Source organism: Streptomyces sp. NPDC051822, assembly GCF_044452745.1.
Taxonomy (GTDB): Bacteria; Actinomycetota; Actinomycetes; order Streptomycetales; family Streptomycetaceae; genus Streptomyces.
In genome coordinates this window covers 221,348-279,018 of the sequence record NZ_JBITBZ010000012.1, presented here as the reverse complement: position 1 = coordinate 279,018, position 57,671 = coordinate 221,348, and the positions used below count along the sequence as shown (strand labels likewise).

Here is a 57,671-nt window from a genome sequence, read left to right as displayed (position 1 = left end):
CCGACCAGGCACCCGTGCGGGCCTGGCGCAGGGCCTTGAGCGCCGTGGCGCCGCCGGGGAAGACGTAGCCCGCGAAACCGGCGAGGTGGGCCCATCGGGCGCCCGTGAGGGTGGCGCTCCAGCCGAGCGTCGTGGGCTGGGCCGCGCCGTCGACGGTGAAGGCATGGACTCCCGTCCCGCCGAGGTTGCGGTTCTCCACGACCGACTCGACACCGGCGCCGTCGCGGCCGTGGATCCCCGCACCGAGGCAGACGACCGCGTCGTCGAGGAAGAACCAGGACTTCTTGGCCAGGAGCGTGGACGACAGCCCCTTGAGGTACTGCCCCACGGCCGCGTACGTGCCGTCCGTCGTCCCGCCGACCCAGCGCACATCGGGCCGGGCCGCGCCCCAGGTCCCGCCCTCGCCGTCGGCGAGCGGCTTGCGGGAGGCCGTGGTGCCGGGCAGCCGGTAGGGGTCGACGGTGGGCCAGAAGTGATCGCTGTACTGCCCGTTGGCGAAGTCGTCGCCCCACCAGTAGAGCATTCCGGAGCCGCTGTGCCAGGCGCGCAGGTTCTCGCCGTTGCCGTTCTCGTAGTACGTGATCCGGTTCGACGCCATGGAGAGCGACGCCGCCCACCCGGCGCGGCGGTGCACGGCGCGGTCCATGCCGGGGAAGAGACGGTGACCGGACGGTTCGGGGCTCGCCGGGGCCGTGCCGTCCTGGACGGCCTTGAGGCGGGCGAGCGCGGCGACACCGAGGGCAGGGTCGGCGAGCAGCGGGCTGAAGTGGTCGCGTGCGATCCAGCCCTTGACCATGCCGTCCCAGCGGGCCTTCTCGGCGGCCGAGGCGCTCCGGGCGAGCAGCGCGACGCACGCGATGATCCCGTGGCCCCGCAGGTGGTCGTCCTGGCGGACGCCCCTGGTGTCCGTCCGCTGCACGCCGCGGCTGATCGCGCGCCCCGCGACGGCGTCCATGGCCAGGCCGTTGAAGAGGAAGGGCGCGTAGGCCTTCTCGACGGAGTCGAACACCACCTGCCGGCCGCTGTCGGTGACCTCCCACGCCGATCCCTTGAGCAGGGCGAAGAGCATCGAGAGCCCGCCGAGCATGACGGCGCCGTAGGAAGCGGCGTAGGGGACGTACGTGTGCTGGATGAAGCTGCCGTCGGCGTGGAGACCGTCGCCGGACGTGACGTACGGGAAGACCGGGGAAAGCGCGTCGCGGGCCCGGGACAGCTTCGCGGAGGACTTTCCGACGACTCCGCGGAGCGCGAGGACCCGGCAGAGGTCGACCCGGTTGGCCCCGGTGGAGGTGCCGGTGTAGCTCGCGACCGCGCTGTCGGGGACGAAGTGGTCGACGGCGGCGCAGTGTGCCGCGACGCGGGTCGCGCCGAGGACGTCGTACAGGAGGACGTCGATGTCGAGCAGCGCCTGCGGGATGCCTATCTGCCAGTTGTACCAGTTGCCGTAGCGCACCTGGTTCGCGTGGTACGCCTGGTCGTGGAGGTGGTCGAGGCCGGCGAGGATCTCGGCGCGCAGGGTCGGGTCGCCGGTGAGTCCGGTGCCGGGCTGGGAGTACGCCTCGGCGAGGGTGCGGAGCCGGTTGTAGCTGGTGTTGAGGTTGCCCGAGTACGTGTACGACTCGGCGTCCGTGTCCGGTTCGGGGTCGGCATACGGCAGGTCTGGCCAGAGGGAGCCGTTCGCCGGGGCCATGGCGGAGCGGAGGTCGCCGGCGGTGGCGCCGAGCGCGGCGAGCTTCGAGGCGAAGGGTTCGGCGGTCGGCACGACGTTCGTGCCGAGGAGCAGGTCCCGCCAGGTCAGGCGCAGGGTGTCGTACGCGTCGGCGGCGTGTGCGGCGGTCGCGGCGGCCGGTATCGCGAGCGGGGCGACGACGGCGGCGCCGAGGGCCGCGCGCAGGAGGCCTCGGCGGGACGCGAAGGCAGGGGGCGTGGGGGCGGAGGAGGGCATGAGGGGAGGAACCTCCGGGGGACGGGCGCGCGGGCGGCCCGGCGCGGTGGCGGACAGCATGCCGGGGACAGAAAGCGATTTCTACCCCTGCGGCGGAATCCGCCGCTCCCATCGCGCGCTCCGCTCCCGCCGCTCCCACCCCCCGCGCGCCGCACCGGCCGGCGAGTGCCCCAGGGCCTGTCCCCCACCGGAGGACGGGCCCTACGCCGGCCGCTTCGACGTCAGGACGCCTATCTTGTCGATCCGGTGCTCGGGGTTGCCCTGGGCGTCCCGCCAGAAGTTGCCCGCCGCGTCGTCCTCCGGCGTCGCGCACGTCGAGAGGGTGATCATGGCTCGGGTGGGCTTCTTCCCCGGTTCGCCCGGCACGGCGGCCCGCTGCTCGGCGAGCGAGCGCTCCGAGCGGAAGGACGTCTCCCGCGTCTCGACGATCTCGTACGTGTAGACCGTGCCCCCGGCGGTGACACGCACCAGGTCCCCCACGTCGACCGCGGGCAGATCACGCAGCGGCCCGCCGGCGGAGAGCCTGTGGGCGGTCACCAGATAGTTGCCGACGTCCCCCGGCCCGACGCCCCCGTGCTCGCCGTAGGGGCTGGCAGCGACACCCCGGTCCTGGATCCGGGTTCCCGCCCGGTCGTCGGTCGTGCCCTCGTACGGCACGACGTCCAGTGCTTCGACCCCGATCGACGGTACGGACACCTCCGCCGCGACGGGAGAGGCGGTGGGGTGGGGCGTGGGCGCCGACGGCGAGGGCGGCGGCGGGGCCGCCGACGGGGCGTGGACACCGGCGGACGTCGCGTCCGCGCCGTGGACGCCGGCAGGCGTCACCTGCGCGCCGCGGACCGCGGCGGTCGTACCGTCCGCGCCGCGGACACCGGCAGGCGTGCCGCCCGCGTCGGCGCCGCGCAGAGCGACGCCCGCGGCCACCGCGACGACGGTGATCACGGCGGCGACAGCGGCGGCGACCACGGCGCGCACACCGCGGACCCCGGACCGGCCCCTGCGCAGGAGCCCACGACGGTTGGCACCCATGCTCCAAGGATCACCCATTCGCTACGCCGCGGCACCTGCGGCCGGTCAGCCGACCCGGTCCCCTGACGACACGCGGTGGACCTCCAGGCCGGGCGTCGCGAGCAGTTCGGTGATCAGGTCCTCCGAGCCGCACACGTACGTGCTCACCAGATCGACGTCCCCGCCCACGCACCAGGCCCTGTCCTGCGGCCACCACAGGTCCGGCAGTTCGTCGAACGGCTCGGCCTCGGGAGGGGACATGGCGTCGGCCGGCGCTCCCGACAGGAGGATCTCGTCCCGCTCCGGCGTCGGGAAGGTCGGGATCCCGGGCCATTCCCGGCGGCCGTAGCCGTGCCACAACCCGAACCAGCACCGCTCCGGCGTGTCCGTGTGCCGGGCCGGTACGGGGATCAGTTCCCGCGCCACCTCGCCCGGCGTGGGGCCTTCTGCCGGATGCTCGTCCCACACCCCGGTCAGGCCGTACTCCTCGTCGTTCTGGTAGAACCGGTCCACGCCGATCACCTCGTGCCAGTCGGTCAGCGCCCCGACGCTCCGCCCGTAGGCGGCGGCGACGGTCCCCCAGCGCACGGGGCGCTCGGCGCGGGCCGCGGGGTGCAACACGCGCGCGTATGCGGCGAATCCTGGTGCGGCGACCCCGCCGACGGTTCCGAACTCGCCGTACCCGGGCCGGCGTCCGGTCAGCCAGCGGGCCGGCCCGAGGTCGCCCCGCTCGACGCGCAGCCGCCCCGTACAGGCCGGCATCCGTCCACTCCTCGCTCACGCGCACCATCCGTGCCGACGTCCGCCGAGACGGTCGTCCACCAGGGCGACTGCCGGCGTAGCCCGGCGGCCAGGGCCGTACACCAAGGCCGGCGGCGAGGGCCCGGCGGTCGTACAGAGCACGTACATATTCCGTCCAGTGGGCCCCTTGCAGAATGGCAGCGCCCGCCACCGCTGCGGCCCCGCAAGAACGTTTCGCCGCAGTACGAGCAATGGCAGGCCAACCGTCGCCCTTTCTGGCGACGGTGCACAGACCGCGCGTCGGAAATCTGATTCGTCCAGTGAGTCCAAGGGGAAACACATGCCAGAAGTCGGCGGCTCCAAGGGTCTGACCGTACCCAATGACCCGTTCCTGTCCACCGTGGACACGGTGTGCGCATGGCTCGGTTCCGCACCCGAGAAGGTCGACGCCCTGTCGGGCGGCGAGCGGAGCCGCGTCCTGGGTGAGGTGGCCGACATCAACGCCGCTGCGGCCTCGGGCGACAACAGCGCCCTGTACGCCCAGCAGTACCTCCTCGACCGGATCTACCAGCTGTACACCAAGATCCCGCAGGGGCAGACCGCCGAGGGCTCGGTCGTCGTGTACGAGATAGGCAGGCTCCTCGAGACCGCCACCGCCGCCGCCCAGGACGCCCTGATCGAGCCGGGGCTGATCGAAGAGGCGCCTACGGAGCCGCGGGAGTACCTGACCTGGCTCAAGAACACGGCCCGGAACCACCGGGTGTACAAGCACCCGTACTACCACGAGTTCATCCGCAACGCGGCCTCGCACGACGACCTGCGGAACTACGTGATGCAGGAGTCGGTCGTCGACGGCCGCTTCGACGACCTGCTCGCCATGATGCAGGTGGGCACGGCCGGCGCGGCCAAGATGGAGATCGCCGCCAACTTCTGGGACGAGATGGGCAACGGCGACCACGCCCAGGTCCACACCCACCTCTTCAACAAGATCTACGAGGTCTTCGAGATCTCCGAGGACGAGCTGAGCCGGTCGCTCACCGCGACCTCCCTGCTCAACGGCAACCTCGCCGTCATGCTGTGCCGCCAGCGCGCCCTGTACGCCGAGGCCGTGGGCTTCCTGGGCATGACCGAGTGGATGGCACCCGACCGGTTCGTCCAGGTCGTGCACGCCTGGGAGCGCCTCGGTCTGCCCGAGGTCGGCATCACCTATCACAAGCTGCACATCACGATCGACTCGCAGCACGCGCAGGGCTGGTTCCACAACGTGGTGCTGCCCGCCGCCGAGTCCGCGGACATGCGGCGCGCGATCGCCCGCGGCATCCTCTGGCGGCTCAACTCCTCTGCCGCGTACCTGGACGAGCGCATCCCGTCCGTCGCCGCCTGACGTCCGACGACTTCATCTTCTCTGGAGGAGAGACCATGGCCCTTGGCAGCGAACGCTTCGTCATCATCGACCTGCCCGACATCTCCGCCGACATCCTGCCCAGCTACGACGACTGCCCGGTCGACGAGTACATGGGCAACGGCACCCGCTTCAAGCGGTTCTCGCAGTACCGCCTCAGCCCCCAGGGCAGTGACGGGTGGTCGTTCGAGCGTCTCGCGCACCGGGACTACACGACCTACAAGAAGTTCAACTCGGTCGGCGGCGGCATCCGTCGCGTCTACGAGCCGATCAAGGTGGACTTCACGCCGCTGATCGAGCACGGCGTCCGCGAGCTGGGTCTCGACCGGTCCGAGGACTGGCAGATCAACGTCCACCAGAACCGGACCCGCGCCGAGGGCGGCAAGCCGGGCCCGCTCACCCCGGAGGGCGTCCACCACGACGGCCACGAGTTCGTGATGATCGCGGTCCTCAACAAGGTGAACGTGGCCGGCGGCCAGACCCGTCTGTGGAACCCCGGGGCCGACGAGCCCTTCTGGGCCGGCACGCTGGAGCCGGGCCAGGCGGTCCTCCTGGACGACCGGGCGCTCGCGCACGACGTCACCGACGTGCTGTCCGCCGACGGCGGCCCCGGCCACCGGGACATCGTCATCATCGCGTTCTCCCGGTGGGCGGAGAAGTGGTACGGCGAGGAGCACGACAGCGCCGCGCTCTCCGAGCAGTGAAACCGGGCGCCGCCCCGGGGCGAGGCACCACGCCTCGGGGCGGCGCCGCGCCCCGCAGCCAAGGGAGTTCATCCGTGAACGACTTCTTCAAATACCAGGCAGCAGGCAACGACTACTTGGTGATCGACCCCCGCCACACCGACTTCCCCGTGAGCCGTGAGGCGATCCGGCTGGTCTGCGACCGGCGGCTGGGCATCGGTGCCGACGGACTTCTCTACGGGCCGCTGGAGCAGCCCCGCCCCGGCGCCCCGGTCTCGCTCGACCTGTACAACTCCGACGGATCCGACTGCGGCAGAAGCGGCAACGGTCTGCGGATGTTCGCGCTCCACCTCGCCGGGCAGGAGCCCGGCGTTTGGGCCGACGGAGGCGAGTTCACCCTTCGTACGGCCGCCGGCGACTCCCCCGTACGGGTCCTCGACGCGTCCGAGGGACGGGTGGAGGTGGGCATGGGGCGGCCCGGCTTCGACGCCGCCGACGTGTCCCTGCTCCGCGAGGACGGGACTCCGCTCGCCGGGCGCGCGGTGAACGTGCCGCTCGCCGTGGACGGCGACGAACTGACCGTCACCTGCGTGTACAACGGCAATCCGCACACGGTCGTACGGGTGGACGACACCCCGACGGCGGAGCTCGCCCGGCGGCTCGGCCCCGGGATCGCCGGTCACGAGCGCTTCCCTGACCGCACCAACGTGCAGTTCATGCGCATGGTGAACCGGTCCGTGATGGAGCTCGAGGTCTTCGAGCGCGGCGCCGGGTACGTGACGGCGTCCGGCGCCGGCGCCTGCGCGGCGGTGTCCGCCGCCCGCGAACTGGGGCTCTGCGAAGCCCGGGTGGAGGTCAGGATGCCCGGCGGCACGGTGGAGATCAGCGTGGCCGAGGACGGCCACGTCACCATGACGGGAGACGCCGAGCAGGTGGCGGCCGGCTCCTTCGCGCCCGCCCTGCGCGCCCGGCTCGACCGGACGACGCCGGCGAAGACCGTACGGTGAGCCCCTCCCCGCACGCGCGGACGACGCGTGACTACCCGATCCAGCGGTGGGTGTTCGAGGACGCCGCAGGGCGCTTCGACATCGACCTCGGCGACAGCAACATGCTCCCCGGGCGCCTCGACTCCCTCAAGGTGCCGGCCGGCCTCGAACTGGACTACGGACACGACCGGGGCCTCGGCGCCCTGCGCGAGGCGGTCGCCGGCCTGTACGGCGGCTCGGCCGAATCGGTGCTCATCACCCAGGGCGCCCAACAGGCGCTCTACCTCGTGTACGCGGCGCTGCTGACCCCCGGGTCGCGAGTGATCGCCTTCCGGCCGGGCTGGCAGCAGTCCTGGGACGTGCCGCCCGAGCTGGGCGCCCGGGTCGACCTCGTCGGATTCCGCCCGGACCTGAGCTTCGACGTCGAGGCCGCCGAGGCGGTGGCCGGGCCGGACGTGCGGCTGATCGTCGCCAACAGCCCGTGCAATCCGACCGGCCGGCGCATCGGGGAGGACGACCTGCGCGGTCTGGCCGCCCTCGCGGCGCGCACCGGAGCCCATCTGCTGCTCGACGAGGAGTACGCGCTCGACCTCTCGCGCTCAGCGGCCGTCGGCAGCGACCGGGTGATCTCCGTGTCCAGCCTGTCCAAGGTGTACGGCTTTCCCGGGCTGCGGGTCGGCTGGCTCTACGGTCCGCCGGCCGTCGTGGAGAGCTGCGCACGGCGCAAGTTCCTGTCCACCATCTCCAACTCGGTGCTGTGCGAGACCCTGGCCTGCGACGTCCTGGCCCACCGCGAGGACCATCTGCGCACGTACCACGAGGTCACCGAAGCCGGGCTCACCCTCGTACGGGACTTCGCCCGGCGCAACGCGGACGCGGTGACCCTCGTGGAGCCCGAGGGCACCCCCTTCGCCTGGCTCTGGCTCACCACGGGGGAGGAACCCCTCGCGATGTGCCGCAGAGCACTGGACCTGGGCGTCCTGCTGATGCCCGGCGAGACCCTCGGAGCCAGTGACGGCTTCCGGATCTGCTTCGCGCGGTCCCCCGAGGCGGTGGCCGAAGGACTGAGCCGCGTGGAGCGGGTCCTCAGACCCTCCACCGCCCCGGCCGGCCCCGCCCCGGTCCGCTGACCCGCCGGGGCTCCGGCCCCCTGGCCCCGGCCCCCGCCGCGGGGGCCGCCGCCCCGGCCCGTCAGGACCCTTGAGTTCCTCACTTCCGCGCCCCAGGCCGATGCGCCGCGCTGCCGCGCCCCGCCCTGCCGCGTCCTCGACCTCCCTCCACGCTGCCCTGACCTGCTTCGCCCTGCCCTGCCCTGCCATGCCCCAAAACGGAGTTCTGTGACGATGAGCATGCACACTGACGAGTCGAACATCCAACTGTCCTTCGGCCAGGAACAGTTGTGGTTCCTGGACCAGATGAGCCCCGGTGAGACCACCTACAACGTCCCGGTGGCCTACCGGCTGCGCGGCCCGCTCGACACGGCCGCCCTGGAAGGCGCCATCAACCTGCTCGTGAAGCGCCACGAGCAGCTCCGGGTCACCTTCCACGCGGCGGACGGCGTCCCCTACCAGGTCGTGTCGCCCGCCGAGGACCGGCCGCTGCCGCTCCGGGACCTCTCCGAGCTGGGCCCCGATGAGGCCGAGAGCGCGCTGCGCGAGGCGCTGCAGACCGAGGCGGACACGCCGTTCGACCTGGCCGCGGGGCCGATCTCCCGGTTCCAGCTGTTCCGGCTGGCCGCCGACCACCACGTGCTCAGCCTCAGCTTCCACCACATCATCACCGACGGCTGGTCCGGCGGTGTGATCAGCCGGGAGATCTCCGCGGCCTACGACGACCTGGCCGCGGGCCGGGCGCCCTCGCTGCCCGAACTGTCCATCGGCTACGTCGACCACATCCAGCGGCAGCGCAAGCAGCGGGCCGACGGCGTCTGGGAGGAGGAGCTGAAGTTCTGGGAGGAGCGGCTGGCCGGCCTCGAAGCGCTCGAACTGCCCGCCGACCGGCTCCGGCCGCCGGAGCCCACGCAGAACGGCGAGACCTTCGTGGTCGACTTCCCCGTCGAACTGCTCACCAAGGCCCGGGCCTTGGCGCACGAGCAGGGCGCCTCCCTGTACATGGTGGTGGCCGCGGCCCTGAACGTCGTACTGAGCCGGTACAGCGGCCAGGACGACATCGCCCTCGGGGTGCCCATGCTCGGCCGCACCGACCCCGAACTCGAGGACGTCGTAGGCCTGTTCATCAACATGACGGTGCTGCGGTGCGACCTGTCGGGCGGTGTCACGTTCACCGAGCTCCTCGAGCGGATCGCCGACGCGAACCTGGACATGTACGACAACCAGGACGTGCCGTTCGACCACGTCGTCGACCGCGTGCAGACGACCCGGGACGCGGGACGCAACCCGCTCTTCCAGATCGCCTGCCAGCTCCTCGGCGAGGCCAGCACCGGCGACTCCCTCGAACTGAGCGGTCTGTCGTCCGAGTCGATCACGCTGGCCACCTCGCGCTCGCGGTTCGACCTGTCCTTCAGCTTCATCGAGGGCGCCGAACGCCTGCGCCTCATCGTCGAGTTCGCCACCGACCTCTACGACCGCTGGCGCGTCGAGGCGATGATCGACCACTTCCGCACGGTGCTCGACGCCGCCGCGGACGCCCCGGAGACCCCGGTCTCCGCGCTGCCGATGCTCTCCGAGGCCGAGCGCGCCGAGCTCCTGGAGGTGGGACGCGGCGCCGACTTCGACTACACCACGGAGCCGGTGCACGCGACGATCGCCCGGATCGCCGAGGAGAACCCCGACCTGGTCGCCGCGGTCTGCCGCGGCGTGGAGATGACGTACGGCGAACTGATGCGCCGGGCCGGCAAGCTCGCCCGGTACATCCGTTCCCGCGGGGTGCGCCAGGAGGAGGTCGTGGCCATCGCCATGGACCGCGACCTGGACGCGCTGGTCGCGATCCTGGGTGTCATGGTCTCCGGCGCCGCCTACACCATCATCGACCCCTCGCACCCCAACGCCCGCCTCGACCACATGTTGCGGGACACCAAGAGCCCGCTGGTCATCACCCGGGCCGCCTCGCTCGGCGACCTGCCGGAGTCGTGCGGCTGGGAGACCGTCCGGATCGACGCGGACTGGGACGTCATCGAGGCGCAGCCGGACGACGAGCCGCTCGAGGAGTGGGCGCAGCCCGCCTCCATGGTCTACGTCCTCTACACCTCCGGCTCCACCGGGCGGCCCAAGGGCGTGATGATCGAGCAGCGCGGCCTGCGCATGTTCATCGAGGCGTACCGGCGCAGCTTCGGCGAGTGGAACACCGAGGACCGGCTCCTGCAGCTGCCCGCGCTGACCTTCGACATGTCCCAGGGCGAGATCTTCGCGGGTCTGATCAGCGGCTCGGCGCTCGTGCTCGTGGCTCCGGAGGACGCCTCGTCGCCGGAGGCCCTGGGGGCCCTGATGCGTGACCAGCGGGTGACCTACGCGGGTCTTTCCCCGGCGATCCTCTCCGTGGTCGAGGCGGGGCCGTACCCGCATCTGAAGTACATCATGGGCGGGGCGGAGGCGCTGCCGGCCGATCTGGTCAACAAGTGGAACCTGCCGGGCCGGAAGTTCGTGAACCTCTACGGCCCCACCGAGGCGTCGGTGGCGACCACCGAGTACCTGTGCGAGCACAAGGAGTGGCAGTCCTCGCCGCCCATCGGCCGGCCCGAGTTCAGCCGGCTGCACTACGTGGTGGACAAGGAGTTCAACCTGGTGCCGGTCGGCGTGCCGGGCGAGCTGCTGATCGGCGGCGACGACGGCCTCGCGCGCGGCTACCTCAACCTGCCGGAGCTGACGGAGGAGAAGTTCGTCCCCGACCCGTTCCTGGGCAAGGGCCGGGTCTACCGCACCGGCGACCTGGTGCGCTGGACCCGTGATCTCCAGATCGACTTCATCGGGCGGCTCGACAACCAGGTGAAGCTGCGCGGGCTGCGGATCGAGCTCGGTGAGATCGAGTCCGGCCTGCTGACGCACCCGAAGGTCCGGATGGCCCTGGTGCTGCTGCGCGAGGACTACGGGGAGAAGCAGCTCGTCGCGTACTACACGGTGCTCGGTGACATCTCGCCGACGGTGGCGGAGCTCCGTGAGCACCTGGGCGCGACGATGCCCGAGTACATGGTGCCGACCGGGTGGGTGGAGCTGGCGGAGTTCCCGCTGACCCCGGCCCGCAAGATCGACCGCACCAAGCTGCCGGCTCCGGTGTCCGGTTCGGGCGACGGGACGGCGAGCTTCGTCGCCCCGGTGACGGCGACCGAGGAGAAGGTGGCCGAGGTGTTCGGCACCGTTCTGTCCGTGACGCAGGTCAGCGCGGACAGCAACTTCTTCGAGCTGGGCGGCAATTCGCTGCAGGCGATGCGGGTGGTGAGCCGGCTCAACAAGCACTTCGGGGTCAAGGTCAACGTCCGGCTCCTGTACGGCGGTGCCTCGGTCGCCACGGTCGCCACGGCCATCGACACGCTGGTGGAGTCGAAGGCGGGTACGCGTGCTTGACGTCCCGCGGGTCTCGATCCCGTCCCCGTCGCAGCCCGTGCCGCCGACGCCCGCAGCACCCGCGCCGGCGCCCCTGCCCGCGCCGCAGAACGGCTCCGGCTCCGCGCAGGCGGTGCTGCTTCGCCGGGGGATGGAGCTGCTGACCGGGACCGACCCCGAGCTGGCCCTGTTCCTCGACCGGGAGGTGGAGCGGCAGGCCATGACCCTCGCCATGGTGGCGTCCGCCAGCGCCGCGGGCCCCGCGGTGCTGGCCGCGGGCGGCGCCGCCCTGTCGAACGTGACGGCCGAGGGCTATCCGGGGGCTCGCTACCACCCCGGTGCGGAGCGGTTCGACGGTGTGGAGCGACTCGCCGTCGACCGGGCCAAGCGTGCCTTCGGCGCCCGTTACGCCAATGTGCAGCCGCATTCCTGCTCCTCCGCCAACCAGGCGGTGCTGGCCGCGCTGCTGCCCCCGGGCGGTGTTCTGCTCGCCCTCGACCTGGACTCCGGCGGGCATCTCACGCACGGGTCCGCCGCGTCGGTGACCGGTCACCACTACCGGGCGGTGCACTACGGCCTGGACGACCAGGGGTTCATCGACTACGACCAGGTGGCCGAGCTGGCCCTCGCTCACCGTCCCAAGGTGCTCATCGCCGGAGCCAGCGCCTATCCGCGGATCCTGGACTTCGCCCGGTTCCGCGCCATCGCGGACTCGGTCGGGGCGTATCTGGTGGCCGACATCTCGCACATCGCCGGTCTGGTGGCCTCCGGGGAGCACCCCAGCCCCATCGATCTGGCGCACGTCACGACCACCAGTACGTACAAGCAGCTGGGCGGGCCGCGCGGGGGGCTGATCCTGATCGGGGAGGAGCACCTGACTCCCGGCCCGGACGCCCGCCGCACCCCGCTCTCCCGGCTGATGCAGCGCGCGGTGTTCCCGCAGTCCCAGGGCACGCCGAGCCCCGCGTCGGTCGCCGCGAAGGCCCACGCGCTCAAGCTGGTGGCGGAGCCGGCGTTCGGGGACACGATGCGGCTGGTCCGTGCGGACGCCGCGGCGCTCTCCGACGCCCTGGGCGAGGCCGGATACCGGGTCCTGACCGGCGGTACCGAGAACCACATGGTGCTCCTGGACATGCTCGACCGCGGCATGACCGGTGTGGTCGCCGAGCGCGCCCTGGAGGAGTGCGGGATCCTCACGAACCGCAACCGCATCCCGAAGGACACCAAGGCGCCGCTCGTCGCCAGCGGTCTGCGTCTGGGCACGAACGTGCTGGCGCAGCGGGGCATGGGGCCGGATCAGATGCGGGTCTGCGCCGCTCTGCTCCACGACGTGCTCAGCGCGACGACCGTGCTCGGTGACACCGAGTTCCGCACCGACCCCGTGGTGCGCGACCGGGTGACGGCCGAGGTGGCCGCCCTGTGCCGCACCCACCCGCTGCCCTTCGGGGCCGGCGTCGGCGCCGCCGATGTCTCCGACCGTGAGCCAGGAGAGAGGTCTTGAGCCGGAACCCGGATTCCATGACGACTCCCGCACCGGATCCCGTACCCGCGCCCCTGACGGGGGGTGCCTCGGCTGCCGTGGCGTCGCCGCCCGTGCTGCTGCCGGTCGATCGTCCACGCCTGCCCGGGGCCGCTCCGGAGCGGACGGGCTCCGCCCGGCTGCCGCTCGGCCCCTCGGCCAGGTCGGCCCCGGAGGGAATCCTCCTGGCGGGCTTCACCGCCCTGCTCCACCGCTGGAGCGGTCAGGCCGACTTCGGCTTCCTCGTGACGGCACCCGGTGTCGGTACGGCGGTCCGCCTGAGCCGTACCGTCACCGGCACGGAGACGGTGGCCGGGCTCGCCGACGGCTCGGCCCCCGTCGGGACGGCGGAGGCCGGGCCGGCGGGTCGGGACGAGTTCGAGCTGGTCCTGCACCCGCCGGGCGAGGAGGACGACGGCCTGCCGGGCGCGGAGCTGCGGTACGCCCCCGAACTCTTCGACCGGGCCACCGTGGTCCGGCTGCTCGACTCCTACCGCACGCTCCTGGAGGACGCGCTCGCGGACCCGGAGCGGCCGGTGTCGCGGCTGCGGCTGCTCCCCGAGGACGAGCTGCGCCGGATGCTCGTCGAGTGGAACGACACCGCGGCGGACCTTCCGCACGACGTCTGTCTGCACACCGCGTTCGAGGCCCGCGCCGCCGGGGCCCCCGACGCCCTCGCCCTGGTGGGCGGTGACCGGAGCTGGACGTACCGCGAGGTGAACGAGGCGGCGAACCGTCTCGCCCACCATCTGCGGGGCCTCGGGGTCGGCCCCGACCGGCGGGTCGGCATCTGCCTGGACCGCTGCGCCGAGCTGCTCGTCGCCGTCCTCGGGGTGCTCAAGGCGGGCGGCGCCTACGTGCCGCTCGACCCCGACTACCCCCGGCAGCGCCTCGCCACGATGGTGGCCGGCACGTCCTGCGCGGTGGTCGTCAGCCGGAGCGGTCCCGCCGACAGCCTGCCTCCCGCGGGCACCGGGCCCGACACCCCCGTGGTGCTCCTCGACCGGGCCGAGGAGCTCCTCGCCGGGCTCCCCGCCCACGATCCGGAGGGCGGCGCCACCCCCGACGACCTCGCGTACATCATCCACACGTCCGGGTCGACCGGCGCCCCGAAGCCGATCGCCCTGCGGCACCGCGGGGTGATGAACAACATCGCCGACCTCAACTCCCGCTTCGGCGTGGGCCCGGGGGACCGGGTCCTGGCCCTGTCGTCGCCCAGCTTCGACATGTCGGTGTACGAGTTCCTCGGGCTCACCGCCGCGGGCGGAACGGTGATCCTGCCGGAGCCGGAGCGGGCGAGGGACCCGGAGCACTGGGCGGACCTGCTCGCCGCCCACCGGGTCACCGTCTGGAACTCGGCTCCCGCTCTCCTGGACATGGTCGTCGACCACCTGGACAGCATCGGTGCCCAGCCGCTCGGCGACCTGCGTCTGGCGCTGCTCGGCGGCGACTGGATTCCCGTGTCGCTGCCCGACCGGGCACGGGCGTTCGCCCCCGCCCTGCGCTTCGTCGCCCTGGGCGGAGCGACGGAGTCCTCGATCCACTCGACGATCTTCGAGGTGGTGAAGACCGACTCCCGCTGGACGAGCATCCCGTACGGACGCCCGATGGCCAACCAGCGCACGTACATCCTCGACGAGGGTCTCCAGCCCGTGCCGCCGGGGGTTCCCGGCGAACTGCACCTGGCGGGGATCGGACTCGCCCGGGACTATCTCGGCCGGCCCGAACAGACGGCGGAGCGGTTCTTCGAGTGGTCCTGCGGCGAGGTGTCGGGCGAGCGTCTCTACCGGACGGGCGATGTGGCCCGGTACGGTCCCGACGGGCTGATCGAACTCCTCGGCAGGGCGGACTTCCAGGTCAAACTGCGCGGTCTGCGGATCGAGCTGGGCGAGATCGAGTCCGTGCTCCGCGCCCATGACACGGTCAGGGAGGCGGTCGTCACCGCGCATCCCGACGGAGCGGGCGACCGGCGGCTCGTCGCCCATCTCGTCGCCGACAGCGGCCGGACCGTGGAGCCCGCGGAGGTCGCCGAGCACGCCGCCCGGTCCCTCCCCGCCTTCATGGTGCCCGGCACCGTGCTCGTCCTGGACGAGCTGCCCCTGACGCCCAACGGAAAGGTCGATCGCAAGGCCCTCCCGGCGCCGCCCGACGACCTCGGCGAGCCGCCGGGGAGCGGCACCGCGCCGTCCACGCCGACCGAGAAGGCGGTGGCCGAGGTCTTCGCGGCCGTGCTCGGCACGTCCCGGATCGGGGCGGACAGCGGGTTCTTCACGCTCGGCGGCAACTCCCTCCAGGCGATGCGCGCGGTCACCCGGCTCAACAAGCACTTCGGGATCCGGGTGAACGTCCGTCTGCTGTACGGCGGTACGACGGTCAGCGGCATCGCACGTGTCATCGACGAGCGGCTCGCACCGCCCGCACCCACCCCGAACGGAGCGCCGACCCCGTGATCGAACCGACCGTCGGCAGTCTCGTCACCCTCCGCGCGGAGGGTGACCTGCTTCCGCTGCACTGCGTCCATCCGGTCTCCGGATCGCCCTTCTGCTACTCGTCGATGGCGCACCGGATCGCCCCGGCACGCCCGGTGTTCGGATTCGAGGCGCCAGGATTCGACGGCGCCTCGGAGCCCCTGACGTCGATCCGCGAGCTGGCCGAGCTGCACACGGCCTCGCTCCGGGCGGACCGGCCGCACGGCCCCTACCAGTTGCTCGGATGGTCCCTCGGCGGGGTCGTCGCGTACGAGATGGCACGGCTCCTCGTCGCCGCGGGTGAGGAGGTGCCGCTGCTCGTCATCGTGGACGCGGCGCTGCCCGGGACGCAGTCGGTGCCGCCCGACGACGAGCTGGCCCGCTACTTCCTGTACGACTTCCTCGGCGTGACCCGTGACCGGGCCCCCGGTGTCGACAAGGCGCTGGCCGGTGTGCGCCCGGGGGCGGAGCCGGCCGAGGTCTTCGCCGCGGCGGAGCTCCACGGCGCCGTACCGGAGGAGTTCGACGCGGAGTTCCTGCTGGAGCGCTACGCCCTCTTCCGTACGCATGTCGTGGCCATGCGCGAGCACCGGCTCGACGCGGTGTACGACGGGCCCACGATCCTGATCAGAGCCGCGGAGTCGGTGGAGCGGCTCCTCGACTGGAGTCCGTACGCGAGCCGGCTCACCGAGCACATCGCACCGGGTGACCACCATTCCGTGTGGCAGGACCCGGGCCTGGCGGCCATCACCGCCGTCGTCAACGAGGCGCTACGAGAGGCGGGTCCGGCATGACGGAGCACGGCACGCCCACCACGTCGGCCCCCGCGGCCGAGGCGGAGGGCCCTCCTCGGTCGCTCTGGCGCGACAGGGACTTCATGGTGTTCTGGGCGGGCGAGGGGCTCTCCCTCTACGGCACCCAGATCACCCAGCTCGCGCTGCCGCTGACCGCGGTCCTGGTCTTCGGCGTGGGCGCCGGGGAGCTGGGCATGCTGCGGTTCGCGCAGCTGGTCCCCTTCCTCGGGCTCGCCCTGCTCTTCGGCGTCTGGGTGGACCGGGTGCGGAAGCGGCCGGTGATGCTGGGCGCCAACCTGGTCCGGATGGTGCTGATCGGGCTCGTGCCGGTCCTGTACGAGTTCGGGCTGCTCACGCTGCCGACGCTGTACGCGCTCGCGCTCGGCATCGGGGTGGCGACGGTGCTCTTCGACGTCAGCTGGATGTCGTACGTTCCGGTGCTCGTGAAGGACCGGCGGAGCCTCCTCGAGGCGAACACCAAGCTGAACGCCACGCTGTCGTCGGCGGACATCGCCGGGCCCGGTCTCGCCGGCACACTCGTGAGCGTGTTCTCGGCGCCGTTCGCCATGACCGCCAACGCCTTCTCGTACGCCCTGTCGGTGGTGTCGCTGCTCCTCATCAGGAAGCCCGAGCCCGCGCCGGCGGTGCCGGAGGAGAAGCGGCGGCTGCGCGTCGAGCTCTTGGAGGGGCTGCGCTGGGTGTTCGGGAACCGCTGGCTGCGTGCGATGGGGCTCGTCGGCTGTTCCTGCAACTTCCTGCTGACCATGGTGCAGACGCTGTTCCTGCTCTACGCGGTGCGCGACAAGGAGCTGTCCGCCGCGGCGGTCGGTTTCGTGATGGGCGCGGCGGCCGTGGGAGGCCTGCTCGGCGCGCTGATGTCCGGGATGGTGGTGCGCCGTCTTTCGGTGGGCACCGCGTACCGGGTGTCGGTGTCGGTCATCTTCCTCGGCCCGCTGCTCATTCCCGCGGCGGGCGGTCCCCGCTGGCTGCTCGTGGGCCTGTTCGTGGCCTCATTCTTCATGGAGTACGTGGGCGCGAGCGTCTCGAACGTGCTCATCGTGAGCCTGCGTCAGACCATCACCCCGCAGCATCTGATGGGCCGGATGACGGCCGCGATGCGCATGCTGCTGTACGGCGGCGGGGCGCTCGGCGGGCCCGTCGGCGGCCTGCTCGCGGCGCTCGCCGGTCTGCACGGTGCCCTGTGGATCGCGGGCCTGCTGTCCGCGGCGATGCTGGTCCCGATCTTCCTGTCCCCGGTCGGCAGGCTGCGCGCCATGCCCACCGGGCCGGAGGACGAGGCGTTCATCTCACGGTGAGGTCCGTCGCCCGCGTGACGTCCTCACGCTGACGGAAGGCGGCCCTCCGGAGGACCGCGGCGCGCCGCAGGACGACGGCGTAGGGTTCGCCCACGTCCGGGTCCGCCGCGTCGAGCCGTGCCAGGGCCGCCCTCCGGTTCAGCATCGGCTCCTGCTGGGCGCACTCGGCCGCGTAGATCCCCAGGAGGTCGTGGAGGCGGTAGCGCTGCCCGTGGTCCTCCAGGAGGTGGTGGGCGACGAGCTGGCCGAGCAGCCGCCGGGCGGTGTCGCGGTCCGTGTCCGCGAGCGACGCGGCGGCGGAGACCGTGATCGGACCGTCCTTGCGCAGGCCGAGGAAGCGGAACATCCGTGCCGCTTCGGCGGGCAGGGCCCGGTACGACGTCTCGAACGCGTCGCGCACGCTCGCGAGGGCGTCGTCGGCGACGGTGAGGCGGTCGAGCCGGCCGCTCTCCCTCGTGTACTGCTCCACGAGGGTCGCCAGCGGGACGCCGGGGTTCGCGGTGAGTGCTTCGGCGGTGATGCGGAGCGCGAGCGGCAGCCCGCCGCAGAGGGCGGCGAGGCGCCGGGCCGCTTCCCCGTGGTCCGTGAGCCGCCCGCCGGACAGGGTGGTGAGGAGCTCGGCGGCCTCGTCGGCCGCCAGTGGCCGGACGGTGACCGTGCGCGCGCCGTCCCTGGCGGCCAGGCCGCCGAACCGCTGCCGGCTCGTGGCCACGACGCAGGACGTGCCGCGCGGGATCAGGGGCCTCAGCTGGTCCGCGCTGAGGGCGTCGTCCAGGACGATCAGCGTGCGTTTGCCGTACATCAGGCTGCGGTAGAGGGTGGCGCGGCCCGCGAGGTCCCGTGGGATGCGCGTGCTGTCGGCTCCGAGGCTGGTGAGCAGATGCAGCAGCGCGTCCGACGCGGTCAGCGGCCTGCCGCGCAGCCCGTTGCCGCAGAGGTCGACATAGAGCTGGCCGTCCGGGAAGCGGTCCGCGAGCCGGTGCGCGAGTTCCAGCACGAGTGCGGACTTGCCGACGCCCGCGGGGCCGTCGACGACGATCACCGGGGTGCTGCGCCGGCCGAACTCGTCGTCGACGAGTGCCTCCAGCTCCTTCAGCTCCGTCTCGCGTCCGGTGAAGCCGCGTGCCACCGGTGGGAGTTGTGCGGGTACGGGCAGTCCGGCGCCCCGTCCGTCACGGGGCCTGGGGGCCACGTTCCCCGCGGGGAGCCGTAACTCGCGCTGTCCGGCGAGGATCCGCCGGTGGAGGTCCTGGAGCTCGGTCCCCGGCTCGATGCCCAGCTCGCGGCGCAACAGCCGGCGGGTCTCCGTGTACACGGTGAGGGCGTGCGCCTGGCGGCCGGCGTGGTAGAGCGCCAGCATGAGCAGCCAGCGGAGCTTCTCGCGCAGGGGTTCGTCGGCCACGGCGCGTGAGAGCTGGTCGACCGCCTCGGCGTATTCGCCGGCCTCCAGCATGACCGCGGCCCACTCCTCGACCGCGGTCAGGCGCAGGTTCCGCAGCCGGACGCCCTCCATGGCGGCGAAGGGTCCCGGGACCCCTGCGTAGGCCTCGCCCCGCCAGAGCGCCAGGGCGTCCTCGTACAGCCGTAAGGTCGTTTCGGCGCTGCCGCCCTCGCGTGACCTGCGGGCGTGGCCGTGCCGCTGGACGAAGAGCGTGGCGTCGACGTCCACCGGGTCGAGCCGCAGGCAGTAGCCCCCCGACGCCGAGGAGAGCACGGCGCTGGCGGCCCTGCTGCCGCGTCCGGGCTCCAGCGCGCGGCGCAGCCGGGCCACGTACGTGTGGACGCCGTTGGCCGCCGTCTCCGGTGTGTCGCTGCCCCAGAGGGCGCTGGTGATGGTCTGTCCGCTCACCACCTCGCCGGCCCGGCTGGCGAGCAGGCTCAGGACCGCGCGCTGTTTGGGTGAGCCCAGCGGGACTTCCTCACCGTCCCGCCAGGCACGTATCGGTCCCAGAAGCTGGATGCGAAGAGACGCCCCCGTGCAGATCATCGTGCCGTTCACCCCTCAGAGATCACCGAGCATTGCAGTGGTCGTGGTCATGACATGTGCGACTGCGCAGCGTGCCGGAAGGGTCGTCACTCGAGGCACGGCCGCGAATGTGATCCGGACACCAGGGCGGCACCAGGCCCTTCAGGGAGCATCGGGCATGCTCCGAAAGGCGTACTGCCGCTCGCCCGTCCCCGCAGGGTCGATGAGCCGCGCCTCCAGCGCCTTGTTGACGGCCCCGATGCGCGAGGCCGCGCCCGGCTTCTCGAAGATGTTCCGCAGGTGCCGCTTCACCGTCGCCTCGGTGATGCCGAGGAGGACGGCGATCCGACGGTCGCTCAGCGCGTCGGCGACATGCGTGAGGATCTCTCGTTCGCGGGGCGAGAGGGGCTGCCCGGAGGCACCGCGGAACGCGGTTCCCGACGTCGCGCTGCACGACGGGGCGATCATGACTTGCGGGTCGCGCGCCATGGCGCCGCGGATGGCGGACAGCAGCGACGCGCGGGGAGCGCTCTTTCGGTCGCGGATCTCCCGCGCCATCGCCTCGCGGCTGCGCCGGGTGGAGTCCCGTACGACGTCGAGCAGCTGGAGGTCGTGCTCGCCCGCGCGGTCCGCGCCGCCCTCGCGGTCAGGGACGTCGGCACGGTCATCGGCGTCGGCGCGGTCAGGGGCGTCGGCGCCTTCCGCGCCGTCCGTCAGTGAGCGCGTGACCGCCGCCTGAACCCGTGCCAGCGGCCGTACAGCGCTCGGTGCGCCGGACGGCCGCGGGGTCGGGGAGCGCTCCAGGTACTCCGCGACGACCTCGACCAGCAAGGATCCCGCACGCACGGCGTGAACCGACACGGCTCCTCCCCGGGCGCTCCGGCCGGCACCCCGCGGGCCCGTGAGCCGCACGGATCGCGGCCCGCCCGATGCCCCGGCACCGGTGCCCGACGGGGCCCAGCAGTCGTTCAAAATTCCATGAACCCGGTCACATACGGAATCCCAGGCTTCCATGTCCAGCCCGAGCGGATTGCGTTCTTCGACGAGCCTGCTCCGATAGGCGTCGAGCAACCCGGCCTCGCCGGAGAGTAAATGCGCGGCCGACCCCTCGTCTTCGACACAAGGACCTCGCCGTGACTTTCCCCGCGCCGATGTGTCGGACACGCCTCCCCCTTCCCCGATGCCCATCCCTCCGCCGGTTCCCTCGACACACGGACGGTGCAAAACGAAGAGAAATGCCGGAGATCGCCGTGATCATGCCGTACCACCAAAAGGACGTCAAGTGGTCGCGCCCATGGAATCAACATGTTCATACGCCATTGACGAGCGACACAAATCCCCCGAAAGAACTCGGACGGCGACGAACGTCCGGCTCGTCGGCTTCCGGTCCGCCCGAGGGCCGCCCAGGACCGCCCGAGGACCACCGAGGGACCGCCGAACACCACTGGCCCCACGGGCGAACACCAGCGGAACACCGTGGCAGGGACGGCCTGACACCACCAGCCGATCCCCCGCCACCCGTCAATGCGGCGCTGACGCGAACGTCTGTTTCCAGCCGACTGGCACCACCCTCCGGGCGCACGACGGACTCATCCCGCATCGCCGCATTCGTGGCGTATCAGGTCACCATGGACTCGAATTCCCTGCCACGTCGCGAAGCACGCCACCATGACTGTCCGAGTGAAATCCAATGGAATACGAAACGGCCGTCCGCCCACAACCCCGAGACCGATACCACAGGCCGAATACTGCGGTCACCCGGAGGACCCGCAATTCTTTCCGACCATTCCGATCCCTCCGGAAAACAATGCATCACGCGGGCGCACGGGTTGCACCGGTAAAGACCCTCCCGCATATCGGGGGGTCCCGCACGCCCGAGGGCGGGGGCTCGTATGCCGAACCGAAGAAGAATGGCCACCGGCGGCCGGGCTTCGGCCGGTCCACGCCGATCCGGGGCCTCGGCTGGCCGCTGAGCGCCGACAACCCCGCCCGGCAGACGCCCCGCCGGGTCACCATCGCCCGTACATCACTCGAACGCCACGACATTCTGCGGCCGTTCCTGTCGTATACCGAACAACCGAAGCGGATTGCCCGGACAGGGCTGCAAATCCTCAAGGAACGGCATGCTCCAGGGAGTGCCGCGACACGTCCGGTCGCCTTCACCCCGCCCGGCCGACTCGCCATGTCCGCGCCATGTCGACTCCGCCACGGGCATTTCCCGTCGGCGGGAGAGAGCGGCGCGGAACTCCCACACTCCCCGAGGGTCGACGGGATGTCGTCAGCCGGCACCGAGGCCGGACGGTGCGGTGCCGGTCCGCCACGCGCCCCTGCCTCCCGCCCCCTCACGAGACCTTCACATGGACGCCATAACTATGGCTGGAATGCAGCGAGTTGTGGCGCGTGTGTTCACAGAACCCCCCAGAGATCGCTAGCTTCCCCTCAACCTCGTTCGCCCCGGGAAGGACCTCGTGAACGCATCCTCTCGCAGAGCCACGGCCACCCTCGCCGCAGCCGCTCTGGCGACCCCGCTCCTCCTGGCCTCCGCCGCACCCGCCTCCTCCCAGCAGGACAGGGCAGGCCGGGACGCCGCCGCGCTCTCGAAGGCGCTCGTTCGCGAGGCGTCCGCCGAGGACGCCTTCAAGCACCTCCAGAGGTTCCAGGCGATAGCCGACTCGGCGGGCGGTCACCGCGTCGCCGGCTCGCTGGGGCACGACGCCTCGGCCGCGCACGTCTACCAGCAGCTGAAGAGGGCCGGGTACGACGTCTCGTACCAGAGGTTCGACTTCATCTACACGCAGACGCTGGCCGAGAAGCTCTCCACCATCACCCCGGCCCCGCACGACATCGAGATCAGGGCGCTGACGTACACCCCGTCGACGCCGGTGGGCGGGGTGACGGCCGAGGTGGCGGCCGTCCCGGTCGACGCCGACGGCACCACCGGCTGCGAGCCCGGCGACTACACCACGGGTACCTACACCGGCAGGATCGCGCTGATCAGGCGCGGCGGCTGCTCCTTCGCCGCCAAGCAGCAGCAGGCCGCCGCCGCGGGCGCCACCGGCGCCCTCATCTACAACAACATCGACGCCGGATACGGTCCGCTCTCGGGCACCCTCGGCGACCCGGCCGCCGCGAAGATACCCACCGGCGGGATAAGCAAGGCCGAGGGCGAGAAGCTCGCCGCCGACCTCGCCCAGGGCCCGGTGACCCTCTCCTTCGAGATCCGCCAGCTCCAGGAGAAGCGTTCCACCAACAACGTGATCGCCGAGACGAAGAACGGCGACGCCGCCGACACCGTGATGCTCGGGGCCTCGCTCGACTCGGTCCTCGCGGGTCCGGGCATCAACGACAACGGCTCCGGCGCCGCCGGACTGCTCGACGTCGCGCTCAAGCTGGCCAAGAAGGAGAAGCACCCGCGGAACAAGGTGCGCTTCGCCTGGTGGTCGGCCGCGGAGAGCGGCCTGCTCGGCTCACACCACTACGTCGCGAACCTCACGCCGCCCGCCAGGCAGGAGATCAGGCTCTACCTGAACTTCGAGCTGATCGCCTCCGCGAACCACGGCCTGTTCGTGTACGACGGCGACAACTCGGACGGCGCCAACACGCAGACCGCCCCGGCGGGCTCCGACCGTCTCGAGCGTGACATCACCGCGTTCCTCGGCACGAAGGGACTGCCGCACGCCGGCACGCCGTTCGTCGCCCGCTTCGACTACGGCCCCTTCGTCACCGCCGGCATCCCCTCCGGCGGTACGTTCGCCGGCGCGGAGGGCCTCAAGTCGCCTGCCGAGGCGGAGAAGTTCGGCGGGACGGCGGGGGTCGCGTTCGACCCGAACTACCACGCCGCCGGGGACACCCTCGACAACATCAGCATGACGGCGTTCGAGCGCAACATCGACGTCATCGCGAACGCCGTCGGCACCTACGCGCACGACCTCGGCAGCCTGCGGCAGCCGTCCGCCGCCGGGCGGTCCGACATCCGGCCGACCGCCGGCGCACCCGAGGGCGTCGGCCCCGGCGTGACCGAGTAGTACGGCCCCCACCCCGCACTCCCGGTGCCGGCGCGCCGTCCGACGGCCCGGCACCGGCGGTCGTGCACCGTCCCACGGCATCCCGCGACCCATACGCACCGCCCCAGACGAGCCGTCCGACAGAAAGCCGAGGCCATGCCCATCGACGTCACCGCACTCCGGGCCCACTTCCCCTCCCTCGACCACGGGCTCGCCTTCTTCGACGGGCCGGGCGGCACCCAGACCCCGCGCCCCGTCGCCGAGGCCATCGCCGCGACGCTCACCGGCCCCCTCTCCAACCGGGGCACGGTCAGCCCGTCCGAGCGCAACGCCGAGCAGTCCGTCACCGACTTCCGCGCCGCCTACGCCGACCTGCTCCACATGCCCGCGAGCGGCATCGTCCACGGGCGCAGCGCCACCCAGCTCACGTACGACTTCTCCCGCACCCTGGCCAAGGGCTGGCGGCCGGGTGACGAGATCATCGTGAGCCGCCTCGACCACGACACCAACGTCCGTCCCTGGGTCCAGGCGGCCGAGCACACGGGAGCGACGGTCCGCTGGATCGACGTCGACCCGGAGACGGCGGAGCTCGACCTCGGGTCGTACGAGCGGGCCCTCTCGTCCCGGACCCGGGTGGTGGCGGTCACCGCGGCCTCGAACGTCCTGGGCACCAAGCCGCCCGTCCGCCGGATCGCCGACCTGGCCCACGAGGCGGGCGCCCTCGTGTACGTGGACGGGGTGCACTACGCGGCACACCACCTCGTGGACGTGCCCGCGCTGGGCGCGGACCTGTTCGTGTGCTCGCCGTACAAGTTCCTCGGCCCGCACTGCGGCGTGCTCGCCGGAGCGCCGGAACTCCTGGAAACCCTCCGCCCGGACAAGCTCCTGCCGTCCTCGGACGCCGTCCCCGAACGCTTCGAGTTCGGCACCCTGCCGTACGAGATCCTCGCGGGCGCCCGCGCCGCCGTGGACTTCCTCGCCGCGATGGACCCCGGCGACGGCGTCACGCGCCGGGAGCGGCTGACGCGGTCCCTGGCCTCCCTGCACGCACACGAAACGACGCTGCGTACGAGGCTGGAGGAGGGCCTCGGGGACCTCGGCGACGCCGTCACGCTGCACTCGAAGGCCCAGGACCGCACCCCGACGTTCCTGATGACCCTCGAAGGCCGCGACCCGCGCGAGGCCCAGCTCCACCTGGCCGCCCGCGACGTCCTCGCCACCGCCGGCCAGTTCTACGCGCACGAGCCCTTCGCCGCGCTGAAGCTGGAGGGCCCCGCCCTGCGGGTCGGCCTGGCGCCCTACAACACGACCGGCGACATCGACCGGCTCCTCGCGGGCCTCGCCGAGTTCCTCTGACGTTCAGGAGGGGATGTCGGCGAGGGTGCGGTTGAGGGCGCTGTCGGGGCGGGCGGTGAGCTCCTCCCAGGTGCCCTCCTCCGTGACACGGCCCGCTTCGAGGACGGCGATGCGGTCCGCGCGGCGGATGGTGGCGCGGCGGTGGGCGATGACGAGGGTCGTCCGTCCCTCCTGGCGGAGCGCGGTGGCGAGTTCGGCGTCGCTCGCGTTGTCCAGGTGGGCGGTGGACTCGTCCAGTACCAGGACTCTCGGCCGGGCCAGGAGCGCGCGGGCCAGGGCTATCCGGGCCCGCTGGCCTCCCGAGAGGGTGGCCCCGCGCTCGCCGACCGGGGTGCTCAGGGGGGCGATCCGGTCGACGCCGCACCGGCGGGCCGTCTCGGCGAGGAGGTCGTCGTCGGCCTCGGGGGCGGCGAGCCGCAGGTTGTCGGCGAGGGTGCCGTGGAAGAGGGGCGTCTCCTGGCCCACCAGCGCGACGGCCCGCCGCAGGTCGGCGTCGCTGACCTCCCGTACGTCGACGGGCGGCCCGTCGGCGGGGAGCAGCTGGACCGCGCCGGCCGACGGGTCCCAGAAGCGGGCCAGGAGGTGGGCGCAGGTGGACTTGCCCGCGCCCGAGGCGCCGACGAGGGCGAGGGTCTGGCCCGCCGGCACGGTCAGCTCGACGCCGTCGAGCACGGGTCCGCCGCCGTAGTCGAACCGCACCCGGTGCAGTCGGACGCCCAGTGGGCCTGGGGGAAGCGCGCGGGGCGCGGCGGGTGCCGGGGCGGGTGCGGGGGCCCTCACGGCCGCGCCGACGCGGGCGGCGGCGGCACGCAGGGCCACGGCCTGGCTGAGGGACCTCGCCGACTCCGCGACGGGCCCGAGTACGGCGAGGGCGAGCGCCATCGCCGCCGGTGCCCAGGCGCCGTGCAGTCGTCCCGAGGTCATGGCGTGTGCCGCGGCGGCCACGACGCCGAGGAGCGCCACGACGATGAGGAGATCGCGGACCGCGGCGGCGACGGCCTCCCAGGTGGCCTCGGCGCGCTGGGCGTCGCCGACCTGCCGTCCGCGGTCGGCCAGTCGGCGGCGGCGTCCGGTGAGGGCGCCGAAGGCGAGCAGCTCGCGCAGGCCGTCGACGATCTCCACCGTGTCGGCCGAGAGACCGGCGACGGCCGTCCGGGTGCGGGCGCCGCGGGCCGCGCGCCCGCGGGCCTCGGCGAAGGGGGCCGCGGTGAGCAGCGCCGCGACCGGCAGCACGGCGGCGAGCAGCCACGGCTCCACCGTGGCGAGGACCGCCGCCCCGCCGGTGAAGACCGCCCCCGCGGCCAGGAGCTGGGCGGTGGTGTGGGCGTAGAGGAACTCCAGTGCCTCCACGTCGGCCATGGCGGTGGCGGCGAGGTCGCCGCTGCGCCGGCCGGCGACGCGGGCGGGAGCGCTGCGGGCGAGCCCGTCAAAAACGCGGACGCGCAGCGCGGCGAGGACCCGGTAGGCCAGGTCGTGCGAGAGGTCCATCTCGCGCCAGGTCGTGAGGGCCCGTACGAGGACGAGGGCGGCGAGCGCGGCGACGGTGCCCGACGAGGGGGCCCGGCCTTCGATGACGGCCGTTCCCACGGTGTGGGCCGCCAGGGTGAGGAGGGTGACGAGGGAGGCCTGTTCGATGAGGGCGGCGGCACAGGTGCGGGCCGTCATGAACCGGTGCTCGGCGAGGGCGGGGAGCAGGGCGCGCAGGGAGCCGCGCTCGGGCAGGACCGTGTCGGAGGTGGTGGCGGGGGCGGTTCCGGTGGCGCTTTCGGCCTGGGTGGCGGTTCCGGTGGCGGTTCCGGGGGTGGTTCCGGGGGTGGTTCCGGGGGTGGCGTCATTCGCGGGTTCGGTGGCGGCTGCGGTGGTGTCGTTCATGCGGCGAGTTCTCCCGGGTGGATGCGGCCGGCCTCGGCGAGGCGCGCGTAGACGCCGCCCGCCTCGACCAGGCCCGTGTGGTCGCCGACGGCGTCCACCCGTCCCCCGTCGAGGACGACGATGTGGTCGGCGTGGCGGACGGCGGCGAGCCGGTGGGCGATCACCAGGACGGTGCGGTCGCCCGCGGCGTGCAGCAGTTCGCGGACGATGTCCGCCTCGCGGCGCTCGTCGACCGAGCTGGTCGCCTCGTCGAGGACGAGCACGGGGGCGTCCGCGAGGAGGGCCCGCGCGAGCGCGATCCGCTGTCGCTGCCCGCCGGACAGGGTGGCGCCGCGTTCGCCGAGGACGGTGGCGTAGCCGTCGGGGAGGGCGGCGATCTCGTCGTGGACGCCCGCCACGCGCGCCGCCGCCGTCAGGTCCTCGTCCGTGGCCTCCGGCCGGGCCATGCGCAGGTTGTCGGCGATCGTGGCGTGGAAGAGGTACGTGTCCTGCGACACCACGGCGACGCCCTGCCGCAGCGCGTCCAGGGAGTGCTCGTCGGTGCGGCGTCCGTCGAGGGTGATCCGGCCTCCGTGCGGGTCGTGGTGGCGCAGGAGCAGGGCGAGCAGGGTGGACTTCCCCGCGCCGGACGGGCCGACGATCGCGGTGGTGCGTCCCGCCGGTGCGGTGAAGGAGACGCCGTGGAGGGCGGGTTCCGGTGCGCCTTCGTAGGTGAACCGGACGTTCTCGAAGCGGAGTTCCGGGGGCGCCTGCCACGGTCCGGCGGCGGTTCCGGTGTCGTGGACGGCGGGTTCGACGGTGCGCAGCGCCGCGATCCCGTCGGCGGCCGACGCGCCCAGGTATCCGGCGTGCCATTCGCGCGCGAGGTCGCGCACCGGCCGGAAGCATTCGGAGGCGAGGAGCAGCACCAGGTAGGTGCCGGTCGCCGTGGTCGATCCGCTGACGGCCGACCAGCAGGCGAGGAGCGCGGCGGCCGCGGTGCCGCCCTGGATGGCGAGGTCGGTGATGCCGGTGTCGACCAGGGAGACGCGCAGTTTGGCGACGGTCGCCCGGTGCAGTGCCGCCGAGCGCTTCTCCAGGCGTTCGCGGGTGCGGCCGACGGCGCCCGCGGCCCGCAGGGCGGGCATGCCCTGCAGGGCTTCCAGGTAGTCGGCGCCCAGCCCTTCGTACGTGTCCCAGTGCTCCTTGCCGCGGGCGGCGAGGAGGCGGTCCCAGGCGCGCGGGCCGGCCAGGGCGAGCAGCAGGGCGGGGACGAGACCGAGCAGCGCCGCCGGTTCCACGGCGGCCAGGACGACGAGCACCAGGGGCGGCACGGTCAGGGTGATGAGGAGCTGGGGCAGGTAGCGGGAGACGTAGGCGTCGACGCCCTCCACGCCGTCGACGAGGGTGGTGCGGACGGCTCCGGCCCGCGCGGTGGTCAGGTGGGCGGGGCCCAGGCGCCCCAGGTGGGCGAGGAGTTCGTCCCGCAGGGCCACCCGGACCTGCGCCCCGGCGCGGGTGGCGGTGCGCCGCTGCCAGGTGCCGAGGCCCGCGCGGGCGGTGACGACGGCGAGCACCCCGGCCAGCAGCCAGGGGAGTTGTGCCGTGTGGCCGCGGGCGAGGTGGGCGAGTGCGACGGCCAGCAGGGCCGACTGTCCCAGGTGGGTGAGAGTCACGACACCTTGCAGGAGGGTGGCGGTGAGCAGCGGGCGCCGTGCGCGGAGGGCGGCGCGGCGCAGCTCGGGGTGGACGATCATGCGGTGTTCTCCTCGTCGGCGTGGAGGGTGCCCAGGGGGTGTCCTGGCCTGCCTGGTCCGGTCGGCGGCCCACTCCCCAGGGCCAGGCCGTGGACGATCCAGTCCTGGCCGGGTGGGGCGCCGAGCGCCGCGCCGAGGTCGGCCTGCTGCCAGGAGCCCACAGGCCGGGCGGCGAGGCCGTGGCGCCTGGCGGTGACCTGGGCGATGTGGACGGCGAATCCGGCCCGCAGGTGGGTGCGGCGGATGTGCGCGTCGTCGGAGTCGGCGGGGCAGCCGCGGGCGAGCAGGACGGCTCCCGCGTCCGCGATCCAGGCCTGGCCCGCCGCCCAGGCCGCGAGCGTGGGGCGGGCCTCGCCGGCGGCGCACCGCCGCGGTGTCGCCCCGTCGGGGGCAGGCTCCATGAGGCCGGGCTCGGGGCCGCCGACGGCGGCGCACCAGCGCAGGTCGCCGCCGCCCGCCCCGACGGCGGTGGTGAGGACCGCCCGCAGCGCCTCGGGACTCGGAATGCCTCGGAGCGGCGGCGGGTCGCTCCGGCGGGCGAGCAGCTCCTCGGGCGTGGGTGCCCCGTACGGACGGTCGGGCCGGTGGGCCGGGCCCGGCGGGGGGACGCGTACGGCGGCGAGGGGGCTCGTCGTGTGTCCGTCGAGCCGGAGTTCGGGCTCCGCCGTCCCCAGCGCCCGGGCCGCGAGGAGCAGCGCCGCCGCGGTGTGTCCGGTGTCGAGGAGGAGCAGCGGCAGGGCGCGGTGGCCGTAGTGGGAGACCGTACGCCGTGCGGTGACGGAGAGTTCGGCGGTCAGGCCCGGCGGCGTACCGGAGGGCTGGTCGCCGAGTCGGTGGACGCGGTGACGCAGCGGGTCGTAGCCGTAGCGGCCGGGTGGCAGCGAGCAGCCGGCGCCCACGACGAGTTCGGTGTCCACCGGGTGCAGGGCGCCGGCGGAGGCGGCGGGCCGCAGCCTTCCCGGGTCGTCGGATGCCGCCAGGGAGAGCCGCAGCAGGGTCCGCAGATCGAGCTCCGCCGGACCGCCCTCCGGGATCGGCAGCGGCGGCCCCGGCCAGGCGGGGACGGCCGGTCCCGCGGGTGTGTCGGGGCCGGGGCGGCGCGGGGAGCGGGCGAGGGCGAGAGCGGCGGCGAGGTTCTCGGGGTGCGGGTCGGGGCGGTGGGCGGCCACCGGGCCGCGGTCGGGATGGCGGGGGGCCACCGGGCTGTGCCCGTCGGGGCGGTGCGGGTCGACCAGGCGGTCCGTGTCGCGGTGTTCCACGGTGGTCCTCACATGTGCGGCGGAGGCGCGAGGGTGAAGTCCTCGGGCGCGTGCGGCGCCGTCGGCCGCCAGCCCCGCCGGACGGCTTCCTCCCCGAGCCGGGGGCAGCCGAAGTAGCCGAAGGCGGCCGGCGCGTTGGGGAGGAGTCCGGAGACGAGGACCCGGGCCACCCGCAGGGACGTCTCGGCCACGTCCTCGGTCGTCAGGTCGAAGGTCATGAGGCGGTGGCCCCCGGTGTGCAGCGCGCGCTCGAGGCGTTCGCGGCTGCCGGGTTCGACCGCGTCGACGGACACGGTTCCGTGGGCGGGTGCCGTGAACCGCCGCGCCTCGGCGGCCATCCGCCCGTCCAGCCACACCTGCACGTGCGCGCCCAGGTCCCGTACGTGCTCGAACCGCTCGCCGCAGGCGTCGAGGTAGCGGTTGTCCGCGCGGTGCTCCAGGTAGAGCCCGCGGGCCAACAGGCCGGCCTCGACGGCCTGGAAGACCCACCCGTCGGGGTCGGTAAGGCCCTGGGTGAAGACCCAGGTGTGGACCGCTTCGAGCACCGCCTTGCGGGCGGCCTCCGCGGGGTCGTACTTGCAGGCGAACCCGGCCGCGTACAGGCCGAGCCGCGGGTCGTGGACGAGCGCGGCCATGCACGGGGCGAACTCGGAGGGCATCTCCACGAGGTGGACGTCGAGCGCGGATCCGGCCAGGTCGTCGAGGAGGCCGGGGACACTGGCCGGGTCGATGCCGCGGGTCGGCCCGTCGAGGTGCCACCACAGTTCCAGGGCGTCGCGTTCGACGACCTCCAGGAGGCCGCGCTCGACGGCGTCGTCGAGTCCCTGCCCGGTGGCGATGCCCGCGTAGTTGAGGTGGTGGGTACGGGGCAGCTCCCGCAGTTCGCCCTGGCGCCAGTTGAGATGGGTGAGGGCGACGGGTGCCCAGACCTCCGCCGTCCGCCCGCCGGGCAGCAGCTCGGTGCCGCGCGTCCACAGGGACGGGGTGTCGGCGGTCAGGCGGCGGTAGGGGAACTTGTCGCGGGTGTACTGCCATGGCGCGTACGTGGGCAGGTCGTCCGGGCCGTAGAGCCGCAGGCCCTTCTCGGCCAGCTCGGCGGCGGTGGCGCGCAGGGGGGCGTCGGGGTGACCGGCCGGCGGCACGCGGTTGCCGCAGTACCGCTCGATCCCCTCGGCTATCGCGGCCACTCGGGCCTGATCGGGGTCGCCGAAGGTGGTGCCGAGGGAGACCCGGTCGGCGGGCCACAGGCCCAGTCTGCGGGCGTCGGATATCTCGGCGGTGAGCGCGGTGTAGCGGGGTGGGGCGCCCGCGGGGTGCTCGACGGGCTTGACCTTTCGGACGATGCCGCAGACGGGGTCGACGAGTGCTTCCAACGGCAGCGCCGTCATCGCAGGATCTCCTTGGCGGGGTCGGTGGGGGCGGGGCGGGACGGGAGGACGGGCAGGCTCAGCGCCACGCTCCCGGGGTCGACTTGCCGCCCGGAGGCGAGCAGCCGGTCGGCCGTCACCGGGTCGTCCCCGCTGTGGGGGTTGCGGGCGTGGGCAGGGAAGTGGTGTCCGGCGATCTCGAGGCGGAGGCGGGTGCCGGCCCGCAGCCGACGCGCGATCCGGCCGAGCTCGACGGTGAACTCGGCTTCGCGGGCGGCCGGTTCCTCGCGCCGCAGGACACCGAGGGCGAGACGCTCGGCCGTCCCCTCCGGTGTGAGGGCGACGAGGCGGGCGGCCCAGTCGGCGGAGGGGGTGTCCGCGGTGGCCCGCAGCCGTACCCGCACCGGCCCGACGGCGTCGAGCGGACGCGGCAGCGGCGCGGTGGCGAGCAGGCAGCGGTCGGGGGGTCCCCCGGTGGGTACGGCGAGGTCGTCGGAGCGGACAGGGCGGTCGGGATCGGCGGTGAAGACGGCGCCTCGCAGCAGCCGCAGCCGCTGGGTGCGCGCCTCGCCTTCGACGGCGGCGGGCAGCCACAGGTCCGCGCCGCCGAGCGCCACCGCGCCGTGGCGGCCGGGGGCGAGGTCGCCGGTCAGGGCGCGGCGGGCCCACCGCACGTACAGCTCGCCGAGGCCCACCCGGTGGGCGGGGCCCGCGCCGGGGCCGGGCGCGGCGACGAGGCCGTGCCCCCAGGGGCCGAGGAGCAGCCGCGCCGAGGGGCCGCCCCAGGTCTGCCACAGGGCGAGGGTGTCCTCGGTGAAGTGGTCGTGGTGGCCGCCGACCGCGAGCAGCGGCATGCCGGCGTGCGAGGCCCGCGCCGTGAGACGGCCGCGGTCGTCGTGCCGCCACAGCGCCGCCCAGGAGGGCAGGCTTCGGCCCAGCCGCTCGGGAAGGCCGGTGAGCGGCAGGTGGGCGAGCAGGCCTGGGTCCGCCGCCAGGGCCTTGTCGAGCGCGCCGTCGTCGGAGTCCCGGCGGTCGCCGTGGGCGGCCCACCACCCTGCGCGGCTCAACAGCCTTTCCGCACCGCAGGGTTCGCGGGCGGTCTCCGTTGCGCCGAGTGCGGGCACGGCGGCGATGACGGCGTCGGGCCGCGCCTCCCGGTCCGCGTCGAGGGCGAGGGTGAGGGCGCAGTGCGCGGCGTAGGAGGCGCCGACGGCGACGATCCGTCCGTCGCTCCACGGCTGCCGGCGGATCCATCGGGCGGTCACGGCACCGTCGGCGGCCTCGTTCTCGTACGGCCGCCACTCCCCCGGCGAGGCGAACCGGCCGCGTACGTCCTGGACGACGGCGGCGAAGCCCCTGCGCGCCCAGCCGCGTGCCTCCGCCAGGTGCCGGGCGCGGTGGTAGGGAGTGCGGATGAGGACGGCGGGGAAGGGGCCCGGGCCTTCGGGGAGCCGCAGGTCCGTGGCGAGGTCTTCGGCGATCGGGGCCGTACGGAAGGAGGTCATCCGTCCGTCTTCGGTATCGGCGCACCGTCGGACGGCGGCGCTGACTTCGGTGTCGGTGCGACGGCGGACGGCGCCGGCTTCGGGATCGGTGAACCGCCGTACAGTCGGGCCGACTTCGGTGTCGGTGCGACGGCGGGGACCGGAAGGACCGGGTGTTCGGTGACGGTCAGCGTACGGAGGTCCACCTGCCGGAGCCGGCGCCGGGCGGGGAGTCCGGCCGAGTCCGGGGTTCCCGTGGCCCACCGGCCGAGGTCGTCGGCGAGCAGGGCCGCGAGCAGCGCGGCCCCGGGTACGCCGAGCGGGACGGGCGCGCCGGTCGTACGGGGACCTTCCCAGTACGCCGCGAGTTCGCGGTGGGCGGGAGTGGCGGCGAGCCGACGGGCCCGGACGTGGGCGGAGGTGACGTCCCCGGGGGCGGCGGCCAGGGGTTCGACGTACGCCTGCCAGCCTTCGCGGTGGCAGCGCAGCCAGGCCACTCCGTGCGCGGGCAGCCGGTCGGCGGCCTCCCACAGCCCGTCGGGTACGGGGCCGTCGAGGCACCACACGACCGCGGCCGGCTCTCCGTCGAGCAGGTCGGCCATCCGTGCCGGTGCCCCCTCGAAAGCGGTCAAGGCGGGGGCGGTGCGGGGCTCGGCGCCCAAGGCGGTGAGGTACGCGGCCAGCGGCCGGGTCAGTGCGGGGTCACCGAGGAGCCTGATGTCCCGGCGGTCGGCGGGCCACGGCGGGCGCGGCGGCTCCTCCGCGAGGTATCCGGCCTCCTCGAAGGCCCTTACGACGCGGTGCAGTTCCGCGTCCATGCGGTGCGGTTGCGCGTCCGTCCGGTGCGGCTCGGCGTCCGTCCGGTGCGGTCCCGCGTCCGTGCGGTGCGTACCGGTGCCGGCGAGCAGGGCGAGCAGGGCGCTCTCGTCCGCCGCCCCGGTCCTGACGGTGAGGAACTCCCCCTCGGCGGTGCGGACGGCGAGGCCGCGCCCGGGAACGGTGACGACTTCGACTCCGGGGACGAGCCGGTTGCGGGACACGACGATCCTCCTGACGGCGGGGCTTGGGATGGGCGTGGGCCCGCCCGAAAGGCGACGGGCGGGCCCACGGTCGAGGGTGGTGAGGCCCTCGCTTACTCCTCGGTGTCCTCGAAGGGGTTCTCGACGAGCGCGTTGGAGTGGGAGGCCGAGTCGTGGGCCAGCTGACCCGGGTCGGCGATCGGGGCGAAGATCTGCTCGTTGTCCATGAACTCTCCTGGTTTGTGAGGGAGATGCGGCGCTCGGTCGAGCGCCGTGATCGACACTAATGGAAGTGATTTTCATTTTCTAGAGTGGCAGAGGTGACCAGAGGGTGATCTGGGTAACACACGGGCCAGCCGCCCTCGGGGTCCTCGCCGACCCGGCCGGCCACCTTCAGGACGTCCGCAAGGAGAGCCGGCGTGACGACCTCCTTCGGCGTTCCGTCGGCCACCACGCGGCCCTCGCGCAGGGCGACGACGCGTTCGGCGAACCGCGCGGCGTGGGCCAGGTCGTGCAGCACCATCACCACGGTGAGGCCGCGCTCCTCGCGCAGCCGGACCACCGTCTGCAGCACGTCGAGCTGGTGGTGCAGGTCCAGATAGGTCGTCGGCTCGTCGAGCAGCAGGACCCGGGTGTCCTGGGCGAGCGCCATCGCGAGCCGCACCCGCTGCCGCTCTCCCCCGGACAGCGCGTCGACGTCCCGGTCGGCCCACTGCTCCACGCCGACGTCACGCAACGCCCGGTGCACCACGGGGTCGTCGCCCTCGCGGAGCATGCCCAGCGGGCCCCGCGCCGCGTACCGCCCCTGCCGTACCAGATGACGTACCGTCAACCCCGGTACGGCCGGGGCGGACTGGTGCAGAAGCGCCACTCTGGCCGCCGTGGCACGCCGGGAGAGTCCGGCGAGGTCGTCCCCGCCGAGCAGCACCCGCCCCCGGTCCGGTTCTAGCAGCCCTGCGGCCAGCCGCAGCAGGGTCGACTTCCCGCAACCGTTGAGGCCGATCAGGGCGGTCAGTTCGCCCGGTCTCACGGTCAGGTCGACGCCCCGCAGGACGGGCCGCGCGGGGTAGCCGAAGTGGACCCCCTCGACCTGTATGCCCACGGACTGCACCTGCACTTGCGCCTGGCGCGGCGGCTGCGAGGACCGGGGTCGGGGCTGGGAGTGGGACTGGGTCATGCTCTGTCCTCCGTCGACTTCAGAACGTTCGGCCCGGCGCTCGGCGCACGACGACCAGCAGCAGGGCCGCGCCGAGGCAGGCGGTGAGTGCTCCCACCGGCAGCGTGAGCCGGCCGGCGCCGAGTGCCGCCGCCAGCAGCCGCGAGGACAGCTGCGCCACGGCGTCCGCCCCGCACACCACGACGGCGCCCGTCAGGGCCGCGCCCGGAAGGCTCACCCGCAGGTCCGCGCCGAAGAGGGCCACGGCCAGATGCGGCACGAGCAGACCTACGAAGCCGAGCGCTCCGACGGCCGCCACCGCACCCGCCGTCAGCGCCACCGCACACAGCAGGGCGAGGGAGCGGGCCCTCCCGGCGGAGAGGCCGGCGGCCAGGGCGATGTCGTCACCGCAGCGCAACAGGGTCAGCGGCCCGGCGAGCAGCCACGCGGCGATACCCCACACCAGGGCCCAGGGCCACAGCAGGTGCCAGTGCTCCCACACGCGACCCTCCGTCGTACCCACCAACCACTGGACGACGCTGCCGAGTTCGCCCGGCTTCACGAGCAGCACCATGGCGGTGAACCCGCCGAGCACCGCCGACACCAGCACGCCGTGCACGGCGGTCCGCGCCGGGTCGCCGCCCCCACGGCCCACGAGCAGCCACAGCAGCAGCGCCCCGGCGCAGCCGCCGGCACAGGCGGCGAGCACGACGGCCAGGGGCGAGTCCCATCCGGCGAGCCCGAGGGCCGTCGCGGTCACGGCACCGAGGACCGCCCCCGGTGTCACGCCCGTCACCTCCGGTCCCGCGAGGGGGTTGCGCAGCGCGGACTGCAGGACGAGCCCGGCCACGGCGAGGGACGCGCCCGCCCCCAGGGCCACCAGCATCCTGGGCAGCCGCAGCCGGAGCAGGATGTGACGTTCCGTCGCGTCACCGCCCCCGCCGAGGACGTCCCAGACCGCACCCGGTGACATGCCGCGTCCGGCGACGAGTTCCACCGCAACGCACAGAGCGGCCAGGACCGCGAGCGCCATGAAACGCCGCTTCACCGGGCATCCTCCGTCCCGGTCGTCCGGCCCCGGCGGCCCGACCGCATCAGGGCGACCCCTGCCGGTACTCCCAGCAGGGCCGTCCAGGCGCCGGCGGGCGTCTCCACGGGTGCGAGTGCCAGCCGGGCGGGGACGTCGGCGACCGTCACGACGACGGCGCCCCATGCGGCGGACCACGGCAGCCAGCGCACCGCCCCCGACGTGGGGGCGAACCGTCGCGCCAGGTGCGGGGCGAGGAATCCCACCCACGCGACCGGGCCGCACACGGCCGTGACGGGCGCGATCAGCACGACGGCGACGGCCAGCGCGGCCAGCCGGGCCCGCTGGGCCCGCACGCCGAGCGCCTCGGCGTCCTCGTCGCCCAGCCGCATCACCGACAGCACCGGAGCGCAGAGCACGAGGGCGGGGGCCGCGATCAGCAGCCAGGGCCAGAGCCCCACGACGTCCTCCCAGGTCCTGGCGGAGAGCGAGCCCAGCAGGTAGCGGTAGATGAGCTGGAGGTCGAGCTGGTCCGCCATGACCATCAGGACGAGCAGCGCGGCCTGCAGGGCGGCCGCGACGGCGGCGCCGGTCAGCAGGACGGCGGACGGGCCGCGCCCGAGTCCGGCGGCGAGCAGGGTGAGCCCGCCGCCGAGCGCGGCCCCGCCGAGCGCGAGCAGGGGCTGGACCACGGCGGGCAGGGACAGGGCCAGGACCAGGGGCGCGGCCACCCCCAGCGCGGCGCCGGACGAGACGCCGAGCATCTCCGGCACCGCGAGGGAATTGCGGAGCGCCTCCTGGAGCACGAGTCCGGCCGCACCCAGACAGGCTCCGGCGACCAGCCCCAGCACCAGGCGCGGGACGCGGAGTTCGGTGACGACGATGCCGGCGAGCGTGGTGTCCCCTTCGAGCACCGCACCGACGAGCCGGTGGGGTGGGACGTACGGGGTGCCGAGGCACAGGGCGCAGAGCGACGCGGCGGTCAGCGTCAGGATCACCAGGAGCGGTTGCCAGGCCCGGACGCGGGGCGGGGGCGACGGAGCCGCGCCCGCCGTACGGCCCTGACGGCCCTGACGGCCCTCCGTACGGCCCTCCGCTTGGAGGGCCGCGGCATCCGCCGGCGTGGGCGCCGAGGAGGGCGTCCTCACCGCAGCGCGGCCGTGGCCTCGTCGAGGACGATGCCCAGCGAGCGGGTCCCGCGCCCCTTGGCCCACACCTCTGAGTTCACCTCGTGGACGTCACCGTTCTTCACGGCCGGGATCTTGCTCCACAGGGGGTTCTTCGCCAGCTTCTCCGAGAGCTTGCCGTTCGCGTCGCCGAAGCTCATCGTCTCGACGAACAGCACGTCGACGTCCTGGGCGAGGATCTCTTCGAGGCTGTAACTTCCGTCCACGCCACGGGACTTCCACGGGTAGTCGGCGATCTTGGGGAAGAGGCTGGCGGTCACGTCGCCCTCCGGGGTCGCGACGCCGAAGTTCTCGTCGCTGCCGTAGATGATGAGGGCGGTCCTGTCGCTCGGGGCCTTCTCGGCCTTGGCGAGCTTGGTCCGGAAGGTCCGCTCGGCCTTCTCCCCCTCCGCGGTGCGGCCCGTGAGGGCGGCGGCGTCGCGCAGGTAACCCACGCTGTCCTCCCACGTCTCGGGCTGCATGGCCCAGAACGTCGTGGCGCCCTTCAGCGCGGGGGCGAGCTTGCCGTGGGTGTCACCGAGGCCGATCACGAGGTCCGGCTTGTGGGAGAGGATCGCCTCCACCTCCGGGGCGATGAAGCCGCCGGGGATGACGTCGACCTCCTTCGCCCTGGCCTCTCCGAGGAAGGCGGGGTGGGCGAGCAGTGTGCCGTTGGTGGCCGTCGGGACGATGCCGAGTTCGGTCAGGATGTCGTCGCAGAGCGCGAAGAGGCAGACGATCCGTTCCGGCGCCTTCGTCAGGGAGACCTTGACGCCCTTCACGTCCGTCAACTCGGTGGCTGCCTTGATCGGTTCGACGGTGACCTCGGTCTTCGCGGTGGGCCGGGCCTTGTCGTTCGCGGACTCGCCCCCGGTCGAGCCGCAGCCGGCCAGGACGGAGCCCACCACCGCCGCGGTGAGACAACTACGGACGAATCTGGACGGTGCGTGCAGCATCGATGCCCTCGCTTCTCGGCAGGAACCCGGAACGCGACGAACATACATGATAATCGTTTTCACTTTCACCTGCCCGGCTTCCTGGAGGACCCATGACAACCCCTGCCACCGCCCTGCTCGTCTCCGACCACGTGGACGGATCCCTGCACGTCCTGTCCGTGCCGGACGGCAGCGTCATAGGCCGCCTCACCGGACGTCATCTCTCCGAGCACGCGGGCCTCCTGGCGCTGCCGGGAGGACGGGTGGCCTGCGTCGACGACCGCCGGGGAGAGCTGCTGGTGCTCGACCCCTTCGGCGAGGTGCTGGTGCGGCGGACCGTCCCGGTCGCCGTGCCCGCCGAGCATCTCGCCTGCGATCCGACCGGCCGCCTGCTGGCCGTCACGACCGGCCTGGGCAAGAACACCGAACCCTGGTCGGACCTCCTGACGGTCGTCGACCTGACCACCGGCGAGGCCGCCCGCGTGCGGACCCGCGTCGGCGAACCGGGCGTGACGGTGCCGGGCGGCGGCGAAGCGCTCGTCGTCCTGCGGCACAGGGAGCCCGGCGCCCTCGCCGTCCACCGCTTCGGGGATCTCCTCGCGGCTCCGCCCGGCTGCCCCGTGGTCGGGCCCCACGCGCTCCTGACGCTGCCGGACGACGGCCACGGTGACGCGTACGACCCGGTCTCGGGGCGGGTGTTCGCGGCCACGGGCGAGGGGGTGCACACGGCCCGCAGGGCGGGCGACACCCTCGCGGCTGGGCCGGTGATCCCCTGGGAGTCGTCCGCCCGCGGCTGGTACCTCCGTCTCGACACCCGTCGGCGGGCGCTGTGGACCACCCTGCGCGGCGGTGCTCCTGACCCGCTGCGGTGGCCGGAGTGGACCAACCAGGCATGGCGCCACGACCTGGAGACGGGCCGCACGCGCCGCACCGAACTCGGCCCCGGCCTGGTCTTCCGGCTGGCCCTCGCCCGCGACCACGCCGCCTTCACCCGCGTGCACCCCGACGGCGACGAACTGGTGCTCCTAGGCGCCGACGACACCCTTCGCCGCGTCCCCCTCCCCGCCATGGACGGCGCCCCTCGGCGCGGCGGCACTCCCTGGGAGGGGGTCGAGCGCCGCGCGGTGGCCGCCTCGCCGGGCTCCGACTGGATCGCCGTCACCCGCGGCGGCCACGGCGAGGTGCATCTCGTCGACGCGCGGACGGGCGACGAGGTGGCCCGTCCACGCGTGGGCACACCGCTGCGTCACGGCGGCCACATGATGCTGCTCGGCCGGAACGACGGCGCTCACGGCGACCCCGTGGGGCGCTGAGAGGCGCGGGCCGAGGGGCTGACGGAGGAACGGGCCGGGGACGGCGCGGCGGCTCCCGCCGGCGTGGCGGAATCACGACAGTCGTGTTTCGGTAGGGCCGATCCCGTACCGCGAGTGGTCGCGGTACGAGACGATGTCGCTCCCGAGGCCCCCTACGGTGAACGCCGCGTTCGGCGGTGTGGAGCAGGAGCCAGGTGAGACACGGTGAGGCACCGGCGCCGGAGCGTCCGACGCAGCCGCTGACGCGTCCGCACATCGTGGCGGCGGGACTGCGACTGCTCGAGCGGGAGGGCGCGGCCGGTCTCAGCATGCGCAAGCTCGCCGGCGAGCTGGGAAAGGCCCCGGCGGCCGTCTACCGGCATGTCAGCGACAAGCGGGAGCTGATGTCCCTGCTCTTCGACGAGGTGTCCCGGCGGATCGTACTCCCGGAGGTGGGGGACGATCCCAGGACGGCCGTCCTGGAGGCGGCGCAGAGCGCGCACCGCGTGATGGAGGAGCACGGGTGGATCGCCACCGGGATGCTCGACGGGGCGCTGCTCGGCGCCACCTCGATGCGGCTCTCCGAGTTCATCCTCGACGCGCTCGTACGGCACGGGATGAGCGACGCGCAGGCCGCCCGCCTGGACGTGGCGATCTGGCAGTACCTGGTGGGGCATCTGGTGGCCGTACGGGCCGCCCCGCACCCGCCGGTACCGGGCGGGGACGGGGCGGAGGACTATCCGACGGTACGCAGGGTCGCCCCGCTCGTGGCGTCGATGAGCGACCACGAGCGGTTCACCGCCGGGCTGGTCGTCCTGCTCGACGGGGCGTTCGCCGCGCCGCCGGCCGCGCACGACGACGCGGCCGGGAACGGCGGCACAGCACCCGGCGGGGCTCCGCCCGTCACCCCGTCCGTCAGCCCGTCCCTCAGCCCGTCCGGAGCCGATGCGGTGGAGTGAGCGCCGTCCGGGGCTGGTAGAGCAGCACCGCCGCCGGGGCGGGGGCCTCCTCCGCCGGGAAGTACCGGGTCAGCTCGTGTCGGCCGCTGATGCGCAACTTCCGGTAGGAGTGGGTGAGATGGGACTCGACGTTCCGCAGGCTCACCTTCAGGAGCTGGGCTATGCCGCGGTTGCTCATCCCGCGGGCGGCCAGTTCGGAGACCTGCCGTTCGGTCGGGGTGAGCAGCGACTCGGTGGAGTCCTTGCGCGGGTCGGGCCGCCCGCCCGCGTGCCGCAGCTCCCGCTGCACCGCCTCCACCAGGCCGTCGGCGCCGAGCGAGATGCCGACCTCGTTGGCGCGGTGGAGCAGTTCACGGGTGCGCCGGGCCCTGCCGCTCTGCCGGTGGGCTCGCCCGGCCGCGTACAGGGCGTGGGCGAAGAGCAGGGGCGCGGAGGCCGGTTCGAGGAGTTCGGCGGCCTGTTCGGCGAACTGGAGCGCCTCGCGCCCCGAGCCGGCCGAGGCCTGGGCGACGAGGGCCCTGCCCAGGGCGGAGGGGGCGCCCCAGCGGCGGGCGCGTTCGGTCTCCTCGCGGGCGGCGCACCGGGCGGCCGCCCCTTCGCGCAGGGCCAGTTGGAGGGCGGACCGGGTGGAGAGCCAGGGCAGGATCGCCGGGTTGACGACGCCGCGGCGGGTCAGCTCGTCCCCGCAGTGGGCGATCAGCGCGAGGCCGCGCCGTGCCTGGCCCATCCTGCCCAGGGCCCGTCCGGCGCTGTGCAGGAGGTGCAGCCGCCACCAGGTGACGGGCTGCTCCCCGGGAAGGGGCGGGGCCTCTTCGAGCAGGGCGCCGGCCGCGGCGACGTCGTCCTTCTCCAGGGCCACGTCGATGAGGACGCTGCGGGCGAGCGCCCCCACGTGGAACTTGTCGGCGTCGATCCGGGTGAGCAGTTCGAGTGCCGTGCGGGCGTCGCTCCCGGCCTCCGCGAGGAGGCCGCGGTGGAGCTGTACCAGGCCGCGTACGGCCAGGGCCTCGGCGATCCGGGTCACGGTGCCCTCGGTGTGCGCGAGCCGTACCTCGGTGTCGATGTGGCGCCTGGCCTCGTCGACGTCGCCTGCCCAGAGCAGGGCGAGGAGCGCGTGGTACCAGGTGGTCGAGCCGTAGGGGGCGCGGGGCACGGTGAGGATGCGGTCGGCGATCCGCCGTACCGCCGCGGCCGAGTTCCCGGCGGCGGTGCGCAGCAGCAGGACGCGCTCGAGCCGGTCCTCGTCCCGGTCGCCGGGCCGGTAGGTGCCCTCGTGGAGCCGGATGTGGGTGAGCCGTTCGCGCAGGCGGGCGGTGGTGGCGGGGTCCGGGGTGCCGCTCTCGCTCCTGGCGTGCTCCAGGACCTGGCGGGCGCAGGCGGGGTCGTCGAGCCGGAGGAGGATGTCGGAGAGCCGCAGGGCCTCCCGGAGCCGTTCGGCGGGGCCGCAGGCCCCGGCGGCGTGAGCGGTGAGCGCGCGGGCGGAGGCGGGCAGGTCCAGGGCGGTGAGCGCCTGGATCCGCAGTCCCTCGGCGCGGGCCGACTGGTCCTCGGGCAGGCCGTGAAGGACGGCCTTCTCGATCAGCCGCCGGGCGCCCTCGGGGTCGCGGCCGACCATGCCCTGGGCGACGTCGAGCAGCAGGCGTGCCATCCACGGCTCGTCGAGGCGGTGGGAGCGCAGCAGGTGGGCGGCGACGTCCTCGCAGGAGGCGCTGCGGCGCCGCATGAAGCAGGCGGCGAGGCGGTGGAGTTCGGCGCGGTCGGCGCAGGGGATGTCCTCGTAGAGGAGTCCGGCGAGTACGGGGTGGCGGAACGTCATGTCGTGGGGGCAGAGCAGCCCCGACTCGGTGAGCCGGCCGAGGGTGCGGCAGGCGTCCTCGGTGGAGACGCCGCACAGGGCGGCGAGGATGGAGGGGTCCAGGGGGGCGCCCAGGATGCTGGCGGCCCTGGCGACGTCGAGTCCGTGGGGGTCGAGCCGTCTGAGCATGCACAGGATGCGTTCCTTGACCGCCTGGAGGCGCAGCCCCTCGTCCGCCGCGTCCGCCGGTCCCCTGCCGGCGGGGCCGGTCGGGGCGGTCCGTAACCGCTCGGTGAGCAGGTACGGGTTGCCGCCCGTTCCCGCGACCAGCGCGTCCACGGACTCGTGGTCGTGGCCGTGGAGGGCGGCGGCCAGGTCGGAGGCGGCGCTGGGGCTCAGGTCGTGCAGGTGGATGTGCCGGTCGGCGCGGACGCCCTCCATGAGTTCGACGAGGAGGTGCTGGTCGCTCGCCGGTTCGCCGCAGCGTTTGGTGGCGAGCAGGACGACGGGGAGGTTGTCCAGGCGGCGGCTGAGGAAGCCCAGCCAGAGCAGGGACCTGCTGTCGGCGTGGTGGACGCAGTCGACCGTCAGGAGGACGGGGGTGCGCCGGGCGGCCCTGCCCACCGCGGCGCACAGTTCCGCGAGCAGCGGGTAGTCGGGTTCGTCGGGTCCGCCGCACGGAGGGGCTCCGTTCGACGCGAAGGCGCGTTCCCAGCCGTGGGCGGTCTCGGGGAGCGTCCCGAGGAGCTGGTGCACGACGCCCAGCGAGAAGCGCTGTTCGGTGGGGGACGCCGTGGCGGACAGTACGACCATGCCCTGTTCGCGGGCGGTCTCCTCGGCCCAGCGCAGGAGGGAGGTCTTGCCCGTGCCGATGATGCCCTCGACCAGCGCCACCGCGCCCGCGCCGCCTCTCGCAGAGTGGAGCATGTCGGTGATGACCTTGGATTCCTCGCTCCTGCCGAACAGTTCCTGGGGCACGGTCCTGCGCCTCCTGCCTGAAGAGTGAATGCGCGTCGTCAGGGTCGTTGTCCGGTCATGACCGGGCCGTCGACTCCCTGGCAGAAAAGGGCTTCTTCCGGCGGTGCGGAGGAGAGTCCGAGCCTCCCCCACGACCCTCCGATCACCGGTGAACGGCGTACACCTCTGATGCGCCCCGACGCTAGCACGGGCGTGTGCCGAATTTGTATGACCGGTTCTTCCCGAAGGATTCGAAGCGTGTTCCTTCGGCCATTACTTCGGTCCTCCCGTATTGATGCGGGCGGGTACCGCACGGGTACGTTTCCCAGGCATCTCGCGGTGACCAGTGAGCGATGCGGAAAGCACTCCCCGCGCGTTCTGACATATTCGCCCGCGACCTATTGGCGAGAATCTGATGGAGGGACCGGTGCCCGCGTGACCGTGATCAGTGAGGAGCGTCGCCCTTCGGGGGCGACCGTCGGGCGCGCCGGCGCGTGTCGCGCGGGGGCGGGCCGATGAGCGGTTCCGGCGCCGCGGGCGCCGACAACTCGGTCCGGCTGTTCTGCCTTCCGTTCGAGGGGGTCTCGGCGGGCGTGTACCTGCCCTGGGCCGAGGCCGTCGGTCCCTCGGTGGTCGTCACACCGGTGGAGCTGCCCGGCCGCGGCCGTCATCCGCGCACCCGCCCGTGCGACGGACTCGAACCGCTGCTCGCCGAGGTCATGCCGTACGTGGCCCGCATGTGCGACCGCCCGTTCGCGCTGTTCGGGCACGGCTTCGGCGCCCTCCTCGCGTACGAGATCGCGGCCCGGCTCGAATGGGAGCACGACGCGGTGGCCGACCGCCTGTACGTGTCCGGCTCCGGCGTGCCGCACCGGCTCGCGCCCGAGCGGGCGCTCGGCCGTCTGCCGGAAGCGGCCATGGTCCGCGGGCTCCGGGAGCGGGGCCGGATGCCTCCGGTCGACCCGGATCCGCGGCGCGCGGCCCGGGATCTCGCGGCGCTGCGCGCGGATCTCACCGTCATGGAGGCGTACCGCCGCGACCCGCGCCATGTCGTGCACTGCCCGGTCACGGCGATGCGCGGGCTGCGGGACCGGAGCGTCACCGCGGCGGACCTGGCCGGCTGGCACCGGTGCACCCGGCGCGCCCTGCGTACGGCGGTGTTCCCGGGTGACCACTACTTCCCGCTGACCGCCCGGGCGGAGCTCCTGGACACCTTCACCGGGGATCTGATCCGGCCGCGGGCCCTGCGCCGCATGGTGTCCGCGGCGGCCACGTACTGACCGGGTGGGGCCGGTTCCGGAATCGGCAACAAGAGTTGTCCGGGACGCGGGGCGCCCCCATCCTGACCGCCGGAGGTGACCGTATGACATCCACACACCCCGCCGAGGGCCTCGACGACGAGGACCTCGGCGCCGGGCCGGAGCAAGAGGCGGAACCGCTCTCCGGTCTCCTGACGGACGCGGCGCACTGGCTGCGCGGCCTGCTCGCACCCGGGCGGCGGAGCGCGCCGCCGGTCCGCCGGGTCCTCGACGTGGGCAGCGGGCCGGGCGTGGCCTCCTGCGTACTGGCCGAGGTCTTCCCCGAGGCGGACGTCGTCGCGGTGGACCGGTCCCCCGCGCTCCTCGACCGGGCCCTGGTCCGCGCCGCGGAGAGCGGGCTGAGCGGGCGGATCACCACCGTGCGGGCCGAGCGGCCCGACGAGTTCGGCCGGCTGGGACCCGCCGACCTGATCTGGACCGGCAACGTCTGCCGTCATCTGGGCGACCAGCAGCAGGCGCTGCGGGGCCTGGCGTCCGCGCTGCGGCCCGGCGGGATGCTCGCCGTCGCCGAACGCGGGCTGCCGCCGCGCTTCCTGCCACGGGACATCGGCATCGGACGGCCCGGCCTCCAGGCCCGCCTGGACGCCGCTCTCGAAGCGCGGTACGCCGCCGGGCGGGCCCGGCTGCCCGGCGCCACCTCCGTGGTCGAGGACTGGCCGTGCCTGCTGGCCTCCGCCGGGCTCGTCCCGGCCGGCACCCGTACCTTCCTGGTCGACCTCCCCGCTCCGCTGGGCCTGGTCCCGCGCCGGCACCTGCACACCCGGTTGCGGCGCACGCTCGACGAGCTCGGCGAGCGGCTCGACCTCGTCGACCGGCTGACTTTGGAGCAACTGGTGGACGGCGACGCCTGCACCGGCGTCCTGTGGCGTCCCGACGTCTTCTACCTCACGGCGGTCACCGTGCACACCGCCCGCCTGTGTCGGGCCTGACCGGCCGGATTCGCGGAAGCGCGTCCGCCCCCCGCCCGCATTTCATTGAAATCCGAACGGCCCGCGGAGTTCCCGCCGCGGGCCGTTCCGTCATGTCCGGGGGTCCGTACGACCGTAGGACGAGCACAGCCGCAGATTCTTCGGTCAGCCCTACGGTCCGACCGTATTGAGGGCCTCACCCCCGCACTCCTACGTTCCTTCCCGGAGCAGCCGCTCGACCGAGACCGAGAATCCGGAGAGGGCATATGCGAGTGACGGAGGAAGCGTGAGAATTCAGGTTCTTGGCCCGCTGCACGCGGAGACGGGCGGATTTCCGATCGTCCCCTCGGCGGCGAAGCAGCGGCAGATTCTGGCGCTCCTCGCTCTCCGCCCGGGGCAGTTCGTCCCGGTGACCGCGCTGCGGGAGGAGCTGTGGGGGTCCGTGCCCCCGTACAGCGCGCACGCCACCTTCCAGACGTACATCCTGCGGCTGCGCCGGCTCCTGGCCGCCGCCCTCGGCGGTCCTGACGGCCCGGCCGGCGCCCGGGAGCTGCTGGTCACCGCGCACGGCGGCTACCGGCTGCGGATCGCGGAGGAGGACGTGGACGCCTTCGCGTTCCGGCGGGCGGCCCAGGCCGGTCACGCGGCCTTCGCGGACGGCGACAACGAGCTGGCGTCCCGCCTGCTGCGCCAGGCCCTGGCGCTGTGGCGGGGAGCCGCGCTCGTGGACATACCGGCCGGGGCGGCGCTGCGGACCGAGGCAGCCGGCCTCGAAGAGCACCGGCTGCTCGCGACCGAGCGCCGCATCGACGCCGAGCTGCGCCTCGGCCTGCACGGCGAACTCCTGCCGGAACTCGTACAGCTGACGACTCATCACCCGTACGACGAACGGCTGCACGCCCAGGCCATGGTCGCGTTCTACCGCTCGGGGCGGCAGTCCGCCGCACTGGACCTGTACCGCGGACTGCGCCGGCGGCTGATCGAGCAGCTGGGCCTCGAACCCGCTCCGCGGCTCCAGCGGCTGCACCAGGCGATGCTCTCGGTCGATCCCCGGCTCGACTCGGTCGCCCAGGGCGGCCGGCCCACACCGACGTTCGACCTGTACGCGTGCTGAGCACACCCCGACCCAGGACGGCCGAGCGAAAGGTCACACCGTGAACGACAAGACCCCCACCCTCTACGAATGGGCCGGCGGCGCCGAGGCGCTCGAACGGCTCACGGAGGACTTCTACCGGCGCGTCCGCAAGGACGAGCTGCTCGCCCCGCTCTTCCAGCACATGACCGACGACCATCCGCAGCACGTCGCGACCTTCATCGGGGAGGTCCTCGGCGGGCCCGAGCGCTACACCGAGGACCACGGCGGCTATCCGCACATGGTCTCCCGGCACCGCGGCCGGGCCGTCAGGCCGGAGCAGCGGGCGCGCTGGGTGGAACTGATGCTGGAGGCCATGGACGCCGTGGGGCTTCCTGAGGACGCGGAGTTCCGCTCGGCGTTCGTCGGCTACATCGAGTTCGGCTCGCGGCGCGCGATGGCCAACTCGCAGCCCGGAGTGGGTCCGACGAGCCGTACCACCATCAAGAAGTGGGGCTGGGGCGAGGCCCTGCCCGGTGATGACTGACCAGAGGGCCGGACGCCGGCGGGAGCGCCGCGGGAGCCCGTTCCCGCGTCCCGGTATCGGCAACAAATGTTGTCCGTCCGCCACGCTCGGTTCCAGCATGGGGACCACTGGTGATCACCACGATCAGACCGGCGCGCACCCGCCCTGATCCGTCCCCCGAACCATCCCAGCGAGGAGTTCTCCCATGCGTCCGACCAGTTCCGGGCCGGTGCCCGGCGTCACCTACGTGCCGGTCGTCCGGCAGTCGGTCACCCAGGTGCCGGGAGGTGCCGGCCGATGAGCGTCGAGGCCGAAGTCCAGCCGACCGCCTCCGGCAAGGCGGGCGACCGGCTGCCGTTCGCGGTGTACCTGCTCGCGTTCAGCCTGTTCGCGATGGGCAGCGCCGAGTTCCTGCTCGCCGGCGTCCTGCCGGACATCGCCGACGACCTGAAGATCTCCCTGTCGTCCGCGGGCGCGCTGATCTCCGCGTTCGCGATCGGCGTGGTGATCGGCGGCCCGCCGCTCGCCGTGCTGACCCTGCGCTGGCCGCGGCGGACCACCCTGGTCGTCTCGCAGGTCGTGTTCGCCGTCAGCGTGGCCGTCGGCATCGTGACGGACAACTTCACCGTGCTCCTCGTCACCCGCTTCCTGGCCGGTCTCGCCTACGCCGGGTTCTGGGCGGTCGCCGCCGTCACCGCGATCGGTCTCGTCACCCCCGACCGGACCGCGCGGGCCTCCGGCGTGGTCGTCAGCGGACTCAGCATCGCCATGGTCGGCGGCGGTCCGGCCGGCGCGCTGCTCAGCCACTTCACCGGCTGGCGGGGCGGGTTCTGGGCGGTGGTCGCCCTGACCGTCCTCGGCGCGGTCTCGACGGCGGTCGCCGTACCCGTGACCCGGGCCGCCCAGGAGCCCAGCGTGCGGCGGGAACTGCGCACGATGCGGCAGCCGCAGCTGTGGGTGGTGTACGCGGCGACCCTGCTGAGCACGGCCGCGTACATGATCTCGTACAACTACCTCGCGGCGTTCCTGACGGACACCACCGGCATCGACTCCGTCTGGGTGCCCCCGATCCTGGTCCTGTTCGGCGTCGGTGCGTTCGTCGGTCTGTCCATCGGCGGCAGGATCGCCGACGGGCGGCCCCATCACGCACTCCTCATCGGGGCCGGCGGCATCCTGGTCACGTCCGTCCTGCTCGCCCTGCTCGCCGAGTCGGCCGTCGCCGTCGTCGTCCTCGTCCTGCTCCTGGGCGTCGCCGGATTCATCCTCAACCCGGCCATCTACGGGCGGGTGTTCACCGTGGCGGCAGAGGCGCCGACCCTGGCGGGAGCCACCGCCGTCTCCATGTTCCAGCTCGGCATCAGCATCGTCCCCGTGCTCGCGGGCATCGCGCTCGGCGCCGGTGCCGGTCTGACGTCGATCCCCTGGCTGGGCGCCGGCCTGGCCGTACTCACCATCCCGGTCGTGCTGATCGACCGGACGATGGCCCGCAACCGGGCCCGGAGCTCCCCGACCGGCGAGAACTGACCCACGCTCCGGGCTCCTCGTTTCTCCGTCCGGCGTCGCGTTTCCCGTCCGCCGGCGGCATTCCATCGCCGGGAGCCGCAGAGAGACCCCACAGGACTTCTCTGCGGTTCCCCTGAGGGAGGATCCCATGGACAACGAACTCGGTTATGAACTCGGCAATTGGGTGGTGTCACAGATCCAGAGCCCTGACCGTCCGACGCAGCTGACCTTCTCGCTGCTCGACATGGAATGGGATCTGCTGCCCGAGGTCTTTCCCCCCTACACGGACCCCGGGCCCGGCCTCTTCGCCTCCTGGGTGCCGTACGAGAAGGGCGGCCGCTTCCTGGAGATGGGGTGCGGCGCGGGCGTCGCCGCGGTGCTCGCGGCCCAGCGCGGCAGCGAGCACGTGGTGGCCCTGGACATCAACCCCGCGGCCGCGGAGAACACCCGGCGCAACGCCGAGCGGCACGGGGTGTCCGACCGGGTCACGGCCCTGACCAGCGATCTGTTCGACGCCCTGGAGCCCGGCGAGCCGTTCGACCTCGTCTTCTGGAACACCCCGTTCATCGAGGCGCCCGAGAGCCGCCCGTACGCCGGGCAGATCGAGCGCGCGGTCTTCGACCCCGGGTACGAGATGGTCCGCAGGTTCTTCCGTGACGTGGTGCCCCGTCTGGCGGCGGACGGACGGGTCTACCTGGGCACCAGCGAGGCGATGGGCAACAGGGACAAGATGCTGCGGGCAGCCGAGGAAGCGGGCTTCGAAGGCCACCGGTACCGCAGCGAGTCCGTCGAGCTGCCCGCCGCCGAGTTCGGCGACTCCCCGGTGATCGCCGCCCACACCGACGAGCGCGGAATCGTGCACATGGACTTCACGATGTACGAGTTCCTCCGCCGCTGACCTTTTGATTCCCCGGCCCGGCCGAGAACTCCCCGTATCGAGCGACGGGCCATCAGTTCGGCAGCATCCGATTCACGACTGGGCGACACGAGCCGCCCCGGAAGATGGGAATGTCATGAGCGCCAACGGGAACACGAACGGCACGGGAACCGGCTTCGACGTCGTCATCGCCGGCAACGGAGTCCTCGGGCTCTCGCTCGCCTGGGTCCTGGCACAGCGGGGACAGCGCGTCGCCGTCCTCGGCCTGCCGCACCGGCCCTGGGCCGGCTCGGCCGCGGCCGGGGCCATGCTCGGCTGTTTCGGCGAGGTCACCACCTCCCTGCTCGCCACCGAGCACGGCCGGGCCAAGCTGGAACTCGGCATCCACGCCAAGGACCTGTGGCCCCAGTGGCTGGCGGAGCTCGAGGACGGCACCGAGGGCGCCGGCATCAAGACGGCCGAGGGCACCACCGTCGTCCTCAACACCATCGGCACGGCCGAGATCGACGACGCCAACTACAACGCCATCCGTGCCGAACTCACCCGCTACGACGAGCCGTTCGAGGACGTCGAGCCCTCCGACCTCGACTGGGTGGACGCGGAGCCGATCTCCCGTCCGCTGAAGGCCTTCCACATACCGGGGGAGCACGCGGTCGACGCCTCCGCCCTCCTGGAACGCCTCGAGTCGGCGGCCGTCCGGGCCGGCGCCGTCCTCGTCCCCGAGTTCGCGGCGCGTGTCGAGTACCAGGGCGAACGGGTGACCGGAGTCGTCACGGCCTCCGGGCGGACGATCGCCGCCGACCAGGTGACGCTGGCCGCGGGAGCCCGCACCCAGGAACTCCTCGACAGCCTGCCCGTCGGCCCCCGCATCCCTCGTCTCGTCAGCGGCTACGGCGTGTCCGCCCTCGTCAAGTCCGTGGACGGAACCACCCCCGACAGCGTCGTCCGAACCCCGAACCGCTCCTTCGCCTGCGGGCTCCACGTCGTCCCCCGCGGTGACGGACACGTCTACCTCGGCGCCACCAACGTCATCTCCGTGGAGCCGCGCGACACCGCCGAGATGCGCGACCTGGTCTTCCTCCTCCAGTGCGCACACCGCCAGGTCCGCCGCAGCCTCTGGAACAGCGACGTCACCAAGGTCCAGGTCGGCAACCGGCCCGTGTCCATGGACGGGTTCCCGCTGCTCGGCGAGGGCGGCATGCGGGGCCTGTGGATCATGACCGGCACCTACCGCGACGGGCTGCACCTCTCCCCGCTGCTCGCCCAGGACTTCGCCGCCCGGATCCTGGGCGAGCGGCCCCAGGCCGACCTGGACCGGTTCGCCCCGCTCCGGCAGCCCATCAGGGCGGGCAGCCGTCAGGAGATCGTGGACCTCCTCATCGACCACCAGATGGGCATCGGCTACGAGCAGGACTGGACGATCCCCGTCGAGTGGCACCAGTGGATCGAGATGGACCTGCGGCCGGCCACCCTCGCCTGGGCCGACGAGCTGGACCCCGAGTTCACCCCGCCGGCCGAGCTGCTCTTCGCCTCCCGCTTCGACCCCGAGCTCGTCAGCCTGCTGCGGAAGTACTACGCGACCTGCCGCGAGAACAGCTGACCCCGTCCCGCCCTTCCGCACCCCGAGAGAGGACACGCAATGGCAGTAGAGGCGATCGACCCGTCCGGCCTCCCCAAGCCCTACGGATGGCGGCAGCTGGCCGTCGGCACCGGCAGCCGGGTGGTGTTCCTCAGCGGCCAGACGCCGCGTACCGCCGACGGTGAGCCGGTGGGCATGGGCGACCTCGCGGCCCAGACCGAGCAGGTCTACCTCAACATCGCCACCGGCCTCGCCGCGGCCGGCGCCACCTTCGACGACGTCCTGCGCCTGACCATGTACGTCGTGGACTGGTCGCTCGACAAGTGGGACGCGATCATGGCGGGCGCGGAGCGCGCGGCCGCGAAGCTGGGAGCCGACGTCATCCGGCCCACCACCCTGGTCGGGGTCGCCACGCTCGCCGAACCCGACTTCCTCATCGAGGTCGAGGCGACCGCCATCGCCGCCTGACCTCCCGCGACGACGAGTGGGGGCCCCCCCGCCCCGCGGCGGCGGGGGCCCCCCCCGGGGGGGGGGCGCGCCCCCCCCCCGGGGGGGGCGGGGGGGGGGGCCCCGGGGCCCCCCCCCCCGCCGGCCCGCCCGCCCCGCCGCGGGGGCCCCCGCCGGACCGGATCCGGCGGGGCCCCACTCGTCGTCGGGGAAGCTCAGCGCCGCTTGGCGAGGAGGTCGTCGATCACCGTGGCCACCGACTCCGCAGACGGCAGGCCGGGATGGTGGCTCGCGGTGCCCGTGGTCGGGTCGAAGCCGTCGTGCCACTCCGGCTCGTTGACGAGGGCCCCGTCCTCGCGGATCCGGGCGATGTTCCGCCGGACGGCCGGCTTGTGCCACATCCGGGCGCCCATCACCGGGAAGTACACGACCGGACAGTCCACCGAAAGCGCGACCGTCATCAGCCGGTTGGGCGCGGCGCCGCCCGCCGCGGCGGCGAGGGTGTGGGCGGTGGCCGGCAGGACCGCGAGCACGTCGTGGTCGGCGGCGAGCCGGGACGGCTTGTCGGTCGGCCAGTCCGCCGGGGATTCCCCGCTCACCACCCGCTCGGCGAAGAGCGCCAGGCTCTCGGGTGAAATGAAGGAGGCCGCCGTGTGCGTCAGCAGAACCGTGAACGTGCTGCCCGCGATCTGTCGGCGCATCGTCTCGATGTACGAAGGCAGCCGGGTCACCGCAATGGATCCTGTGGCACCGACGAGTATGCGTTTCCCGGTTGTCCCCGGGGATTCCTGAATTCCCATGCCCCGATGATGTCGCCGTGTTCCCACCCCTGGTCAATGGCGCCCACCGGGCTCGGCGGGGGTGGTCCAGCGCCGGTCCAGCGGCGGTCCCGTGCTGGTCGGGCACGGTCCAAATCCTACGGTCGTCCCTACGGTCCGACCGTATTGAGGCCGTTTACGCCCGCTGCCTAATGTCGCTTTCCGTACACGAATTCGAAAGCCCGCCAGGGCATCCGATGAAAAGAGGCGGACGTCGATGGAGGATCTCTTCGCGAAGCTGCGCGGCGGTGCGGGCCACCCCGGTCCCGAGGAAGTCCGGCTGCCGGATCTCACACCGCGGCCCGAGCGCCGTCATGAACCGTTCCCGCTCACCGACATTCAGCAGGCCTATCTGATCGGCCGCCACAAAGGCCTGGAACTCGGCGGCATCTCCAGCCAGTACTACCTGGAGTTCGACTGTCCCGGTCTCGACGTGGACCGGCTGACCGAGGCCCTCGGGAAGGTCGTCGCCCGGCACGACGCGCTGCGCACCGTGGTGGGGCCGGACCAGACACAGCGCGTCCTGCCCGCCGCCGAGGTGGAGCCGTGTCTCGTGCGCGGAACGGACCTGCGCGGCCGGACGGCCGCCGAACAGGCCGCCGAGGTAGAGCGCGTCCGGGCCGAGTTGACGGAACAGGTGCTGCCGGTGGACCGGGCGCCGCTGCTGGACGCCCGGGTCACACTGCTCGACGGCGACCGGGTGCGGCTCCACCTGGCGGTGGACCTGCTCTTCCTCGACATGCGCGGCCTCTACCTGCTGCTCGACGAGTGGCGCCGGTTCTACGACGACCCGGCGTGGCTTCCCGAGCCCCTTGAGCTCTCGTTCCGCGACCACGTGCTCGCCCAGGAGGAGCTGCGCGCCGACACCCCGGGCAAGGAGGCCGCCGCGTATTGGGCGGACCGGCTTGACACCCTGCCTCCCGCGCCCGAGCTGCCGCTGGCCACGGCGCCCGAACAGCTCGGCGTCCCGCGCTTCGTCCGGCACCGGGCGGTCCTCGCGCCGGAGCGCTGGAAGGCGCTGCGGGCGGCGGGCGACCGGCACGGTCTCACCCCGTCGGGCGTGCTGCTCGCCGCGTACGCAGAGGTGGTGCGGACCTGGTCGCGGCGGCAGGAGTTCACCCTGACCGTCACCCAGTTCCACCGGCTCGGCAGCCACCCGCAACTCGGCCGGATCATGGGCGACTTCCTCTCCCCGAGCCTGCTCGCCGTCGGCGGGGGGCCCGAGGAGACCTTCGGGCAGCGGGCCCGGAACCTGCAGCAGCGGGCTCTGGAGGACCTCGCGCACTCCGCGCACGGCGGCATCCGGGTGCTGCGCGACCTCGCCCGCCGCCGGGACGACGGCCGCGCGTCGATGCCCGTGGTCTTCTCCAGCACCCTCGGCGCCGAGGAGGACGGCGGCGACGGCGAGCCGCGGTCGCGGAGCCTGGAGTCGTTCGGTGAGCTGGTCCACGACCACAGCCGGACCCCTCAGGTGTGGCTGGAGAACCAGATCCTGGAACAGGACGACCGGCTCTCGGTGAACTGGAACGCGGTCGATGGCCTGTTCCCCGAAGGGGCCCTTGAGGCCATGTTCGAGGCGTACGTGACGCTGCTCGACCGGCTGACCGACGACGCGGCGGTGTGGCACGCCACCCGGGGGATCGTGCCGCTGCCCGCCGCGGACGCCGCGGAGCGCGAGCGGGCCAACGCCACCGCCGAGGACATCCCGCCGGCACTCCTCCACGAGCTGGTCGCCGAGGCGGCGGCGCGGCGCCCCGACGCGGTCGCGGTGATCACGCCCGGCGCGGAGACCACGTACCGCCGGCTCACCGAGGACGCCCACCGGATCGCGCACCGGCTGCTCACGGGCCCGGGTGCCGGGCCGAGCGAGATCGTCGCGGTGTCGATGCGGCCGGGCGCCGCCCAGTTCTCCGCGCTGCTCGGCGTGCTGCACACCGGCGCGGCATACGTGGCGATCGACCCGGAACTCCCCGAGGAGCGGCGTCTGAAGCTGCTCGCCCGATGTTCGGTGCGGGCCGTGGTGACCGATCCGGAGCTGCGCGACACACTGGCCTGGCCGCCGGGCGTGACGGTGGTGACCTCGGAGGACGCGGCCACCCTCGCGTGCCCCGCCGAGGCGCCGGAGCGCCGGCAGGGCCCCGACGACCTGGCGTACGTCATCTTCACCTCGGGCTCCACCGGCGAGCCCAAGGGCGTGATGGTCACCCACCGGAGCGCCGCCAACACCGTGCAGGACATCAACCGGCGCTTCTCCGTGGGCGAGGAGGACCGGGTGATGGCACTCGCCCCGGCCGGCTTCGACCTGTCGGTGTACGACGTCTTCGGCGTCCTCGGCGCCGGCGGCACCGTCGTCGTGCCCGACCCGGCGCGCGGCAGCGACATCGCCCACTGGTCGCAGCTCGTCGGCCGCTACGGCGTGACCATCTGGAACAGCGTGCCCGCCCCGATGCGGATGTGGATCGACTCGCTCGGCGAAGGGGGCGTCCCGCGCGGCTGCCGGCTGCGGCTCGCCCTGCTGAGCGGTGACTGGATCCCGGTGGACCTGCCGAACCGCATCCGGGAGAAGATCCCCGCGATGCGGGTGATCAGCCTCGGCGGCGCCACGGAGGGTTCGATCTGGTCGATCCACCACCCGGTCGACACCGTCCGGCCCGAGTGGTCGAGCATCCCCTACGGGAAGCCGCTGGCCAACCAGACCATGCACGTGTTCAACCAGTGGCTGGAGCCGTCCCCCTTGGGTGTCACCGGCGAGATCCACATCGGGGGCGTCGGCGTGGCCCAGGGCTATCTGGGCGACCCCGGACGCACCGCCGAACGCTTCCCCGTCCACCCGGTCACCGGGGAACGCGTCTACCGCACCGGCGACCTCGGCCGCTATCTCCCGGGCGGCGACATCGAGATCCTCGGCCGCGAGGACTTCCAGGTGAAGATCAACGGCTACCGGGTCGAGCTGGGCGAGATCGAGGCCGCCCTGCTGCGCAGGCCCGAGGTGCGCACCGCGCTCGTCACCGCGCCCGCCCACGCCCGTACCGGACAGCGGCAGATCGTCGCGTACGTGGTGCCCGAGCCCGGGACGGACCCGGACCCGGCCGAGCTGCGCGAGGCGCTGACCGCGCTGCTGCCCGGCTACATGGTGCCCAGCCGCTTCCTGACCCTGGACACCCTTCCCGTGACGACGAACGGCAAGATCGACCACCGGGCGCTTCCCACGCCGTGGAACGAGGAGCCCGACACCGCCTCCGGCCACGTGGCGCCCCGCGGCCGGGTCGAGGAGCGTCTCTTCGCCCTCTGGTCCCAGCAGCTCGGTCACGACGACTTCGGCGTGGAGGAGGGCTTCTTCGACATCGGCGGGGACTCCCTGCACGCCGTCGGCCTCCTCGCGCTGCTCCGTACGGAGTTCGGGATCGGGGCCGACATGGAGCAGGAGATGGTCGAGGGCCTGTTCATGAACGCGTCGATCGCCTCGTTCGCCGAACTGATCACGTCCGTCGAGGAGTCCGCCGCGTGACCGCCGCCGCCGAGCCCGCCGCCACCGAGCCCGTCGCCTCCGTACACGCCGCCCCCGGGTCCGCCACCCCCTGGCCGGCCGCGTCCGAACCCGTCGCCCCGGTCCGCGAGTGGGAGTACGTGATCGTCGGAGCGGGCTCCGCCGGAGCCGTGACCGCCGCACGGCTCGCCGCCAGGGACTCCGGGAACGTCCTGCTGCTGGAGGCCGGCGAGGACCAGCCGCGCCCCAGGGACCGTTCCCACCCGCTGGCCGACGCCGGGCGGCTCGTCCTGGCCGGCCACAACTGGGACTACCGGGCCAACCTCCGTACGAGCAAGGCTTCTTGGGAGGAGCTGATCCAGGGGCGTACCGAAGCGTCCGCCACCGCCCCGGGCGGCCGGGCGGGCGCCCGTGCCCTGTGGGAGCGATTCCCCTACCAGCTGGGCAAGGTCGTCGGCGGCGGATCCGCCGTCAACGGCGCCATCGCCCTGCGCGGGCTGCCCCGCGACTTCGCCGCCTGGGAGGCGCACGGCAACCCGGACTGGTCGTGGGAGCAGGTGCTGCCGTACTACAAGGACATCGAGGACGACGCCGACTTCCCCGGCCGTCTCCACGGCGACGGCGGGCCGCTGCCGATCCGCCGCACCCCGCGCGGCCAGGTGCACGAGCTGGACGCGGCGTTCTGGGAGGAGTGCAACCGGCAGGGCGTCGCCGATCTGCCGGACCTCAACGCCGGTCTGGAGGCCGGGGTCGGCCCCATCCCCGGCAACGCCGTCGACGGCGAACGCATCGACGCCTCCACCGCCTTCCTCGAAGGCGTCCGCGACCTTCCCAACCTCCGGCTGCGCACCGGCGTCCGGGTCACCCGGGTGCTGTTCGAGAAGGACCGGGCCGTCGGCGTCGAGGCCGAGCTCGACGGCACGCTCACCACGATCCGGGCCCGGCACGTCGTGCTGAGCGCAGGGGCCGTGGGCACGCCGGTCATCCTGCAGCGCTCCGGCGTCGGCGGCGCGGGACTGCTCAGGTCCCTCGGGATCACGCCCGTGGCGGACCTCCCCGGGGTGGGCCGTGACCTGGTGGACCACCCTTCGGTGGTCATCTGGTCCAAACCCGCCGACGGGGTCTGCACGCCCGGCCTGCCCTGGCGGCAGGTCGCTGCCCGGATGAGCAGCGGCTTCGACGACGACGTGGACATCCAGGCGGGGCTTCTCAACAACGTGGAGAGCCACACCATCCCCGGCTTCGTCGACCGTCTCGGCTGGCCGCTGGTCGTCGGCATCTCGGTGATGCTGCTGCGCCCGCGCTCCCACGGCCGGGTCTTCCTCGACAGCGCCGACCCGCGGGCGGCGCCCGTCATCGAGCTGGGCCTCGGCACCGACCCCGAGGACGTGGAACGCCTCTGCCACGGCGTCCGGCGGGCGTGGGGCTTCCTGCGCTCCCCCGGCCTGTCGGCCCGCCTGACCCGTACCCAGTTCTGGAGCGACCGGATGGTCGCCGACGACGGCGTGCTGCGCAGCGGCGTCCGCCACATCATGAACCCCGGCTGGCACGCGGCCGGTTCGTGCCGGATGGGGCCGGACGACGACCCGTGGGCGGTCGCCGACCAGGAGGGCCGGGTGCACGGCACCCGGAACCTGCGGATCGCCGACGCCTCGCTCTTCCCGACCATCCCCAGCGCGCCCACCAACCTGACCACCCTGATGCTGGCCGAGAAGCTGGCCCGGAACACGAAGGAGTGAACGTGCCGTCTGCGTCCAGTCCCCCGGTACGGCTCTACTGCTTTCCGCACGCCGGGGCGACCTCGCTGGTCTACCGGGGCTGGCAGGCCCTGAGCGAGCCGCGCCTCCTGGTCCGTGGCGTGGACGCGCCGGGCCGGGGCACCCGCCGCCGGGAGCGGAGGGCGGCCGGCTTCGAGGCCCTGGTGCGGTCCATGGCCGAGGAGGTCGTCGCCGATCTCCTCGCCGAACGGGGCGGAGCTCCCGGCCCGCGCTGGGCCACCTTCGGGCACAGCTTCGGTGCGACGACGAGCCTCGCGGTGGCCGCGGAGGTGACCCGCCGGGTCGGCGTGCCGCCGGAGCGGGCCGTACTGTCCGGGGCCGTTCCGCCCCGGCTCCAGAGGCCGGGGCCACTGCTCGACTCCGTCACCGACGAGGAGCTGCTCGCCAGGACCGCCGCGGACGGAGGAACACCGCAGGCCGTGCTCGCCGACCCGACGATGAGCCGGATCCTGCTGCGGATGCTCCGTGAGGACGACACGGTCCGGGCCGAGTTCGCGCGGGTGGCGTCCGGGCTGCGGGTGGACTTCCCGCTCACCCTGATCGCCGCCCGGGAGGACGTGCACGCCCCGCCGGAGAAGGTCTGGCAGTGGTCGCCGCACAGCTCGGCCCCGGTCCGCCGGGTCGAGATCGACGGCGGTCACTTCGCCGC

The 57,671-nt window shown here is 73.3% G+C and carries 42 protein-coding genes (2 of these 42 running past the window's edge); 24 read left to right on the top strand and 18 right to left on the bottom strand.

From position 1 onward, the window contains the following. From ACIA8N_RS30905 to ACIA8N_RS30895, 3 genes are all read right to left on the bottom strand, one after another. Positions 1-1,945: the 5' portion of a polysaccharide lyase 8 family protein gene (locus ACIA8N_RS30905; protein ID WP_365785792.1), read on the bottom strand. 497 nt of this gene lie to the left of the window's left edge; the window shows 1,945 of its 2,442 coding nt (coding positions 1-1,945); its start codon is at positions 1,943-1,945; the stop codon falls past the left edge of the window. A 201-nt stretch (positions 1,946-2,146) separates the two neighbouring features. Continuing rightward, positions 2,147-2,974: a class E sortase gene (locus tag ACIA8N_RS30900; RefSeq protein ID WP_399416835.1), complete on the bottom strand. Its 828-nt coding sequence runs from the start codon at positions 2,972-2,974 to the stop codon at positions 2,147-2,149. A 45-nt stretch (positions 2,975-3,019) separates the two neighbouring features. Further along, on the bottom strand, positions 3,020-3,715 hold the full coding sequence (locus ACIA8N_RS30895; RefSeq protein WP_365785790.1) for a hypothetical protein: 696 nt from the start codon (positions 3,713-3,715) through the stop codon (positions 3,020-3,022). Between the two features lie 319 nt (positions 3,716-4,034). Here ACIA8N_RS30895 and ACIA8N_RS30890 point away from each other — a divergent pair, with 319 nt between their 5' ends. From ACIA8N_RS30890 to ACIA8N_RS30850, 9 genes are all read left to right on the top strand, one after another. Beyond that, positions 4,035-5,078 carry an iron-containing redox enzyme family protein gene (locus ACIA8N_RS30890; protein ID WP_365785788.1) on the top strand — a complete coding sequence of 348 codons (1,044 nt, stop codon included), beginning with the start codon at positions 4,035-4,037 and terminating at the stop codon, positions 5,076-5,078. Between the two features lie 35 nt (positions 5,079-5,113). Next, positions 5,114-5,800: a 2OG-Fe dioxygenase family protein gene (locus ACIA8N_RS30885; protein WP_365785786.1), complete on the top strand. Its 687-nt coding sequence runs from the start codon at positions 5,114-5,116 to the stop codon at positions 5,798-5,800. A gap of 74 nt (positions 5,801-5,874) precedes the next feature. After that, positions 5,875-6,786, top strand: a complete 912-nt coding sequence (gene dapF / locus ACIA8N_RS30880) for a diaminopimelate epimerase (RefSeq protein WP_365785784.1) — start codon at positions 5,875-5,877, stop codon at positions 6,784-6,786. Then, positions 6,783-7,895 carry a pyridoxal phosphate-dependent aminotransferase gene (locus ACIA8N_RS30875; RefSeq protein ID WP_365785782.1) on the top strand — a complete coding sequence of 371 codons (1,113 nt, stop codon included), beginning with the start codon at positions 6,783-6,785 and terminating at the stop codon, positions 7,893-7,895. Before dapF ends, ACIA8N_RS30875 begins: the two co-directional genes overlap by 4 nt. 213 nt (positions 7,896-8,108) lie before the next feature. Next, positions 8,109-11,282, top strand: a complete 3,174-nt coding sequence (locus ACIA8N_RS30870) for an amino acid adenylation domain-containing protein (protein ID WP_365785780.1) — start codon at positions 8,109-8,111, stop codon at positions 11,280-11,282. Next, positions 11,275-12,762 carry a serine hydroxymethyltransferase gene (gene glyA / locus ACIA8N_RS30865; RefSeq protein ID WP_365785778.1) on the top strand — a complete coding sequence of 496 codons (1,488 nt, stop codon included), beginning with the start codon at positions 11,275-11,277 and terminating at the stop codon, positions 12,760-12,762. Before ACIA8N_RS30870 ends, glyA begins: the two co-directional genes overlap by 8 nt. A 77-nt stretch (positions 12,763-12,839) precedes the next feature. Beyond that, positions 12,840-15,230, top strand: coding sequence for an amino acid adenylation domain-containing protein (locus ACIA8N_RS30860; RefSeq protein ID WP_365785776.1), 2,391 nt, complete (start codon positions 12,840-12,842; stop codon positions 15,228-15,230). Beyond that, complete coding sequence (locus ACIA8N_RS30855) at positions 15,227-16,042, top strand: alpha/beta fold hydrolase (RefSeq protein WP_365785774.1); 816 nt, start codon at positions 15,227-15,229, stop codon at positions 16,040-16,042. The genes ACIA8N_RS30860 and ACIA8N_RS30855 overlap by 4 nt, the downstream gene beginning before the upstream one ends. Further along, on the top strand, positions 16,039-17,358 hold the full coding sequence (locus tag ACIA8N_RS30850) for an MFS transporter (RefSeq protein WP_365785772.1): 1,320 nt from the start codon (positions 16,039-16,041) through the stop codon (positions 17,356-17,358). Before ACIA8N_RS30855 ends, ACIA8N_RS30850 begins: the two co-directional genes overlap by 4 nt. Here ACIA8N_RS30850 and ACIA8N_RS30845 read toward each other — a convergent pair. Then, on the bottom strand, positions 17,345-19,345 hold the full coding sequence (locus tag ACIA8N_RS30845; RefSeq protein WP_365785812.1) for a BTAD domain-containing putative transcriptional regulator: 2,001 nt from the start codon (positions 19,343-19,345) through the stop codon (positions 17,345-17,347). The two genes, ACIA8N_RS30850 and ACIA8N_RS30845, sit on opposite strands and share 14 nt — an antisense overlap. A gap of 141 nt (positions 19,346-19,486) precedes the next feature. Then, complete coding sequence (locus ACIA8N_RS30840; protein ID WP_365785770.1) at positions 19,487-20,185, bottom strand: LuxR C-terminal-related transcriptional regulator; 699 nt, start codon at positions 20,183-20,185, stop codon at positions 19,487-19,489. Between the two features lie 1,607 nt (positions 20,186-21,792). Here ACIA8N_RS30840 and ACIA8N_RS30835 point away from each other — a divergent pair. Both ACIA8N_RS30835 and ACIA8N_RS30830 read left to right on the top strand, forming a co-directional pair. Beyond that, positions 21,793-23,349: a M28 family peptidase gene (locus ACIA8N_RS30835; RefSeq protein WP_365785768.1), complete on the top strand. Its 1,557-nt coding sequence runs from the start codon at positions 21,793-21,795 to the stop codon at positions 23,347-23,349. Between the two features lie 135 nt (positions 23,350-23,484). Then, a complete protein-coding gene (locus tag ACIA8N_RS30830) occupies positions 23,485-24,684 on the top strand; it encodes a cysteine desulfurase-like protein (protein ID WP_365785766.1) in 1,200 nt (399 codons plus the stop codon). Positions 24,685-24,687: 3 nt separating this feature from the next. On the opposite strand, the gene ACIA8N_RS30825 is transcribed toward ACIA8N_RS30830, so the two are convergent. The 11 genes from ACIA8N_RS30825 to ACIA8N_RS30775 form a co-directional block, all read right to left on the bottom strand. Next, complete coding sequence (locus ACIA8N_RS30825) at positions 24,688-26,556, bottom strand: ABC transporter ATP-binding protein (protein ID WP_365785764.1); 1,869 nt, start codon at positions 26,554-26,556, stop codon at positions 24,688-24,690. Then, entirely contained in the window at positions 26,553-28,292 is a 1,740-nt protein-coding gene (locus ACIA8N_RS30820) for an ATP-binding cassette domain-containing protein (protein WP_365785762.1), read from the bottom strand. Before ACIA8N_RS30820 ends, ACIA8N_RS30825 begins: the two co-directional genes overlap by 4 nt. Beyond that, entirely contained in the window at positions 28,289-29,551 is a 1,263-nt protein-coding gene (locus ACIA8N_RS30815) for a SagB/ThcOx family dehydrogenase (protein ID WP_365785760.1), read from the bottom strand. The genes ACIA8N_RS30820 and ACIA8N_RS30815 overlap by 4 nt, the downstream gene beginning before the upstream one ends. Positions 29,552-29,559: 8 nt before the next feature. Beyond that, positions 29,560-30,939, bottom strand: a complete 1,380-nt coding sequence (locus ACIA8N_RS30810) for a YcaO-like family protein (protein ID WP_365785758.1) — start codon at positions 30,937-30,939, stop codon at positions 29,560-29,562. Next, positions 30,936-32,423: a CocE/NonD family hydrolase gene (locus ACIA8N_RS30805; RefSeq protein ID WP_365785755.1), complete on the bottom strand. Its 1,488-nt coding sequence runs from the start codon at positions 32,421-32,423 to the stop codon at positions 30,936-30,938. The genes ACIA8N_RS30810 and ACIA8N_RS30805 overlap by 4 nt, the downstream gene beginning before the upstream one ends. Then, entirely contained in the window at positions 32,420-33,442 is a 1,023-nt protein-coding gene (locus ACIA8N_RS30800; protein ID WP_365785753.1) for a hypothetical protein, read from the bottom strand. The genes ACIA8N_RS30805 and ACIA8N_RS30800 overlap by 4 nt, the downstream gene beginning before the upstream one ends. Before the next feature lie 92 nt (positions 33,443-33,534). Further along, on the bottom strand, positions 33,535-33,648 hold the full coding sequence (amiA, locus tag ACIA8N_RS30795; RefSeq protein ID WP_243900507.1) for a streptamidine family RiPP: 114 nt from the start codon (positions 33,646-33,648) through the stop codon (positions 33,535-33,537). Positions 33,649-33,704: 56 nt separating this feature from the next. Beyond that, positions 33,705-34,532: an ABC transporter ATP-binding protein gene (locus tag ACIA8N_RS30790; protein ID WP_399416840.1), complete on the bottom strand. Its 828-nt coding sequence runs from the start codon at positions 34,530-34,532 to the stop codon at positions 33,705-33,707. A gap of 85 nt (positions 34,533-34,617) precedes the next feature. Continuing rightward, positions 34,618-35,625 carry a FecCD family ABC transporter permease gene (locus ACIA8N_RS30785; RefSeq protein WP_399416834.1) on the bottom strand — a complete coding sequence of 336 codons (1,008 nt, stop codon included), beginning with the start codon at positions 35,623-35,625 and terminating at the stop codon, positions 34,618-34,620. After that, positions 35,622-36,590: a FecCD family ABC transporter permease gene (locus tag ACIA8N_RS30780; RefSeq protein WP_399416839.1), complete on the bottom strand. Its 969-nt coding sequence runs from the start codon at positions 36,588-36,590 to the stop codon at positions 35,622-35,624. Before ACIA8N_RS30780 ends, ACIA8N_RS30785 begins: the two co-directional genes overlap by 4 nt. A 158-nt stretch (positions 36,591-36,748) precedes the next feature. Then, positions 36,749-37,726, bottom strand: coding sequence for an ABC transporter substrate-binding protein (locus tag ACIA8N_RS30775; RefSeq protein WP_365785749.1), 978 nt, complete (start codon positions 37,724-37,726; stop codon positions 36,749-36,751). A gap of 92 nt (positions 37,727-37,818) precedes the next feature. Here ACIA8N_RS30775 and ACIA8N_RS30770 point away from each other — a divergent pair, with 92 nt between their 5' ends. Beyond that, on the top strand, positions 37,819-39,018 hold the full coding sequence (locus ACIA8N_RS30770) for a hypothetical protein (RefSeq protein WP_365785747.1): 1,200 nt from the start codon (positions 37,819-37,821) through the stop codon (positions 39,016-39,018). Between the two features lie 194 nt (positions 39,019-39,212). Then, the gene (locus tag ACIA8N_RS30765) at positions 39,213-39,956 is read left to right on the top strand and encodes a TetR/AcrR family transcriptional regulator (protein WP_365785745.1); all 744 of its coding nucleotides are present in this window, start codon (positions 39,213-39,215) and stop codon (positions 39,954-39,956) included. Here the strand turns inward: ACIA8N_RS30765 and ACIA8N_RS30760 are convergent. Beyond that, complete coding sequence (locus ACIA8N_RS30760; protein ID WP_365785743.1) at positions 39,925-42,729, bottom strand: BREX system ATP-binding domain-containing protein; 2,805 nt, start codon at positions 42,727-42,729, stop codon at positions 39,925-39,927. The two genes, ACIA8N_RS30765 and ACIA8N_RS30760, sit on opposite strands and share 32 nt — an antisense overlap. A gap of 494 nt (positions 42,730-43,223) precedes the next feature. On the opposite strand from ACIA8N_RS30760, the gene ACIA8N_RS30755 reads away from it, so the two are divergent. The 8 genes from ACIA8N_RS30755 (at position 43,224) to ACIA8N_RS30720 (ending at position 50,960) form a co-directional block, all read left to right on the top strand. Further along, positions 43,224-43,988 carry a thioesterase domain-containing protein gene (locus ACIA8N_RS30755; protein WP_365785741.1) on the top strand — a complete coding sequence of 255 codons (765 nt, stop codon included), beginning with the start codon at positions 43,224-43,226 and terminating at the stop codon, positions 43,986-43,988. An 83-nt stretch (positions 43,989-44,071) separates the two neighbouring features. Then, positions 44,072-44,956 (top strand): class I SAM-dependent methyltransferase, encoded by an 885-nt coding sequence (locus ACIA8N_RS30750; protein WP_365785739.1) that lies wholly within the window; start codon positions 44,072-44,074, stop codon positions 44,954-44,956. A gap of 265 nt (positions 44,957-45,221) precedes the next feature. Beyond that, entirely contained in the window at positions 45,222-46,049 is an 828-nt protein-coding gene (locus tag ACIA8N_RS30745; RefSeq protein WP_365785737.1) for an AfsR/SARP family transcriptional regulator, read from the top strand. A gap of 40 nt (positions 46,050-46,089) precedes the next feature. Next, the gene (locus tag ACIA8N_RS30740) at positions 46,090-46,554 is read left to right on the top strand and encodes a group II truncated hemoglobin (RefSeq protein WP_030546138.1); all 465 of its coding nucleotides are present in this window, start codon (positions 46,090-46,092) and stop codon (positions 46,552-46,554) included. 276 nt (positions 46,555-46,830) lie between these two features. Beyond that, positions 46,831-48,057 (top strand): Cmx/CmrA family chloramphenicol efflux MFS transporter, encoded by a 1,227-nt coding sequence (locus tag ACIA8N_RS30735; RefSeq protein ID WP_365785735.1) that lies wholly within the window; start codon positions 46,831-46,833, stop codon positions 48,055-48,057. A gap of 127 nt (positions 48,058-48,184) precedes the next feature. Next, positions 48,185-48,934, top strand: a complete 750-nt coding sequence (locus ACIA8N_RS30730; RefSeq protein ID WP_365785733.1) for a methyltransferase — start codon at positions 48,185-48,187, stop codon at positions 48,932-48,934. A 115-nt stretch (positions 48,935-49,049) separates the two neighbouring features. Continuing rightward, positions 49,050-50,513 carry an FAD-binding oxidoreductase gene (locus tag ACIA8N_RS30725; RefSeq protein WP_365785731.1) on the top strand — a complete coding sequence of 488 codons (1,464 nt, stop codon included), beginning with the start codon at positions 49,050-49,052 and terminating at the stop codon, positions 50,511-50,513. Positions 50,514-50,552: 39 nt separating this feature from the next. After that, positions 50,553-50,960, top strand: a complete 408-nt coding sequence (locus ACIA8N_RS30720; RefSeq protein ID WP_030206960.1) for a RidA family protein — start codon at positions 50,553-50,555, stop codon at positions 50,958-50,960. A gap of 194 nt (positions 50,961-51,154) precedes the next feature. Here ACIA8N_RS30720 and ACIA8N_RS30715 read toward each other — a convergent pair whose 3' ends face one another. After that, positions 51,155-51,739 carry a flavoprotein gene (locus ACIA8N_RS30715; protein WP_365780722.1) on the bottom strand — a complete coding sequence of 195 codons (585 nt, stop codon included), beginning with the start codon at positions 51,737-51,739 and terminating at the stop codon, positions 51,155-51,157. A 235-nt stretch (positions 51,740-51,974) separates the two neighbouring features. On the opposite strand from ACIA8N_RS30715, the gene ACIA8N_RS30710 reads away from it, so the two are divergent. The 3 genes in view from ACIA8N_RS30710 to ACIA8N_RS30700 are tightly spaced (at most 2 nt apart) and all read left to right on the top strand, a layout consistent with a single transcriptional unit that may run on beyond the window. Then, positions 51,975-55,265 (top strand): amino acid adenylation domain-containing protein, encoded by a 3,291-nt coding sequence (locus ACIA8N_RS30710; RefSeq protein WP_365780723.1) that lies wholly within the window; start codon positions 51,975-51,977, stop codon positions 55,263-55,265. Next, positions 55,262-56,983: a GMC family oxidoreductase N-terminal domain-containing protein gene (locus ACIA8N_RS30705; protein ID WP_365780724.1), complete on the top strand. Its 1,722-nt coding sequence runs from the start codon at positions 55,262-55,264 to the stop codon at positions 56,981-56,983. The genes ACIA8N_RS30710 and ACIA8N_RS30705 overlap by 4 nt, the downstream gene beginning before the upstream one ends. A gap of 2 nt (positions 56,984-56,985) precedes the next feature. Further along, a protein-coding gene (locus ACIA8N_RS30700) for a thioesterase domain-containing protein (RefSeq protein ID WP_365780725.1) crosses the window boundary here: on the top strand, positions 56,986-57,671 show its 5' portion. It continues 64 nt past the right edge of the window; only the first 686 of its 750 coding nucleotides appear in the window; it begins with the start codon at positions 56,986-56,988; its stop codon lies beyond the right edge, outside the window.

Coding starts and splice junctions, on each gene's coding strand:
- ACIA8N_RS30750 (WP_365785739.1), top strand. CDS start 44,072: ATGACATCCACACACCCCGCCGAGGGCCTCGACGACGAGGACCTCGGC.
- ACIA8N_RS30885 (WP_365785786.1), top strand. CDS start 5,114: ATGGCCCTTGGCAGCGAACGCTTCGTCATCATCGACCTGCCCGACATC.
- ACIA8N_RS30895 (WP_365785790.1), bottom strand. CDS start 3,715: ATGCCGGCCTGTACGGGGCGGCTGCGCGTCGAGCGGGGCGACCTCGGG.
- ACIA8N_RS30830 (WP_365785766.1), top strand. CDS start 23,485: ATGCCCATCGACGTCACCGCACTCCGGGCCCACTTCCCCTCCCTCGAC.
- ACIA8N_RS30715 (WP_365780722.1), bottom strand. CDS start 51,739: ATGGGAATTCAGGAATCCCCGGGGACAACCGGGAAACGCATACTCGTC.
- ACIA8N_RS30735 (WP_365785735.1), top strand. CDS start 46,831: ATGAGCGTCGAGGCCGAAGTCCAGCCGACCGCCTCCGGCAAGGCGGGC.
- ACIA8N_RS30870 (WP_365785780.1), top strand. CDS start 8,109: ATGAGCATGCACACTGACGAGTCGAACATCCAACTGTCCTTCGGCCAG.
- ACIA8N_RS30720 (WP_030206960.1), top strand. CDS start 50,553: ATGGCAGTAGAGGCGATCGACCCGTCCGGCCTCCCCAAGCCCTACGGA.
- ACIA8N_RS30755 (WP_365785741.1), top strand. CDS start 43,224: ATGAGCGGTTCCGGCGCCGCGGGCGCCGACAACTCGGTCCGGCTGTTC.
- ACIA8N_RS30900 (WP_399416835.1), bottom strand. CDS start 2,974: ATGGGTGCCAACCGTCGTGGGCTCCTGCGCAGGGGCCGGTCCGGGGTC.
- ACIA8N_RS30845 (WP_365785812.1), bottom strand. CDS start 19,345: ATGATCTGCACGGGGGCGTCTCTTCGCATCCAGCTTCTGGGACCGATA.
- ACIA8N_RS30810 (WP_365785758.1), bottom strand. CDS start 30,939: ATGACGGCGCTGCCGTTGGAAGCACTCGTCGACCCCGTCTGCGGCATC.
- ACIA8N_RS30710 (WP_365780723.1), top strand. CDS start 51,975: ATGGAGGATCTCTTCGCGAAGCTGCGCGGCGGTGCGGGCCACCCCGGT.
- ACIA8N_RS30820 (WP_365785762.1), bottom strand. CDS start 28,292: ATGATCGTCCACCCCGAGCTGCGCCGCGCCGCCCTCCGCGCACGGCGC.
- ACIA8N_RS30850 (WP_365785772.1), top strand. CDS start 16,039: ATGACGGAGCACGGCACGCCCACCACGTCGGCCCCCGCGGCCGAGGCG.
- ACIA8N_RS30890 (WP_365785788.1), top strand. CDS start 4,035: ATGCCAGAAGTCGGCGGCTCCAAGGGTCTGACCGTACCCAATGACCCG.
- amiA (WP_243900507.1), bottom strand. CDS start 33,648: ATGGACAACGAGCAGATCTTCGCCCCGATCGCCGACCCGGGTCAGCTG.
- ACIA8N_RS30775 (WP_365785749.1), bottom strand. CDS start 37,726: ATGCTGCACGCACCGTCCAGATTCGTCCGTAGTTGTCTCACCGCGGCG.
- ACIA8N_RS30730 (WP_365785733.1), top strand. CDS start 48,185: ATGGACAACGAACTCGGTTATGAACTCGGCAATTGGGTGGTGTCACAG.
- ACIA8N_RS30725 (WP_365785731.1), top strand. CDS start 49,050: ATGAGCGCCAACGGGAACACGAACGGCACGGGAACCGGCTTCGACGTC.
- ACIA8N_RS30825 (WP_365785764.1), bottom strand. CDS start 26,556: ATGAACGACACCACCGCAGCCGCCACCGAACCCGCGAATGACGCCACC.
- ACIA8N_RS30805 (WP_365785755.1), bottom strand. CDS start 32,423: ATGACCTCCTTCCGTACGGCCCCGATCGCCGAAGACCTCGCCACGGAC.
- ACIA8N_RS30770 (WP_365785747.1), top strand. CDS start 37,819: ATGACAACCCCTGCCACCGCCCTGCTCGTCTCCGACCACGTGGACGGA.